The sequence below is a fragment of the Labrys neptuniae genome, assembly GCF_040797145.1.
GTDB lineage: Bacteria > Pseudomonadota > Alphaproteobacteria > Rhizobiales > Labraceae > Labrys > Labrys neptuniae.
In genome coordinates, this window is the sequence record NZ_JBFNQD010000021.1 from 1 (window position 1) to 56351 (window position 56351).

The following is a 56351-nucleotide window of genomic DNA, read 5'->3' on the forward strand; positions in this document are numbered from 1 at the left end:
AAAGTCGATAACTCAAACCTTTGCAGCAGGCACATAAAATAACCCCGCCAAAAATGGCGGGGTTTGTCAGCGGTCTGCGCGGACTTCCTGTCCGCGCTCCAGGCGCTACGCCGTCCAGAAGCGCGCAGCTTCGCCGCGCGAATGTTCCTCCAGCGAGCCCTCCCACATCACCCGCGCCCCCCGCACGATGGTGCCGACCGGCCAGCCGCTGACCTCGATGCCGTCATAGGGCGTCCAGCCGCATTTGGAGGCGATCCACTCGTTGCGGATGGTCTGCCTGCGCTTGAGGTCGACGATGGTGAGGTCTGCGTCATAGCCGACGGCGATGCGCCCCTTGCCGGCCATGCCGAAGATCCGGCAGGGACCATGGCTGGTCAGGTCGACGAAACGCTCCAGCGATAGCCGCCCGCGGTTCACATGGTCGAGCATGACGGGCACCAGCGTCTGCACACCGGTCATGCCGGAGGGCGAATCGGGATAGGGCTTGGCCTTCTCCTCCAGCGTATGGGGCGCGTGGTCCGAACCGAGGACATCGACGATGCCCTGGCGGATGCCCTGCCAGATGCCGTCGCGGTGACCGGCGTCACGCACCGGCGGGTTCATCTGCACCAGCGTGCCCAGCTTCTCATAGGCCTCGGGCCCAGCCAGAGTGAGATGATGCGGCGTCGCTTCGCAGGTCACCAGCCGCTTGTGCGCGCCGAGGAAGGGAATCTCGTCCGCCGTCGAGATATGCAGGACATGGATGGGCGCGCCCGTCTCCTCGGCGATGGCGACGAGCCGCCGCGTGCAGTTGAGCGCGGCCTCGACGTCGCGCCAGACCGGGTGGGAGGAGGCATCTCCCTTGACGCGCAGGTCGCGCCGCTCGCGCAGGCGATATTCGTCCTCCGAATGGAAGGCAGCGCGCCGGCGTGTGCGCTTGAGGATCTCGCGCACGCCCTCATCGTCCTCCACCAGCAGCGAGCCGGTGGAAGAGCCCATGAACACCTTGATGCCGGCCGCGCCCGGCAGACGCTCCAGCTCCGCCACGTCAGCGGCATTCTCGCGGGTGCCGCCGACCCAGAAGGCGAAATCACAATGCATGCGGTGCGTGCCGCGCCTGACCTTGTCGGCCAAAGCCTCCGGCGTCACGGTCAAGGGATCGGTGTTCGGCATTTCGAATACAGCTGTGACGCCGCCCATGACCGCCGCGCGCGAGCCCGATTCAAGATCTTCCTTATGCGTCGGCCCCGGCTCGCGGAAATGGACCTGGCTGTCGATCACGCCGGGCAGGATGGTGAGGCCGGTGCAGTCGATCACCTCGCCGGCACTGGACTGCGACAAATCCCCCAGCGCCGCGATACGCCCGTCCCTGACCCCAACATCGCCATGATGCCGGCCATCCTGGTTGACGATCTCGCCATTGCGGAAGATGCGGTCGAAGGTCTGGGGCATGGCGCTCTCCTCGATGACGAAGCTGAAACCCTGCGCTTTTCCCCCAGGCAGCGCCAGCTTTCAACCGCCAATCCGCCGCCTCTTCACGCCGCGCACAGGGATTGCCATATAGGAGGGGCTGAAACGGGATTGCCTTGCCATGATCCATCTGCTCGACCGCGCCATACTCCGCCTCAGCGGCGAGGATGCGCGATCCTGGTTCGCCAATCTCGTCACCTGCGATATCGCCCATCTCGAGCCCGGCCAGGGACGATGGGGTGCCTTGCTGACGCCGCAGGGCAAGATCCTGTTCGATTTCCTGGCCACGATCGGCGAGGACGGGCTCTACCTCGATGCGGACGCCGCCCTGGCCCCCGATTTCGCCAAGAGGCTCAATTTCTATCGGCTGCGCGCCAAGGTGAAGGTCGAGGCCTTGCCGGCTTGGGGAGTCTACGCTGCCTTGCCCCCCGAAAATGTCGACATCGAGGGTGCTCTGGTCTTCCCGGATCCCAGGCGGCCCGAACTCGGGCTTCGCATTCTCGCACCTGTCGCAGCCACGGCAGACGATGCGACCACGGCCTATCACGACCGCCGCATCGAGTTCGGCATTCCCGAAGGCGGCAAGGATTTTCGCCTCGGCGAGGCCTTCCCGCACGAAGTGCTGATGGACATGCTCGCCGGCGTCGACTTCAAGAAGGGCTGCTTCGTCGGCCAGGAAGTCGTCAGCCGCATGCAGCATCGCGGCACCGCGCGCACCCGCATCGTGCCTGTGACAGCCAGCGCCACCCTGCCTGCCGCCGGCACGGAAATCCGTATCGGCGACCGGCCGGCGGGCACGCTGGGCTCCTCGGTTGGCAAGAGGGGACTGGCCCTGCTCCGGCTCGACAGGGTGGAGGAAGGGCTGGCTGCCGGCGAAAGCCTGGTGACTGAAGGTCTTGGCCTGACGATCGACAAGCCATCCTGGTGGGTCGCATCGAGCAGCGCGCACAAGGCAACGGCCTGACCCTGGCACTCGCCTCAACCGGGATTGCGCCCCCGCACGAATTGCAGGGTCGTCTCGGCAACGCGCCGGCCGAGATATCGGGCTGTGGCGAGATCCGCTTCGGGCGGTGCCACCTCCGGCCCCTCATCGGTGTTGGACTGGGCGGCAGCGCCGAGGAAGAAGCCGAAGCGATTGAGGTCGGTTTCCCTACCCACCGAGGAGCAATTGCCCGGCGGCAGGGCCAGATTGACCCAATGCATGCCGTGCTGGGCGGCAAACAGGGCCATCTGCATCAAGGTTGCGAGCTTGTCGCCCGACCGTGAGCCCGAATTGGTGAAGCCCGCCGCGATCTTGTTCTTCCAGCCGAGGCCTTTCGACATCACCGCATTCGAACTGGCTTCCTGAAAGGCCTTGAACACGGCGGATGGCCCGCCGACATAGGTGGGCGCCCCGAAGATGATCGCCTCGGCCAATGCCAGCCTGTGCCAATGCTCCGGCGCTTCCTGCGCCGTCAGCAGCAGCGTGGCGACGTCGGGCAATTGTGTCGCCCCCTGCTCGACCGCATGTGCCTGCCGGGCGGTATGGCCGTAGCCGCTGTGATAGACGATGGCAATGGTGGCTTTTGTCACTGGCAGGTCCCTTTCGATGCAGGCCGGATCTGGTTCGCGACGGTGCGGTCGATCACGAGGTGGCCGAGTTTTTCCGGATTGCGACAGACATAGATCGCAGCAATCCGATCTCTCCGGACATCCAGTGCCGTGGTCTGGAGCTCGCATCCCCGTTCGATGGTCACGAACCCCGGCAAGCCATTGACGCTGGCATAGCGCAGGAGTTGCGACATCTGGGCGGAGAACAGCCTCGCCAAAGCAGCCATCAGCTTCAATGCGGCATCGATGCCGACGATCGGGCGCGGAGGAGCGGCAACCTTGCCGCCACCATCCGCCTGGACCGTCACATCCCGAGCGAGCAGAGCCCGAAGCCCGTCTATGTCGCCGGTGCGCGAGGCGGTGAAGAAAGCGGCAGCAATTTCCTGCCCTCTTGCCCCCTGCGGAAGAAACCGAGGTCTTTCCGACCGGATGCGAAGGCGGGCCCGCCGCGCCATCTGCCGGCAGGCGGCGGCATCCCGGCCGATCGTCAGCGCAATCTCGTCGAAGGCGACCCCGAAGACGTCATGCAGCAGGAAGGCGGCTCGCTCGCGCGGCGACAAACGTTCCAGCACCAGCAGAAGCGGCAGGGTGATGTCCTCGGAAGGATCCTCCTGCAGCACGGGCTCCGGCAGCCAGGAGCCGACATAGGCCTCCCGCCGCACCCGCGCCGATTTCAGCTCGTCCAGGCACAGGCGGGTCACCACCTGCCTGAGATAGGCTTCAGGCTCCCGTACGAGGCTGCGATCAGCCTGCAGCCAGCGAATGAACGCATCCTGAAGGACATCCTCGGCATCCGCGATCGAGCCGAGCATCTTGTAGGCCAGGCTCTTGAGACGAGGCCGGAATGCGTTGAACAGGGTGGTGTCCTGAATGGGCAGGTCGAGCACGCCGTCCTCTCTCGTTTGATCGTCCTGCCCTCAAGACGAGATGGCGACCCAAGAATGTGACTCCTGCCCAAACTAAATCTCGGCCGGCACCGTATTTACACGTCGCGAGAAGGTCTTCCCCAACGCACTGCCCTGCCCGTCTTGCTCCCGTGGTGATTCCGGGCAATGCTGGGAAAGTAGTTTCATACCCGCCCGAGCGCGGGACTCTTCGTGAGTGTGCCGGGCGTCGTGGTTGCAATGGCATGCTGCCGCCCTCAAGCGCGAGGATGCCTCCGTGAACCAGCCCCACGCCTTCGACCCCACCGTTCTCAGCCATGTCCGCACGGTGATTAGCATCATCGTCGGCCTCAGCATGGGCCGACTGCTCACCGGCCTTGCCCGCTTCGTCCAGCATCCGCGCCAGCACAAGATCTACGGCGTCCATCTGGTATGGACTTTCTTCATGCTGATGCAGATCATCTCGTTCTGGTGGTGGGAATTCCATCTGGTCAACGTGCAGTGGAGCTTCCCGCTCTATGGCTTCGTCGCCTTCTATGCGAGCGTGTTCTTCTTCATGTGCACGATGCTCTTTCCGGACACCATGTATGAGTACAAGGGATTCGAGGACTATTTCATGTCCCGCCGAAAATGGTTTTTCGGCATTCTGATCGGCACCTTCTTCCTCGACATCATCGACACTTTCATCAAGGGGAGAGACTATACTGCGGCCCTCGGCCCCGAATATTGGGTACGTTTCGCCCTGTACATCACCGGCTGCGCCGCCGCGATCTTGATATCCAACCAGCGTTTTCAGCTCGTCTTCGCCATCCTGGCGCTGCTCGGCGAAATCGTCTGGGCGCTCGGCCTCTATGACACGCTCACCTGAGCCGGCGCGGCAATCAGCTCACCGGCGAGGATCTCATAGGAACGCTTGGTCTTCTCATGGTCGAAGATCATGTTGGTGGCAATGATCTCGTCGGCGCCGGTACGCTCGACGAATGCCTCGATACCCGCCTTGACGGTCGCCGCCGAACCCACCACCGAGGCATGGTTCATGTGCTGCAGTGTCGCACGGCCGATAGCATCGAGGGTCTCCTCGTAATTCTCCACCGGCGGCTGGATCAGGCCCGGCCGCCCGGTGCGCAGGCTGACGAAGGCCTGCAGCCGCGAGCTCTGCAGGAAGTGGGCCTCCTCGTCGGTGTCGGCGGCGACCACGTTCATGCCCAGCATGACATGGGGTTTGTCGAGATATTCGGAAGGTTCGAAACGTCCGCGATAGATGGCGATCGCCCCTTCGAGATCGGCCGCCGCGAAGTGCGAGGCGAAGGCGAAAGGCAGGCCGAGCATGGCGGCAAGCTGCGCCCCGAACAGGCTGGAGCCGAGGATCCAGACCGGCACCGCCAACCCCGCGCCTGGAACGGCTTGCACGCGCTGATCCGGGCTCGCCGGCTTGAAATAGTTCATCAGCTCGATGACATCGCGCGGAAAGGCGTCGATCTCGGCGTTGAGATTGCGGCGCAGCGCCTGGGCGGTGATCTGGTCGGTACCGGGAGCCCTGCCCACCCCGAGATCGATACGGCCAGGATGCAGGGCCGCCAGCGTGCCGAAGGCCTCGGCCACCATCAAGGGCGCATGGTTGGGCAGCATGATGCCGCCGGCTCCCAGGCGGATGGTGGAAGTGCCGGAGGCGACATGGGCGAGCGCCACCGCCGTGGCGGCGCTGGCAATGCCCGGCATGTTGTGATGTTCGGCCAGCCACAGCCTGTTATAGCCGAGCCGCTCGACATGGCGGGCAAGGTCCAGCGAATTGTGGAGGGCCTGCCCGGCATTGCTGCCGACGGCGATGGGCGAAAGATCGAGGACTGAAATCGGGATCATGAAAAGGGCACGACAAAATTCGATGGCGATCGAACTAATATAGGTGGCATTGCCGCCCTGGCAAGGAAAGGCTCGGAGGGCCTTCTCCCCTTGCGGGAGAAGGCTTTTCCGGCCCCAACCCGATCACGAAATGTTCTTCCCTCTTCCCGAGTCGGCTTTCGCCATGGCAAGAAGGCGGCATGGAACGCACAGTCATTCTTCATGCGGACGGCAAGCAGCGCTGCCCCTGGCCCGGGCTCGATCCCTTCTATGTCGCCTATCACGACGAGGAATGGGGCGTGCCGGAATATGACGGCCGCGCCCTCTATGAAAAGCTCATCCTTGACGGCTTCCAGGCGGGGCTGTCCTGGATCACCATCCTGCGCAAACGCGAGCGCTTCCGCGAGGTGTTCGACGATTTCGAGCCGGCCAAGATCGCGCTTTACGGGCCGGAAAAGGTCGAAGCCCTGATGGCCGATCCCGGCATCGTGCGCAATCGCGCCAAGGTGGAAGGCACCATCATCGGCGCCCGCCTCTGGCTGGAAATCGAGGAACGCCAGGGCTTCTCGCACTATCTATGGGACTTCCTCGACGGCCGCCCCCTGCAGAACACCCTGCGCACCACGGCCGATGTCCAGGCTGAGACGCCGCTGTCTCAGAAGATCTCCAAGGACCTCAAGGCACGCGGTTTCAAATTCGTCGGCCCCACCATCGTCTATGCCTTTATGCAGGCGGTCGGCATGGTCAACGACCATCTCGTCGACTGCTTCCGCTATGCCGAATGCGCCGAGCTCGGCAAGGCGGGACATCCGGGCTGACCATGGCACGCGTGAAGAAAGCGGCTCCCCATCGGGCCTGGCAACGCATGCTGTCGGGCCGGCGGCTCGATTTGCTCGATCCCTCTCCGCTCGACATCGAGATCGAGGATATCGCCCATGGCCTGGCCCGGGTCGCGCGCTGGAACGGCCAGACCAGCGGCGACGCCATCTTCTCGGTGGCACAGCACAGCGTGCTCGTGCTCGACGTGCTCGATGCGATGGAGCCTGCCCAGTCCGATGCGGTCAGGCTGATGGTGCTGCTGCACGACGCGCCCGAATATGTGATCGGCGACATGATCTCGCCGTTCAAGGCGGTGATCGGCGAGAGCTACAAGAGCGTGGAGGCCCGCCTGCTCGGGGCCATCCATCTGCGCTTCGGCCTGCCGACCGCTCCCCCGCCGGCAATCAAGGCGCTGACCAAGAAGGCCGATACCGTGGCCGCCTTCCTCGAGGCGACCCAGCTTGCCGGCTTCGGCATCGAGGAATCCTGCCGTATCTTCGGCGATCCGCGCCCCCTGCCCCGGCCGATGGACCAGACGCGGCTGGTGCCCCTGCCGGCGGCCGAGGCCCAGCAAGCCTTCCTCGAGCGTTTTGCTCAGATCTTCCGGTGACCGCCATGCAAATCAATGTCTGTTCGCTCTCCCGCCTCGAAGCCACCGTTGCCGCCACGGGCGCCCGCCAGATCCTGACCCTGATCAATGCCGGCACCAAGGTGATCCGCCCCGTCACGATCGAGGAGGACCGCCACCTTTTCCTGAGCATGAACGATATCGTCGAGCTCGCGGAAGAGGGGCAGATCCTGCCTGGCGAGGACCACCTCTCCCAGCTTCTCGCCTTTGCCCGGGCCTGGGACCAGGCGACGCCGCTGGTGGTGCATTGCTATGCCGGGGTCAGTCGTTCGACCGCCGCAGCCTTCACAGTCGCCTGCGCCCTCAACCCGTCACTCGACGAGCATGAGCTGGCGCAGACCATCCGCCGGCTGTCGCCCACCGCCACCCCGAACCGCCGCATCGTGGCGCTGGCGGATATGCGGCTCGGCCGCAATGGCCGCATGCTGGCCGCGATCGACGCTATCGGCCGTGGCGAGGATTGCTTCGAAGGCGTGCCTTTCGCCTTGCAGTTGTAGGGCGTATCGACACGAAAGCGCCGCTCGGCAGCCCACCCAAAAAAGAGGCCCGGCGCGGGGGCCAGGCCAGGGGAAGGTCAAACATCGCATTGCCGTCGAGGAACGGACAGCTCGATGGCCGCGACCATGGCGCAGGCCGATGACGGGCCGATGACACCGAATGCGCGGCCTCCGGGACGGAAGGCCTCTGCTTTCAGGTTTCGCGCGACCAGGTTGCAGGAGCCGCATAGGGCGAGCCACCCACATCGGCATAGAGCTGGCGGTTGCGCCGCCAGTCGGGATGATAGTTGCGCAGCATGAAGATGCGGAAGCGTTCGGCGGCCGAGGCTTTCGCCTCGGGCGTGACGTAGCCGGCATTCTCGGCGGCCAGCGCTTCCAGAGCGCCGAGATCGTCGGCGGCGATGTACAGGCGCAGCAGGGAGAACTCGCCGCTGACATCGCTTTCATGGCTGAACGCCCAGTCCACGCCAACACCCTGCAGCCGCCCGATGGCCGAAAGGAAGGCGGGATCCGCCGTCCAGGCCGCGCGTCTTGCCTCATATGCGGCCTCGAACCGAGCAACCTCCTCGGGTGGCGGATTGCCTTGCGTCCGGTCCAGCCAGATGTCGTCGGCCAGCCTGCCATGGTTTTGGTGCTGTCGGGCGAACTGGCTTGCGGCAAAGTTCAACAAGACGATTCCCGGCTTGAGACGCTGCAAGACATTGTCGGGACATGGTTCGATACCAGCCATCCACTGCTACTGCCGCGGTTCCTGCCCGGATCCGAGTTTGGGTCCGAACAACAGGCGCTGATAGACGAGGCCGATGCCGATCAGGGCGACGCCGAGCCCCATGAAGGACAAGGCACGCCAGATCCCTTCCAGCTCCGACATGTCGAACAGGAAGGCCTTGGCGACCGCGAGCATGATCACGATGGCCGAACCCAGACGGATGGCGCGCGCCTTCGCCCAGATGCCGAGGGCGAGCAGCATCAGGCCGTAGAGCAGCCAGGCGATGGTGTACCCCCAATTCTCGGCCGAAGAGATCGTGTCGAAATCGGGCACGCCATCGGCGAAGATCTTGCGCACCTCGAGCGTGACATAGACAAAGCCCAGTACGAAGGCACAGACCCCGCATAGCAGGGCGAAGGGCGCATTCTCCATGCCCAAATTCTTGTTTTCACCCTGGCCGACGGCGCGGCCATACCAGTGCCAGAACAGCGCCGCCGCTCCCGCCAGCAGCGCCGGCAGGGCATAGCCGGGCAGCAAGGTGTTGAAGAGGACGCCGCCGCCAATCATCTCGCCACTGACGGCAGGATTGGCGGTGATCAATGGCCCCGAGACCGTCAGGCAAAGCGCGATGATGACGCTGATCGGTGCCGCCGCTCGATACACCACGCTGGTGGTCGCCCCGGAGCGATAGACCAGCGCCATCGAAGCGGCAAAGGCGAGCGCCGTGTAGAGCCCGGCCTCGGCGAGGGACATGCCGGGATAGGCGGCTTCCTCGGCGCCGCGCAGGCCGAGGCGGATGGCAAAGACCACCGCCACGCAGGCGAGCAGGATGGCGCCGAGATCGAGGATGGCGGCGGGAATGTCCGCCTTGCGCCGGCGCAGGAGAATGCCGCCATAGTAGAACGCCGCGGCCGGTACGGCATAACGCAGCACGATATCCGGCCAATCCGGGAAGCGTTCGAGGCTGGCACCGGCCAGGGTCCAGGCTCCACCCATGCGCGCCAGCACCAGCAGGACGAATCCGGCCGCGCACCAGCGCAGGGCCGGCAGCGGCCGCAGGGTCGAGACCCAGGCCGCACCGAGCGCCGACAGGCCGAAAGCCAGGGTGAGCGGGGAATCGGTGATCAGGAAGGTGAGCGTCAGCGCCACTGCCGAAGCGCTCGCGACGGCATGGAGGGAGGAACCCGCCCCCGATGCCTCATCCTGCGCCGCCTGCCCCTCGAGCCTCAGGAAACGCTCGGTCGTCGCGGCAAACAGCAGCGCAAGCCCGGCCGCCACGGCCCCGAAGGGCAGGCTGGCACGAAGACTCTCGATGCGCAGATAGGCGATCGCCAGGGCGAAGATCGGGGTTGCCGTCCCCGCCAGTGCCAGCGCCAATGCCGGCCGTTGCGGCCTTGGATGGCGCATCAGGCTGATCGTGGTGGCCAGCAACAGCACGGCAGCCGGAATGATCGCGATCTCAAGATAGGCCTGGAGCGCGTCCGGCATCAGGAAGGGCAGATAGAGGTGGCCTGGCACCACCACCAATGGTTCGGCGGCAATCTGCCCACCGATCGGCCAGATCCACAGGCAGGCAAGCCCTGCCAGGCCTGCGATTACGGCCGCCGGGGCCAGCGCGTCGAAAGCGAGCGCAGCCGCCAGCGCCAGTGCCATCACGATCAGCAAGGTGGCAAGCGAGGCATGCCCGAACACATCCGCGCCGGCAAAGGAGACGGCCAGGACCGCAAGGCCCGCGACCGCGCCGAGGCCGATGGGATCGAAACGCTGATAGGTCTTGCCGTGATGGGGCTCGTAGATCAGCACCGCGCCGACCAAGGCGGACAAAGCGAGGATGTAGAACACCATGGCGCCGGTGTCCTCGCCCATGATGCTTCCCAGGACGAAGCCATAGCAGAAGGCAGCGATACCGGCGGCGATGGCGAGCCAGCGCCAGAGCCGAATACGGGCCAGCATGAAGGCGGCTGCCGTCACCACCACGACATAGAGGGCGAGAGCCCAGGGATTGGGCTGGTTCGAGGACACCAGCAGGGGCGCGCCATAGGCGCCGACAAGGCCGAGGCCGGCGAGCCAGGGACCATGCAGCGCCGCCGCATACATGGTGGCGATGCCGACCAGGCCGAGCAGGACGAAGGCCTGCGCGGGGCTGAGGAAATCATAGAGCGCATAGGCGGCATAGACGGTTGCGAAGAGGGCCACCGTGCCCGCGGCCGTGACCACGCCGGGAATATAGGCCGCCTGCGCCGTCGTCGGCGCCACGGGCCGGCGCCTCAGATATTCGCCGCCGGTGATGAGAGCCAGCGAGAAGACGAGGCCGGCCAGGATGCGCGCGCCAGGACCGAGGAGTTCCTCCTCGATGGCATATCGCACGAGGAAGGCACCGCCGAGTGCCAGCGCCAATCCGCCGACCCAGACGGCCCAGCGCGTTCCGAGCTTCTCCTCCAGGCTGACCTTGGGCTTGTCGGGTACCGGTCGGCGTGTGGCCTGCGCGGAAACTGCCGGCACCGGCTCCGGCCTGGCTGGCGCCGGCTCGACGGCCGGCGACTTCTCGACAGGCACGGCAGCGGGAACCGGTGCAGCCGCTTCCCGCACGGGTTCCGCGGCCTTTTTCCCTTCCGCTACCGCCGACGTAACCGGCCTGGCGGCGTCAACCGGCACCGGGCGCTGGCCCGGCAGCTGGCGAACCCTTTCCTCCAGCTCCTGCACCCTGCGCCTGAGGCCAAGCGTCATCACAAAGGCAACGATCGCCAGCACCGGAAAGGCGAGCACCAGGAGGCCGATGAGGAGGAAGGCACTTTCTTCGGACATGCTCACCCGTGGCAGGTCATTACAGCGCGGGCTCCGCGCGGAGTCAGGATGTGATCGCCGACGATCGGCCCGGCAATCGAGGTTGCTTGATCACGGACAAGGTCTTTGCCGTCACTGCAAGCGTAGCGCGCCAACGCAGCAGCAACAATTGCCGCATCGATGATCTTGGGTTTGCTTCACGACGCTCGCATCGACGATGCGATAAACATGCCATCCACAAACGCAACTTCGATGCCAGCCATACGCGAGAATTCGGCTCCCGGGTATCCCGCCGGATACAGGACCTGTGGACGTCCTCTCCAGGAGACTTGCCGGTCACGCCCACCATTTGACGCGATAGAAGATATGCTTGCCGATCTTGTCCTTCTCGCGCATGTCGCGCACCCAGCGCGGACGGACATAGTTGGCGTGATAATGCGTGGCGTTGCCGACTTCGGGGATCCAGTCCTTGGCGTTCATCACCCGCTCGGCAAGGACCAGAGCCTGTTCCCAGGGCTCCTTCTCGGTCACCTTGTCGGCGACGAGATCGCAGGCGAAGGAGAACTGGCAGCCGCCATAGCGCTTGTTGCTGGCGCCCTGATAGACCACGTCGCAGACATTCTTGGGATAGAAGGGTGAGCGCAGGCGGTTGATGATGACCTGGGCCACGGCCACCTGCCCCTCGCGGCTCTCGCCGCGTGCCTCGAAATAGATCGCCGTCGCCAGACACATCTGTGCCTTGGTGAACGCGGCCGGCGGCAGGTCGAGCGGGCGGGCCTTGCCGTCGTCCAGCCCGGGCAGGCCGGCGATGCGCGATTTCTTCTGCGCATCGGTCAAGCCTTCGTCGCTGCCGATCTCGGGCAGGGTCTGGGCATCGTCGGGCGTCATCACCGGCTGTACGTTCGCCAAGGTCATGGAAGATTGGGCCACCACCGGCTGGAGGGCACCCGGCTCGGCCATGGCGAGCTCGACAGGCAGCGCTTCGTCGGCACGGGTGGTGCTGCTGGTCAAACTGGCAAGATCGGGACGGCTCGCCGCCGGCGACATGCCGCCGGCCGGCGCCAGCGAATGATCGAGAGGGACGGCGCCGTCGTGCCCGCCGAGCTCGGCGTCGGCGATCGAGAGCCGTTCGGCAAGCTTGGTGACCACGATGGCGCTGAGCCGGGACGGCTGGAATTGCTGCAGGCCCTCGGCGGTCTCGGGCGGCTGGAGCTTGCGCGACAGACGCCCCATCGGCCTTGCACCTGTCTTGGGCATCAGCACATGCGGATCGCCCGATACCATATAGGCGACGTTCTCTCCGGCACCCCGGTCCGGCCGGCGGTCGCCCTTGGCGGTCCGGATCACCTCGGGCCAGATCGTCATGCCCTTCTTGGTGGCGTCACGGATCGGCGCGCTGGGCGGACCGACATCGTCGGGAAGCGGCATGAAATCGCTTCGGCTCGGCGTCAGTGTCAGGCTGGCCGGCATGGCGCGCAGCGTGAAGCCGTCTCCGAAGGCCGCCTGCTGCGCGGAGCCGATATCGGCAAGGCTGAGCTGCGGCATCGCGAACAGGCCGGCTCGCATCACCGAGGCACGCCGAGCGCCGAGCACACCCACGCCGCCCTGCAAGGCGCCATGCATGCTGGCGGCGACGGCCGGGCTCGCCTGCACGGCTGTCGAACGGCGATACATCATCGTGCTGGTGGCTCCGGCGCAGAGCAGAAGGGCGATGATGACGGGCCGGCGCAGCAGCATGGACGAGACTCACAGGTTCAACCAACACGGCGTCGCCGATGAGCCCATTGATGATGCATTAACCTTGATGGGGAGTTAACAGAGGCTGCCAGCCTGTTCCAACTCTGGAAGCTTTGCTCTATCCTTTCGCCATGATGTCCGCGTCCATGCCTCCCGAACAGATCGTCGCGCTGCTGCAATGGTATGCCGATATGGGCGTGGACGTGGCGATCGGGGACGAGCCGCTCGATCGCTTTGCCGAGAGCGCCCAGGCTACCCCCGCCTCCTCCCCCATGCGTTCCGCGCCCAATCCCGATCCGGCGCGCAGGCCTCCTGCTGCCACGGCGCAGCCCCGCATGGCCTCCCCGGCACCGACCCTGCTCACCACCTCTCCGGACGCGGTGGAACTGGCGGCCCGCGAACAGGCGCGCAGTGCCCGCACGCTGGACGAATTGCGGGACCTGCTCGAGCGCTTCGACGGCTGCGCCCTCAAGGCCACGGCCAACCGTCTCGTCTTTGCCGACGGTGCTCCCGACGCCGAGGTGATGTTCGTGGGCGAAGCACCCGGACGAGACGAGGACATCCAAGGCAAGCCCTTCGTCGGCCGCTCCGGCCAGTTGCTCGACCGCATGCTGACTGCCATAGGGCTCGACCGCACCAAGGCCTATATCGCCAATGTCGTGCCCTGGCGTCCGCCCGGCAATCGCGATCCCACCCCGCAGGAAACCACGATCTGCCGTCCCTTCATCGAAAGGCAGATCGAGCTGGTCGCCCCCAAGGTCCTGGTCTGCCTCGGCGCCCGCAGCGCCCAGGCGTTGCTCGGCGTCACCGACGGTATCCTGAAACTGCGCGGGCGCTGGCTCGACTATGATCTCGGCGGCCAGCGCATCCGGGCGATCGCCACGCTGCATCCGGCCTATCTGCTGCGCCAGCCGGTGCAGAAGCGCCTGGCCTGGCGCGACTTCCGCGCCATCCGCACGGCCCTGGAGCAGGATGCGCCCTGAGGCAAACGCCCCTTTGCCTCCTTTTTTCGCCGGGAGAGTCCCGTCGTTTACCGCTGCTTGTACCAAACAAGAGGGCACATTTTGGGAAAACTATATTTCCTTACGTAAGCACCACCTAGAACCCCTGTAACAGGCTTTGCGAAGACATATTTATTGGGTATGGCTTGCACAGCACAAATCACCGTGCCGGCCCGACATCGGTGAAAGGCCGGCATCCGGGGAGCAGGAGACAGGGCGATGAAACTCGACGATATGCGCGCATCCGACAATGTCGACGATCGTCGCGGCGAAGGCGGTGGTTTCGGCGGCGGTGGCGGCGGCGGAGGCTTCCCGGGTGGACGGGGCGGCATCGGCCTGGGCGGCCTGGTGATCGTGGCCGCGCTCTATTTCCTCGTCGGCCCCGAAGCGGCCTTCAATGCCCTGCAGGGCCTCAGCGGCGGAGGCGAGCCGCAGGTCCAGGAACAGCAGCAGCCACGCCCCTCCAGCCAGGCAGGCGGCGCCAACGACGCTTCGGGAACCTTCGTGCGCAAGATTCTGGGCTCGACCGAAGATACCTGGACCAAGCTGTTCCAGGAACAGGTCCGGGGCAAGAGCTACCAGCCGACCCAGCTGGTGTTGTTCAGCGGCGTAACGCGTTCGGCCTGCGGCACGGCGCAATCGGCCATGGGCCCGTTCTATTGCCCGAATGACAAGAAGGTCTATCTCGACACGGAATTCTTCGACGAGATGCGCAACCGCTTCAACGCCTGCCCGGCCGGCCAGGGCGCCTGCGCCTTCGCGCAGGCCTATGTGATCGCGCATGAAGTCGGCCACCACGTGCAGGACGAACTCGGCCTCCTGCGCGAAGGCGGGGCCGGGGCCGGCGGCGCTTCGGTGCGCCAGGAACTGCAGGCCGATTGCCTGGCCGGCGTCTGGGCCAACCGTACCCAGCAGGATTTCAAGTTCATCGAACAGGGCGACATCGAAGGCGCGCTGCAGACGGCCCAGGCCATCGGCGACGACATGCTGCAGAAGAAGATGCAGGGCTATGTCGTGCCCGACAGCTTCACCCATGGCACGGCTGCCCAGCGCCAGCGCTGGTTCGTTACCGGCCTGAAGAGCGGCCAGATCCGCTCCTGCGACACCTCCGGCGCCATCTGAGGGGAATACTTTACTCCCTTGTCATTGAGGTCGCGCAGCCCCTCACCGTACCTCTCCCCGTAAGAACGGGGCGAGGGGACTTTGACGTCGAGTTTATGCCGAAAACCTCTCATCTCGCCCAACGGTGGGGCGAGATGAGAGCTCCGAAGATCAATCGCAACACTTGCGCCTCCTCGCCCCGTTCTTACGGGGAGAGGTACGGTGAGGGGCAGCACCGCCCACGTAAACTCATTCGATTTCAGGCGGCATGCAAAGATTCAGGTCAGAAAACGAGGACCCATCCTCCCGTTCAGGCCGGCAGGCCTCCGAGTTCGGAAAGCCTGACAGGACGCCCCGATTTCATGCTGGCAACAGCCGCTGCCCCGCACAGCATCGACATCGCGCCGGCCAGTGCACCGGCGCGCTGGCCGAGCGGATCGGTCATGCCGGGGCGTAGCAGCATGTCGCGCAGGCGGTCATCGCCGCCGAAATGCCCGCCGCCGGCATGTGGCACGCTGATCCGCTCGACGTCGCCGAAATTGCGCATCAGCAGGATCTCGTCATGGTCGGGCGTCTCGAAGGCCTGGCGCTCATATTGGCGGACCTCGATGCGCCCCTTGGTACCGTTGAAGGCCAGATGATAGCCCTCGATCGGCATGAAGGTGTTGAGGGAATAGGACACGATCACCTCGTTCTCGAAGCGCAGCATCGCCGTCATGGTATCGGCGATGTCGATGTCCTCGCGATAGACGCAGCCATCGCGCACATAGCCGTCCTCGGCTGACGGGTCCTCGTAGAGCATGGTCAGCCAGGGATCCTTGCTCATGTCGAAATAGAAATCGCAATCCTGGGCATGGACGCAAGTCTGGCAACGCTCGCCGCGGAACGGCCCGTTGCGGCCGTAATTGCGCTGGGTACCGTAGGCTGAGACCTCGCGTGGCACCGAGTCCAGATACCAGTTGAGCAGATCGAAATGATGGGTGGCCTTGTGCACGAACAGGCTGCCCGAATGGGCTTCCTTGGCGTGCCAGCGCCGGAAATAGTCGGCACCATGCTGGGTGTCGAGATACCAATGGAAATCGACCGAGGTCACGGTGCCCACCGCCTCCTCGCGCAGCAATTGCTTGATGCGGGCGGCCGTGGGCGCGAAGCGATAGTTGAAGGTCACGTCGACAGGCCGGCCGGTGCGTGCCTCGGCTTCGAGGATGCGCCGGCACTTTTCCGGCGTGGTGGTCATCGGCTTTTCGGTGATTACCCGGCAGCCCGCCTCGAGCGCCTTGACGATGATCTCGTCATGGGTGTCGTCACGGCTGCAGACGATGACGATCTCCGGCTTCACGCTCGCCAGCATCAGGTCGACATCGGTGTAGACGGGCGCGTTGGTGCCGATCGCGGTGCGCGCGGCCGTGGCCCGCATCTCGTTGACGTCGCAGATCGCCACGAACTCGGCCCGGTCGCGCCAGCCTTGCAGCAATTCCTTGCCCCACATGCCCGCGCCGCGATGACCGGTGCCGACCAGCGCCACCCGATGCCGCTCGGGGCTCTCCTCATGTCTCGTCGCTTGCATCGTCATAGCGTTTCCTCATGCGGTTCTGGCTGTTGACGGCGCCCGGGAACGAGATCCTTCTCCGGAGCGCTCAGACGAAATAGTCGGGATATTGCACCCTCAACCGGTCGATGTCGGGAACCACGGCGCTCAGATGCGCCTTCATGGCCTTGCTGGCCACCTCGACGTCGCGACGGGCGATGGCATCGCGGATGAAGCTGTGCTCGGCGATGACCTGATGCATCCGGCCCGCCACCGGCAGGGTCAACCGCCGAGCCCGGTCCATCTGGACCTTGATCTGGCGCAGCAGGCGCGGAATGCTGGGATAGCCGGCGATCTGGGCAATGGCCTGATGAAAGGCTTCGTCCGCCTCGTGAAAGGCATCCTTGTCGCCGAGATCGGCCAGCAGGCGCTGGCGCGCCAGGATGGCGTCGATCGTGGCGATATCGGCTTGCGTGGCGATCTCGATGAGGCGCCGCACCGCCGTGTCCTCCAGGGACTGGCGGATCACCACCGCCTCCGGAATAGCGGCCACCGGCACCCGCGAGACGAAGGTTCCCGATTGCGGGAAGATATCGACCAGGCCGTCCTCTGCCAGGCGGATCAGGGCCTCGCGCACCGGCGTCTTGCTCACGCCGAAACGCTGGGTCAGCGCCTTCTCCTGCAAAGGCGTGCCGGGCACCAGGCGCATGCCGAGGATTGCCTCGCGCAGATCGTCATAGATCAGGGTCGCCGTGGTGACGCGCGGCCGCCTCGGACGAACGCCGGACTGCGCCGCCTTGCCTCGCGCCGTCAGGATTTCCAGCGAATGGCTCGTGTCCTGGCTCTCCATGGCCCCGGCCTGATGCGACCTCTCGCGGCATCGCGATGATCAGATTTTGACACACTAGTATCTTAGTGTTAAAGCCAACGTCAAGAGGAGACGCCAACCAGAACAGGGCCGAGCCCCGCATGGCACTTCATCCAGACAGGCTTTTGCCGATCGAACCGGACGCCAGGGCCATTGCGCGCCGCCTCTATGGGCAGGTGGCAGGCCTGCCGATCCTCTCCCCGCATGGTCATACCGACCCCAATTGGTATGCCGAGGATGCGGCCTTCCCCGACCCTGCCACTTTGTTCGTCAAGCCGGACCACTACATCACCCGCATGCTCTATTCGCAGGGCGTGCGGCTGGAAGCTCTCGGCATTGCCAGTCGCGACGGGACTGATGTCGAAGCCGATGGCCGCAAGATCTGGCGGCTGTTCGCCGACCATTGGTACCTGTTCCGGGGCACGCCGAGCCGCTTGTGGTTCGAGCATTCGCTGGAGAGCGGCTTCGGTATCACCGAGCGCCTGGCACCCGGCAATGCCGACCGCCTTTACGATGAGATCGCGACCGCGCTGCAACGGCCGGAATTCCGCCCGCGCGCGCTCTATGACCGCTTCAATATCGAGGCGATCTCCACCACGGACAGCGCCACCGACGCCTTGAAGGCCCATCAGGCCATTCGTGCCTCCGGCTGGAAGGGACGTGTCCTGCCGGCCTATCGCCCCGATGCCGTCGTCGATGCCGACCGCGCCGATTTCCGCAGCCAGGTTCGCCATCTCCTCGATCTCACCGGACAGCCAGCCACATGGGACGGTTATCTGGCGGCCCATCGCGAGCGCCGCGCTTTCTTCAAGTCGCTGGGGGCAACCTCGACCGATCACGGTCACCCCAGCGCTCGCACGGCCGATCTCGACAGGGCCGATGCTATGGCACTGTTCGCTCGTCTGCTTGCCGGCCCAGCCTCGGCCGCCGATGCCGAGTTGTTCCGGGCGCAGATGCTCACCGAAATGGCGCGGATGAGCCTCACGGACGGGCTCACCATGCAGATCCACCCGGGCTCCCACCGCAACCACAATCCGGCGCTGTTCACCCGTTTCGGTCCCGATGTCGGTGCCGATATTCCGAGGCAAACCAGCTATGTCGAGGCGCTGAAGCCTCTCCTGGACGCCGTCGGCAACGAGCCCGGTCTCACCATCGTGCTCTTCACCCTGGACGAAACGGCCTTCAGTCGGGAACTCGCGCCCCTTGCCGGCCATTATCCGGTGCTTCGGCTCGGGCCGCCCTGGTGGTTCCTCGACAGCCCGGAAGGCATGCGTCGGTTCCGAGAACTCGCGACCGAGACGGCAGGCTTCTACAACACGGTCGGCTTCAACGACGATACCAGGGCCTATCTGTCGATCCCGGCTCGCCACGACATGGCTCGCCGCGTCGACTGTGCCTTCCTCGCCCGGCTGGTCGCCGATCATCGCCTGGAGGAGGACGAGGCCGCCGAGATCGCCGTGGACCTTGCCTATAACCTCGCCAAGCGCGCCTACAAACTCTGACATTGCATGCCGTGGCGGCGCGTAATGTCACGTAACGTCATATCGATATCGAAACGCACGAGTACAAAGACAGGAACGCAGAAAAACCGGCCTTCGAGCAACCAAACGGACCGGAAAAGGGGGGAAGCCATGAGTGCCCATCTCGTCAGTCGTCGTGCCATGTTGGGAGCCGGATGCGGATTTGCCGCCTCCATCACGCTGGGCAGCCCGGTCCTGGCCCAGGACAAGCAACTGAGGGTATTCTGGTGGGGCTCGCAGGAGCGGGCCGACCGCACCAACAAGGCAGTGGATGCCTTCCGGGCGGCCAACGCCGGCATCGACACCAAGACCGAATTCACCGGATGGAGCGACTACTGGCCCCGTCTCGCCACGCGCGTCGCCGGGCGCAATGCACCGGACCTGGTGCAGATGGACTACCGCTACATGTTCGAATATGCCCGCCGCGGCGCCATCGTGCCGCTCGACCAGTATCTGGGCAACCTTCTCGACATCGCCGATTTCGGAAAGACCAATCTGGGGTCCTGCAGCGTCGACGGCAAGCTCTACGGCATCAATCTGGGGGTCAATTCCTCCGCCATGGCCTATGACGCGGCGGCCTGGCAGGAAACAGGCGTCGAGCCGCCGAAATTCGGCACGAGCTGGGAGGAATTCGCCAGCAAATGCGAAGCTTTCGGCAAGGCCAACAAACGCAAGAAATTCTACGCTTCCGTCGACGCCAGCGGCCTCGAACCGGCTTTTGAGCTCTGGCTGCGTCAGCGCGGCAAGGCGCTTTATGACGACAAGGGCTCGGTCGCCTTCGACGCCAAGGACGCGGCCGACTGGTTCAAGCTGTGGGGAGCCCTGCGCGATTCCGGCGGCTGCGTCACCGCCGACATCCAGGCCCTCGACAAGCTCACGCTGGAGACCTCGCCGCTAGCTCTCGGCTATGCTGCTGCCAGCTTCCTGCATTCCAACCAGTTCATCGGCGCCCAGCAGCTCAGCAAGGCCAAACTGTCGATCACGGCCTATCCCGTGATGACCGACGGCAAGCCCGGCCACTATCTCAAGCCCTCGCAGATGTGGTCGATCTCCTCGGACGCCAAGGCACCGGAGCTTGCCGTCAAGCTGGCCAATTTCACTGTGCATGATCCCGCCGGCGTCAAGATCCTCGGCGTGGAACGAGGGGTGCCCGCCTCCCCCGCCATGCGCGACCTTGCGGCCGCCTCGCTCGACGATGTCAGCAGGCAGATGGTCGATTATGTCGGCAAGCTCGATCCCTATGTCGGGCCCCTGCCGCCCTCCCCGCCCAAGGGAGCCGGCGAGATCTCCTTCGTGCTGCAGCGCATCAGCCAGGAAGTCGCTTTCGGGTCGACGCCGGAACAAGGGGGCGAGCAGTTCGTCACGGAAGCCGAGTCGATCCTCAAACGGGGTTGAGTGCCATGCCCCCGACCACTCTGGCCTCGACGACACTGGCCCACCCCAGCGAGATCTCCGAAAGCTGGCTGCGGCAGGCCCTGCGCCGCAATAGTGCCGGCTATCTGTTCCTGGCTCCCTGGCTGATCGGCTTTCTCGGCCTCACCCTGGGGCCGGCTCTGGCTTCGCTCTATCTGTCCTTCACCGATTACGACCTGCTGCAGAGCCCGCAATTCGTCGGCACCGCCAACTATGTGCGCATCGCCACCGCCGATCCGAAATTCGCGGCGGCGATGAAGGTGACCTTCACCTATGTGATCCTGTCGGTGCCGCTCAAGCTGATCTTCGCCCTCGCTTTGGCCATGGCCTTCAATCGCGGCATCAGGGGGCTTCCGCTCTATCGCGCCATTTTCTACCTGCCCTCGCTGCTCGGCGCTTCCGTTGCGATCGCGGTGCTGTGGCGCCAGCTCTTTGCCGCCGACGGCCTCGTCAATTCCCTCCTTGCCCTCGCCGGCATCGACGGGCCGAGTTGGATCTCCAATCCGCGCTATTCGCTCTATACACTGGTAGCGCTCTCGGTCTGGCAGTTCGGCTCGCCGATGATCATCTTCCTGGCGGGCCTGCGCCAGATTCCGCAGGACATGTACGAGGCAGCCAGCCTGGACGGCGCCTCCAAGGCCCGGCAATTCTTCAAGATCACGCTGCCGCTGCTCACCCCGGTGGTGTTCTTCAACTTCGTCATCCAGACCATCGAGGCCTTCAAGGCCTTCACGCCCGCCTTCATCATCTCCGAGGGCAATGGCGGCCCGATCAACTCGACCCTGTTCTACACGCTCTATCTCTACCAGGAAGCCTTCGGTTTCTTCCGCATGGGCTATGCCTCGGCACTGGCCTGGATCCTGGTGCTGATCATCGCCTTCTTCACCGCCTTCTCCTTCCTGACCGCGCGCTATTGGGTGCATTACGATGACTGATGCCGCCGCCATGCACGCGCCGGAACGATCAGTCCTGCGCTCCGCCCTGATCCACGCCGCCCTGATCGCCGCCTCCTTCGTGATGCTCTACCCCCTGCTCTGGATGCTGGCGGGCTCGGTGCGGCCGGCCGACGACATCTTCGGCGGCCAGACCTCGCTGATCCCCTCCCAGGTCTCGATCCGGGCCTATGAAACCGGCTGGTTCGGCCTGCAGGTCAGCTTCGGCACCTTCTTCCTCAACTCGCTGGCCATTTCCGTGCTGGCGACCATCGGCAATGTCATGGCCGCCTCGCTGACGGCCTATGCCTTCGCGCGGCTCCAGTTCTTCGGCAGGAATTTCTGGTTCGCCCTGATGCTGGGCACACTGATGCTGCCCTATCACGTCACCCTCATTCCCCAATATGTGCTGTTCCTCAACATCGGCTGGGTCAACACCTGGCTGCCGCTGGTGGTGCCCAAATTCCTCGCCGTCGATGCGTTCTTCATCTTCCTGATGGTGCAGTTCTTCCGCGGCCTGCCGCGCGAACTCGACGAGGCCGCGATGATGGATGGCTGCAGCGCCTGGCGCATCTATTGGAAGATCGTGCTGCCGCTTTCCGTTCCCGTGCTCGCCACCGCCGCGATCTTCTCCTTCATCTGGACCTGGGAGGACTTCTTCGGGCCGCTGATCTATCTGGGCGACATCCACACCTATACCGTGCAGCTCGGCCTGCGCTCGCTGGTCGATGCCAGCGGCACCTCCGATTGGGGCGCGCTCTTCGCCATGTCGGTGCTCTCCCTGATCCCGATCTTCCTGGTCTTCCTGTTCTTCCAGCGCCTTCTGATCGAAGGCATCGCCACCACCGGCATGAAACGCTGACGACACACTTTTGCGGAAAATTGATATGAGACCTTTGAAATTCGCCGTCATCGGCATCAATCACGACCATATCCACGGCCAGATCGGGGCACTCAGGCAGGCAGGTGCCGTCTGCACCGGCTTTCATGCCGCCGAGGACGATCTCGCCACCGCCTTTGCCGCGGCCTATCCTGATATCCCGTGCGTCGCCGAAGCGGACAGGCTCTATGAGGATCCCGCCATCGACGTCATCGTCAGCGCCGCCATTCCGGGTGACCGGGCCGACATCGCCATCACGGCCATGCGTCACGGCAAGGACGTGCTCCTGGACAAGCCGGGCATGACCAGCCTCGACCAGCTCGAAAGCGTGCGCCTGGTTCAGGCCGAAACCGGGCGCATCCTCTCCATCCTCTATTCGGAGCATTTCGAGGTGCCCGCCACCGTCAAGGCCGGCGAACTGGTGGCAGCCGGCGCCATCGGCGAGGTCGTGACCATGACCGGTCTCGGCCCGCATCGCCTGCGCAAGCCCCAGCGGCCGGGCTGGTTCTTCGAGCGCGAGCGCTATGGCGGTATCCTCGTCGATATCGGCGCCCACCAGTTCGAGCAGTTCCTGTTCTTCACCGATGCCGAGGATGCCGACATCCTGTCGGCCGCCGTCGGCAATCGTGCCAATGCCGACAGACCGGGCCTGCAGGATGTCGGCGATGTCCATCTGCGCACGCCCGGGGGCGTCACCGGCTATATCCGCGTCGACTGGTTCACGCCGGACGGCCTGCCGGTGTGGGGCGACGGGCGGCTCTTCATCACCGGCACGCACGGCACCATCGAGCTGCGCAAATATGTCGATGTCGCCGGCCGCGACGGCGGAGACCATCTCTTCCTGACCGACCGCAAGGGCATGCAGCATATCGATTGCTCGGCGGTCGAGCTCCCCTTCGGGCGGCAGTTCATCGCCGATGTCTTCGAGCGCACCGAGACGGCCATGCCGCAGGCCCGTTGCTTCAAGGCGATGGAACTCGCCCTCAGGGCCCAGCAGCACGCCGAGGAGGCCGCGTGATGGGCGAGATCAAATCCGTCGCCGTCGTTGGGCTGAACATCGGCCGCTCCCACATCGCCGAAGCCTATGCGTTGCGCCCCGAGCGCTGGCGGCTCGCCGCCGTCTGCGACCGCAACCAGGAGCGCCTCGATGCGGTGGCCGACGAATTCTCGGCCGAGAGTCGCACGCTGCATTTCGACGAACTTCTCAAGCGCGACGATATCGACGTGATCGACATCGCCACGCCGCCCGCCACCCATTTCGAGCTGGTCAGCCGTGCCCTGGCGGCCGGCAAGCATGTCGTCTGCGAGAAACCGCTGGTGGGCTCGCTGCACGAGGCCGACCTTCTCGCCAATGCCCAGGCCCAGAGCGGCCAGATCCTGATGCCGATCTTCCAGTACCGTTTCGGCGAGGGCGTGCAGAAGGCCAGGCGCATCATCGAGGCGGGGCTGGCGGGCAAGCCCTATCTCGGCACGGTCGAAACCCATTGGAAGCGCACGCCCGACTACTATGCCGTCTATTGGCGCGGCAAGTGGGACACCGAACTCGGCGGCGTGCTGATGACCCATGCCATCCACCAGCACGACATGATGACCTACCTGATGGGCCCGGTACGGCGGCTGTTCGCGCGGGCGGCGACGCGGGTCAACGCCATCGAGGTGGAGGACTGCGTCTCCTCCTCCTGGGAAATGGCCAATGGCGCGCTGGTGGCCGCCAGCGCCACTCTGGGCTCGCAGAACGAGATTTCGCGACTGCGCCTTTGCTTCGAAAACGTCACCTTCGAGAGCGGCGGCGAGGCCTATTCGCCGGGCGACGAACCCTGGACCATCCTGCCGGCGAACGAGGCCGTAGCCGCCGATATCAAGGATCTCGTCGCCGACCTGCCCCCGGTCGGCCGCCGCTTCCTCGGGCAGATGGACGCTTTCCATGAGGCGCTGCATAGCCGCGGACCGGTGCCGGTCACGGTCGATGATGCGCGCCGGGCGCTGGAACTGGCGACTGCCTTCTATCACTCGGCCCAGACCGGCAGCGACGTCAAGCTGCCGATCGGGCCGGATCACCCCAAATATCGCGGTTGGCGGCCTTAGAGAACCGCCCGCAAATGAGGACGTGTCATCCCCGGCACGGCCAACGGCCGTGGGAAGGGGATCCAGGGGCCGTTGGACACACCTAATAGTCCCTGGATCCCCTTCCCGGGGTCTACGACCCCGCCGGGGATGACAGTCCCTTGGGTTCAATCAAGTGCGAATGGCTTGTAGGGAGGACGGCATGGCGACCAGCATCAGGCTCGACAAGGTGGTGAAGCGCTATGGTTCGCTGGACGTGATTCATGGCGTCGACCTCGTCATCGAACCGGGCGAGTTCACGGTGTTCGTCGGCCCGTCCGGCTGCGGCAAGTCCACTCTCCTGCGCATGATCGCCGGGCTCGAGCCGATCTCGGGCGGCGACCTCCTCATCGACGGCGAGCGCATGAACAATGTGCCGGCCTCGCGCCGGGGCATCGCCATGGTGTTCCAGTCCTATGCCCTCTACCCCCACATGACGGTGTACAAGAACCTCGCCTTCGGCCTGGAAACCGCCGGCTACAAGCGGGCCGAGATCGAGACGCGGGTGCACCATGCCGCCCGGATCCTCAAGATCGAGAATTATCTGCAGCGTCGCCCCAAGGCCCTGTCCGGCGGGCAGCGCCAGCGCGTCGCCATCGGGCGGGCCATCGTGCGCGAACCGCGCATCTTCCTGTTCGACGAGCCGCTCTCCAATCTCGACGCGGAACTGCGCGTGCAGATGCGGGTCGAGATCGCCAAGCTGCACCAGGACCTCGGCAACACTATGATCTATGTCACCCACGACCAGGTCGAGGCGATGACCATGGCCGACAAGATCGTCGTGCTGCGCGACGGCGTGGTGATGCAGGTCGGCGCACCGCTCGACCTCTACAACGCACCGGCCAACCAGTTCGTGGCCGGCTTCATCGGCTCGCCCAAGATGAACTTCCTGGCCGGCCGCCTGACCGGGACCGGCGATGCGATCGAAGTCGCCGGGCAATCGGTTCGCCTCGGCGCGCCACTGCCAGGCGCGACGGCAACGGCGCCCATCACTTTCGGCGTTCGCCCCGAGCACATCCTCGTCGGTAGCGAGGCCGGCGAGCCGCTCGGCGAGGTCAAGGTCCATCTGGTCGAGCATCTCGGTGGCGAGACGGTGCTCTATGCGACCACCACGGGCGGCGAGAACCTGACCATTTCGGCCCCCGGCCAGTTGCGGGTCCGCCATGGCGAAACCGTGCCGCTACGCGCCGACCCCGCCCTCTGCCATGTCTTCGACAGCGGGGGAGCTTCGCTGCGGCGATAGGTTCCCTGGGACCGCCGGCTTCCGGCCGGCTCTTCCTTTCCGCACGTGCGACGGTTCCAAGAGCCGGCTGGAAGCCGGCGGTCCCAGGAGCGCCTGCCTCACCGCACCGTCCCCACTCCACCCGTAAAAGCACGCGCGCGCAAGGCATGAGTCCCCAAGCGCCCGCCCGCCAGCAGCGCCTTGCGCGGCGCCAGCATGGCCTGCTTCCGTCTGCGGCTACGCGACAGCTTGAGCACGATTTCGCTGAGCCTTGCGCGCCAGCCATAATCGTCGACAGCGCCACGAAACAGCATCGCAACCGGCAGGTCGTTTGCTCTTTGCAATCGCTGCATCATCACGCCGGCTTCGCGGAACCAATCGCTTTCCAGCCGGACGCCCGGCGCCATCACCAGCACCCAGTCGCTGCGGGCAGCCTCCAGCCCGGCCCTGGCATCGCCCTCGACGATGACACAACCGACCGCGTCGGCGACCAGCCGCGTGCCCTGCGACGGCCCGGATTCCGCTACCACCACCACCTCGCGCACAAAGCCATCCGCCGCCGCCGGGACAAGGGCAGCCAGCGTTTCCGCCAGCGCGACTTCCTGGCCGTTTGCGGCGATAACGACACTGATCATGGCAAGTCTGGTCCGACTGGAACGGTCACTTTTTTCAAAGGTCCGCATATCATGCACCACCGCCCGACGTGAGGGGCGCGAAGGCGCGATCCTGCTCAAATGATTGGCATTTTGGTTTCGCTTGCCCGAATGTTCTCTTTTTGTTCTAATGGGAACAGAGAAATTTGATTCGCGGAGGCGGCCATGGGCGTGCCGATAAGCAAGGTCTCTCTCACCGATGCGGTGCCGGTGGGCACGACCGTTGTCGACATCGAGCGGCGGCGGGGACGCGGCGCCGGCTCCAATGCCAGTGGGCGCTTCGAGGGGCTGTCGCGCTTCATCGAGGATGACGGCTGGAACTCGATCGAGGAATTGCCGACCCTGCGCACCGAAATCCAGGAGGAGCAGGCCCGCAAGATCATCACCTTCAACGACTCGCCGGACATTTCCTTCGACCGTTCGATCAACCCCTATCGCGGTTGCGAACATGGTTGCGTCTATTGCTTCGCCCGGCCGACGCACGCGCATATGGGCCTCTCGCCGGGGCTCGACTTCGAGACCAAACTGTTCGCCAAGCCGAATGCCGCGTCCCTCTTGGAAAAGGAGTTGTCGGCGAAGAACTACCAGCCGCGCACCATCGCGATGGGCACCAATACCGATCCCTATCAGCCGATCGAGCGCCAGCGCTGCATTACTCGTTCCATCCTGGAGGTTCTCGATAGAGCCAGCCATCCGGTCGGCATCGTCACCAAATCGGGCCTGATCACGCGCGACATCGACATTCTCGCGCGTCTTGCCCGGCGTGGCCTCGTCAAGGTCGCTTTGTCGGTAACCACCCTCGACGCCAAGCTGTCCCGCTCGCTCGAACCGCGCGCGGCCACGCCGTCCCTGCGGCTGAAGGCCATGCGCCAATTGGCCGATGCCGGCATTCCCGTGACGGTGATGGTGGCGCCGATCATCCCCAAGATCAACGATGCCGAGATCGAGCGCATCCTCGAGGCGGCCCGTGCGGCTGGTGCCCGCGAGGCGGGTTACGTCATGCTGCGCCTGCCGCTGGAAATTTCGGGCCTGATGCGCGATTGGCTCAACGAGCATCGCCCCGATGCCATGAACCATGTCTTCTCGCTGATGCGCTCGAGCCGGGACGGCAAGGACTATGATTCACGCTGGGGCCTGCGCATGTCCGGCACCGGGCCCTATGCCTGGATGATCGGCCGGCGCTTCGAACTGGCAGCCGCGCGGCTCGGCATCAACGCCAGGCGGCTGAAACTGCGCACCGACCTGTTCACCCGCCCGGTGCGGATGGGCGAACAATTGGCATTGTTCTGATCAAGCCACTCTTTCGTCCATCGGTCGCGTTGCCCCGCCATCTGGCCAGCGGGTGGCAGTCATCCCTTGCTGTTGCCGAACCAGGACGAGCGCTGTGGCTTGGCCGGGGCAGAAGAAGGCTCGCTCACGGTGGGGCCGGGCAATTCGCTCACTGGTGTCAGGGTGGCCGAGGCCCAGAAGGAATTGCCGGCCAAGGCGTGCTCGGCGAGCTTGCGATAGGTCGCCAGGCGACGATCGATCCGCTCGCCGATGTCATAGGCGGCGAGTTCCTGGGGTGTCGGGTCACGACCGACTTCCTTCTTGAACGCCACCAGCCAGTCACGCTTGTTCTGCATGGAAAGGGAGAACGCGAGGAGGCCGACGACATCCTCTTCGTCATGCACCAGACGATCGAAAACATTGTCGGAGGCCAGGCCGGCCTTGGCCGGAGCCGGAGTTGATGCCACTTCGCTCTTGGGTTGATGGTCCTGAGAAGGCGCAACTGCCTCGATATCGGTCACGTTCTTTTGCATTCCACCTCGCCCTGCAACAAACGCTATCTGCCCAGACGCCAGCTACCGTCGTCGGCAACATGCCGTGAAATATTGCGGCTCAACTTGACACGGCAGAGATACAAAGCAAGTCACGATTTGTATCGGTACAGCTTCGACCCATCCTCCGCGCTGGACCTGTCGGCAGGAATCTTCTAACGCCAGTTCATGACAAAACTTCTTCTCGCTGGCGTCGACGAGGCTGGCCGGGGACCGCTGGCCGGCCCGGTTTCGGCAGCCGCCGTCATCCTTGATCCTGACAGAGTGCCCGTCGGCCTGGCCGATTCCAAGGTCATCACGGCGGCACGACGCGAGGAGCTCTATCAGGAGATCATGGCGTCGGCGCTTTCGGTGTCGGTTGCCTTTTCGAGCCCGGCTTTGATCGACCGGCTCAACATCCGCGGCGCCACGCTCGACGCCATGCGGCGAGCCGTCAGGGGCCTGTCCCTGCGCCCTTCGTCGGTGGAGATCGACGGCAAGGACGTGCCGCACGGCCTGCAGCTTCCGGCCCGCGCCATCATCGACGGCGATGCCCTGGTGCCGGCTATTTCCGCTGCCTCGATCATCGCCAAGGTCACCCGCGACCGCCTGATGATCAAGCTGGCGGTCACCTATCCGCTCTATGGCTTCGAGCGCCATATGGGCTACGGCACAGCCGAACATACCGCCGCCATCGACACGCATGGCCCCTGCCCGCACCACCGCCTGACATTCGGCAGGCTCAAGGCTTATCGGGTTTGAAGAGGAGGGACAGCGCGTCCCCCTCATCCGGCTGCCGCCACCTTCTCCCGCAAGGGGAGAAGGGATTTCATCGGGCTCGCTTTTGCCACATCCGGCCGCTTCAACATCGCGCGGCCTGTCCCACAAAGGCTCCTTCTTCCCTTGCGGGTGCCGTCAACTCCCTTGAGTTGACTAGAGGTCCCGGCAGGGGGATGAGGGGTGCAACACCTCCTACGGTGCGATCACGCCCTTGCGGAAGATGAAGCAGCCATAGAAGCGGCGCTCGCCGGTGGCGATGACGCAATAGGCTTTCTTGGCGTGTTCGTAGAATTCCATGCGCTCGATCGAGGTCATCGGCCAGGACTTGCCTTCCGCCTTGTCGATGGCCGCCTGCACCTCCTGCTGGACCGCCGGGATTTCGTCAGGCGAGCCGACGATCTCCATGCGGCGGGCCGAGTCGTCGACGAAGGTGTCGAGCGGCACGACCGAAAGCACGGCCTCGACCGCCCGCGCCGCCGTTACGCCGTCGATACGCAGGAGATCGCCCAGCACCGTTTCGCGGGCAACCGAGTCGGCCGGGAAATTGGTGTCGCAGATCACCAGCGTATCGCCATGGCCCATGGCCCGGAGGGCATAGAGCACATCGGCATTCAGCAACGGATCGATGTTCTTGAGCATGATACTTTCCTATTTTGCGATCTGCGCAGGCTTGGTCTGCATGAGTTTGGCCTGCAGGATGACGACGACCAGCAGGAAGGCGCCGCGCACCACCGACTGCCAATAGGCCGAGAGCGAGATCCAGCCCATGCCGTTCTCGAAATTGAGGATGGTGTAGATCAGGCCGAGCAGCAAGGCGCCGGCCAGTGTGCCGCCAATGGAGCCCTTGCCGCCCGTCAGCAGCGTGCCGCCCACCACCACCGAGGCGATGGCGATCAGCTCCCAGCCAATGCCTTCGATCGGCTGCCCCGCCCCGAATTGCGAGGCCAGGATCACGCCCGCCATGCCGGCCGTCACGCCGGAGATCACATAAACAGCGAAGATGGTACGATTGACCGGCAAACCCATCAGGCGGGAGGCTTCCGTGCCGCCACCGACCGCCAGCACGTGCCGGCCGAAGGAGGTGGAGTTGAGGGTCACCGCACCCACGATATAGGCCGCCAAGGCGATCCAGGCCGGCGTCGGGAAACTGAGGACGAAGCCGAGAATATTCGCAGCGATGCCGGCATTTTCGGCGTCCACCCATTCGGGCCTGATGAAGCTGAGCAGATCGCCCTGTCCGAGCACGGTGAAGGCGGTATCGTAGGAAGCCGAAACTGACTGGTTGTTGGCCAGCAGCAAGGCCGTACCCTGTGCCGCCAGCATGGTGGCCAGCGTCGCGATGAAAGGCAGGATCTTCAGGCGGGTGATGATCAGCGCATTGATGAGGCCGACAATCGCCCCCGCCGCAAGCCCGCCAGCCACACCGGCAAGCAAGCCATAGGAGCTGAGATAGGCGGACACGACGCTCGCCAGCGCGGCGGTGGTGCCGACCGACAAATCGATGCCGCCGGTCATGATCACGAAACACATGCCGAGGGCCACCAGCATGAACATCGAGTTGTAACGCAGCACGGTCTGGATGTTGTAGGTGCCGAGGAAACCGTCATAGCGCCAGGCACCGAAGGCCGCGAGCAGCACGAGGGCGAGCAGGACGCCGATCACCGGCGTGAACTGGAATTTCTTCATCACGCCGTTCCCTGCCGCTGGAGCCAGACGGCGAGCACGATCAGCACCGCCTTGGCAATGAGGGCCGCCGCATCCGGCACGCCGTTGGCAAGCAAGGTATAGCGCACCAGCTGGATGATCAGGGCTCCGAACAGGGTGCCGACGATGGTGGCCCTGCCGCCCGAAAGCAGCGTGCCACCCACGGCCACCGCAGCGATGGCATCGAGTTCCTTGCCCATGCCGATCAGATTGGCATCGGCCGCCGAGTTCATGGCGATCTCGATGAGACCCGCAATGCCGGCGCACAGCCCGCAGATGAAATAGACCAGCACCTTGACCCGGGCGGCCGGCACGCCGGCGAGCCGGGCCGCCGATTCATTGCCGCCGACCGCCAGGACCTGGCGGCCGAAGACGGTGCCCTTGAGCACATAGGCGGCCGCGATCACCAGAACAGCCATGATCCAGACCTGGAACGGCAATCCCAGGACCTTGCCGAGCGCGATCGCCTGGAATTCAGGGACCTTGAAGACCTGCAGGTCGCCATTGGTGGAGACCTGGGCAAGCCCCCTGCCCGCGATGAACAGGATCAGCGTCGCGATGATCGGCTGGATGTTGTAGCGCGTGATCAGCCAGCCATTGAACAGGCCGAACAGGCCGGCCACCAGCACCGGAATGACGATACCGAAGGCGATCGCGACATAGAGGCTGGGAAAATCCACGAGCTTGCCGGTGAAGATCATCGGCGACAGCGCACCGGCGATCGCCATCAGCGAGCCGACCGACAGGTCGATGCCGCCGGTCGCGATCACCAGCGTCATGCCGATGCCGACGATCACGATGGTGCAGACCTGGGTGAGGTTGAGCAGCAAGGTCTGGGTGGTAGCAAAATTGGGGGTGACGGCGAAATTGAAGCCGATCAGAAGCAGCAGCGCGATGAAGACACCGTAGCGCTGCAGGAACGCAGGAACGTCACGCATGGCCGGGTTTTCCGTGGGCTGGCGTTCCAGTCTCTTCGGCGACAGGGCTGGCGCCGTGGGCCATGGCGGCCATGATGCTGTCCTCGCTGATATCGGGCGGACGCAGTTCCGCCACGCTCAAGCCGTCGCGTAGCACGAAGACGCGGGTCGCTGCCTCGATGATTTCCTCAAGTTCGGACGAAATCACCAGCACGCCGAGGCCCTCGGCGGAAAAGCGCCGGATCAGGTTGAGAATTTCCGCCTTGGCACCGACATCGATGCCGCGGGTGGGTTCATCCAGAATGAGAAGTTTGGGATTCATGCACAGCCAGCGAGCGAGCAGGACCTTTTGCTGGTTGCCGCCGGACAATTCGCGGATCTTCTGATCCGGGCTCGAGCATTTGATGCCGATTTCCTTGATGAAGCGCTCGACGATCCGCCTCTGCTCGGCCATGTCGAAGCGGCCGGAGCGAGAGAGGGCAGGCATCAGTGCAAGAGTGAGATTGTCGGCAACCGACATGTCGGGAATGATGCCCTCGACCTTGCGATCCTCCGAGCAGAAACCCATGCCGGCCTTGATGGCCTCGGCGGGCGAACGGAAATCCGTCCTGGCGCCGCCGAAGGCGATCTCTCCCTTGGCCCGGCGATCGGCGGCAAAGATGGCGCGAGCGGTCTCGGTCCGCCCCGAACCGAGCAGGCCGGCCAGTCCGACAATCTCGCCCTTGTCGATCGAAAGCGTGGCGTCGCTCACCCGCCGACCGACCGCAAGCGAACGCACGCCGAGCAATTCCTCCCGGCGTGACGGCGCTTCGTCGCGCTCAGCGGCGGTGGGGCCGGCCATTACCTCGGCCAGGGCTCTGCCAAGCATGGTGGTGACCAGAGTGAGCTTGGGCATCTCCTGCATGGCCGAAACGGCGACCGTGCGCCCATCCCGCATGATGGTCACCCGGTCGCAGACCGCATAGAGCTCGTCGAGCTTGTGCGTGACGAACAGCACCGAGACCCCATCGCTCTTCAATTGCCGGATGGTGCGCAGCAGCACCGCCACTTCGGCCTCGTCGAGGGAGGAGGTCGGCTCGTCCATGATCACCAGGCGGGCCTTGAAGGATACCGCGCGAGCGATCGCCACCATCTGCTGGATGGCGGTGGGGAATCCCCCCAAGGGTTGGGTAACGTCGATATTGACGTCAAAACGGGCCAGCAGTTCCCGCGCGCCGGCATTCATCGCCTTCCAGTCGATAAACAGGCCCGCACGCTTGGGCTCGCGACCGAGATAGATGTTCTCGGCAACCGAGCGATAGCCGATCAGGTTGAGTTCCTGGAAGATGGTGCTCACCCCCAGGCGCTGGGCCTGCTGCGGAGAGCTCGCCTGCCAGGGCGCCCCTCCAAAGGTGATCGTGCCGCCATCATGCGAATGAGCACCGTTGAGGATCTTGATCATGGTCGACTTGCCGGCCCCGTTCTGGCCGACCAAGGCCATGACCTCGGCAGGAGCAATCTCGAGGGTCGCGCCATGCAGGACTTTGACACCGCCAAAGCTCTTGGTGATGGCTTCCATGGAAAGAAGCGCAGACGATGCTGCCATTCGGTCTCCGGCTCATAATGGCGGCAAAACCCGCCTCTATCATTGTAAACAATCGAGCATAGGCTCAATCTTTGTCATGTCCGGGCTCGATCCGGACATCCAGGCTCTCCATCGTAAAAGAAGAGCTGGATTGCCGATCGAGACCCAATGCGGCCCACTCAAGGAGGAAACGCTCCCTTTTGTCATAGCCGGGCTTGACCCGGCTATCCAGAAGCCACGCAGCCGATCGGGCAACAGGGACTGGATTGCCGGGTCAGGCCCGGCAATGACAAAGGTCGCGCCAACTCCAAGTGGACGAGCCGCAAGGAGCCAAGCCCGGCAGCGACAGGGGTCAGTGCCTTACAACAGCCGGATCAATAGGATTCCGGCAGATAAGCAGCGATGTTGTCCTTGTTGAACAGCCGGTCGGTATTGACGAGACGCGGCGCTACGGCTTCGCCGGCGGCATATTTGACGATGGCATCGAAGGCGGCCGGACCGAATTTCGGATTGCATTCGATCAGGACGAGGATCTTGCCATCCGAAACGGCCTGGGCCGCATCGCGTGTACCGTCGATCGAGGCGAGGATCAGGTCCTTGCCCGGCACCTTGCCGGCAGCCTCCATGGCGGCGATGGCGCCCATGGTCATCTCGTCATTATGCGAATAGAGGGCGGTGGCGTCGGGATGGGCCTGGTAGAGCGTCTCGAAGACCTGGCGCCCCTTGTCGCGAGCGAAGTCACCCGACTGGGAGGCGATGATCTTTATGTCGGGATAGGCCTTGATCGCCTTCTCGAAGCCCGTCTTGCGGTCATTGGCCGGAGAAGAGCCGACCGTGCCCTGCAATTCGATGATCTTGGCCTTGCCATTGACGGCCTTGGCCAGATATTCGCCAGCCATCTCGCCTTCCTTGATGAAGTCCGAGCCGATGAAGGCGACATAATCCTTGCCGCCCTTGGCGAGATTCACATCGACGCCGCGATCGATGAGGAAGAGCGGGATGCCCGCCTTCTTGGCTTCCATCACCGCCGGCACCAGCGGCTTTTCCTCGCGCGGCGACAGCAGGATGACGTCGACCTTCTGGGCGATCATCGAGCGTACGTCGGCAACCTGCTTGGCGGCCGAGCCGGCGGCATCGGTGTAGACGAGCTGCCAGCCCCGCTTCTGGGCCTCGTCCTTCATGCTGGCGGTCTGGGCAAGGCGCCAGGGATTGTTGCTCTCCGTCTGCGCAAAGCCGACTTTGTAAGTATCCTTCTTCTTCAGCTTGGGCAGGTCGGCATAGGCCGGCACCAGCCCGAGGCCGGTGAACGCAGCACTGCCGGCCGCGATCTGCAGCAAGGAACGACGCGTGATCATTTTTCTCTCCCGTTTGGGCCCTTGTTCCGACGGGCCCGGACCGATGGCAGCGCAGTTTCCGTGCCAGGGTCGGCGGCTAGAATGGTCGGACAATTTGAACCGCGTCAAGTCATCAATTTGAGCAGAACCCGGACAATCACAAGCAAGCTCGGCCACGACACAAGCGTCCCGTTCCGGCACGAAATTTTTATCGCGGCGGCAACGCGGAATTTACCAAACCAGCCCAGGATCCAACGTGTTGTCAGTAAGCGTTGCGTATGAGTACCCCATGAGTATCTCGCGTACCGGAGCCGCCCAAGCGCTTCGGATGAGCCCTGGGTTGAAGCGTGTAGAATCGCGTTCGTCGCTTGTGGCGGGCGCGGTTCTACCGCTCGATACCATCATCGAAGGCGATTGTATTGCCGCGTTGCAGCGCCTGCCAGCCGCAAGCGTGGATCTCGTCTTTGCCGATCCGCCCTATAACCTTCAGTTGGGCGGCGATCTTCAGCGGCCCGACAATTCCATGGTCGATGCCGTCGATGACGACTGGGACAAGTTCGCCTCCCTGCGCGAGTATGACGACTTCACCAGGGCCTGGCTCGCCGCCGTCAAGCGCGTGATGAAGCCGGATGCCACGCTGTGGGTGATCGGCTCCTACCACAACATCTTCCGGGTCGGCGCCAGCCTGCAGGATCTCGATTTCTGGATCCTCAACGACATCGTCTGGCGCAAATCCAACCCGATGCCGAATTTCCGCGGCAAGCGCTTCACCAATGCGCATGAGACCCTGATCTGGGCCTCGCGCGACCAGCGCTCACGCTACACCTTCAATTACGAGGCGCTGAAGGCCGGCAACGAGGATGTGCAGATGCGCTCCGACTGGCTGATTCCGCTGTGCACCGGCTCCGAACGGCTCAAGGACGACGAGGGGCGCAAGGCCCATCCGACCCAGAAGCCGGAGGCGTTGCTGGGGCGCATCCTGCTCGCCGCCTCCAAGCCGGGCGACGTCGTGCTCGACCCCTTCTTCGGCTCGGGCACCACCGGCGCCGTCGCCAAGAAGCTCGGCCGCCACTTCGTCGGCATCGAACGCGACCAGGCCTATATCGCCCATGCCCGCGAACGCATCGCCCTCGCCGCGCCTGTCGACGATGCCGCCATGCTGGCACCGGCCGAGAAACGCTCCGAACCGCGCATTCCCTTCGCCAACGTGATCGAACGCCAGCTCCTGCAGCCCGGCGCCATCCTGACCGATGCCAATGGCCGCCATCAGGCTCGCGTGCGGGTCGACGGCTCGATCATGCTCGGCGACATCGTCGGATCGATCCACAAGATCGGCGCCCTCGCCCAGGGCCTGCCCGCCTGCAATGGCTGGACCTATTGGCATTATGACGACGGCGGCAAGCCGGTGCTGATCGACGAGCTGCGCGCCATTCTGCGCAAGGAACTAGCGGCAGCCGGGTGAGCTTCCTTCTCCCCTTGCGGGAGAAGGTGGCATTACGAATGCAATGACGGATGAGGGGAGCAACTCTGCCTCACCGACCTATGCGCCAACACCCCTCATCCCCCTGCCGGGACCTTCTCCCACAAGGGGAGAAGGCATCTATCACCTCACGCACTGATAGCCGGGCGCCTGTCTTTCCAGGGCATGGCCTGCTCCAGCTGCGTCGACACCGCCAGCACGCTCGCTTCGTCGCCATAACGCCCGACCAGCTGCACACCGATCGGAATGCTGTCCGGCGTCGAGCCCAGCGGCAGCGAGATCGCGGGCAGGCCGGAAAGATTGAACGGGAAGGCGAAGACCGCATCCGTCCATCTGGCATTGTACTGGTCGAGATCGGTCATCGACATGTCGTAATAACCCATCGGACGCGGCAATTGCGTCAGGGTCGGCGTGATGAAGATGTCGTAGGGCGCAAGGTCCTCGGCGATGGCGCGGCTGAGTTCGCGCAGCTTCCAGACATCGCGGGCATGTTCCACGCCGCTGATCGACCGGCCGCGCTCGATCACCGCCCAGGTCACCGGCTCGACATCGTCCCGGGTGACGGGACGCCCGATCACGCCGGCCAGTCCGTCGAACATCGCGGCCGTCTCGACCGGAGACATATGGGTATAGGTCTTCCAGGCGTCATTGCCGTCCAAGGCCATGTCGTGTTCCTCGACGACATGGCCGAGACCTTCCAGCACCTTCGCCGTCGCCAGCACCGCCGCCTTCACCTGGGGATCGATCGGCGTGCCATTGGCCGGCGTGACGGTGTAGCCGATGCGCAACCGCGCAGGCGCGCGCTTCGACAGTTCCAGCCAGCTCTGCGCCGGCCTCGGCGGCGTATAGGGATCGCCCGGCAGGGCGCCGGCAACGGCATCGAGATAGGCGGCCGTATCGCGCACGCTGCGCGAATGGCAGAGGAAATAGGCGCCGCCGTACCAGAAGTCTCCCGCCGGAGCGAGGGTTACCCGGCCGCGCGAGGGCTTCAGGCCGACGATACCGCAGCAGGAGGCGGGAACGCGGATGGAGCCGGCGCCATCGCTCGCCTCGCCGATCGGCACCATGCGCGAGGCCACGGCCGCCGCCGTACCGCCGCTCGACCCGCCGGCGGTGATGCCTTCCTTCCAGGGATTGATGGTGGCGCCGTAGAGCTTGGGCTCGGTCGAGATCGACCAGCCATTCTCGGGCGCATTCGACTTGCCGAGCAGCACCAGGCCGGCCGCCTTGATGCGCTGCACCGATACCGAATCGCTCTCGGCCACCAGATCCTTCAGGTAGCGCGACGAATTGGTGAGCGGTGCGCCCTCCCAGGAACTGGCGAGTTCCTTGGCGAGGAAGGGAACGCCGGCAAAAGCCGCCTTGCGGTCGACCTTGGCGGCCATTGCCCGTCCGATGTCGTAGAGCCGGTGGATGACGGCGTTGAGCTTCGGATTGACCTGCTCGATCACGGTGATGGCGGTTTCCGCCACTTCGACAGGCGACACCTCGCCTCTGTGCACGAGCGCGGCCAGGCCGAGCGCATCGGATTCGACATAGGTCTCCAGCAATGACGTCATGACAATCAATCCTTGGTGATGAAAATCGAAGGGACGGCGCGCACTAATCGCGCGCGCCGGGCCGGTCAGCTCAGCTCGATCGCCCGCTTTTCCCGGATGCTCTGCTCGGCAGCCAGCACGATGCGCAGGCTGTTCACCGCCGCCGCCATGGATTCGGTGAGATCGAGATCCTCGCGGATGGCCTTGAGGAAATAAGCTTGCTCGCGGTCGCACAATTCCTGGTGACCCGGCTCGTCCTCCATGCTGAAGATCTCGTCCGGCTTGGCGAAGTTCTTGTCGGCGTCGACCTTGGCGTAGTGGATCTTGATGGCATCGGTCTTGGTGTGGCGATCGATGTCGGCGGAATCGGAAAGTTCCTCACCCTGCTTGGCGCTCTCGGTCTGCCCGGCGACGATGGAGACCGCCCCTTCCGGCCCGATCACATCCTTCACGAAATAGGCGATCTCGCTCATCATCGGGCCCCAGCCGGCCTCATACCAGCCGACCGAGCCATCATCGAAGGTGACGTGCAGGTGGCCGTAATTCTGCTGGGCCGCCTCCTGCCAGAGCTTGGCACCGATGCCGTGCACGCGCAGCGGCCTGGCGCCGGTGAGCTGGCACATCACATCGACATAATGCACGCCGCAATCGACGATCGGGATCAGGGAATCGATCAGGTTCTTGTGCCAGTGCCAGGCCGGACCGCTGCTCTGCTGGTTGAGATTGAGGCGCATCACCAAGGGCTTGCCCAAGGTCCGGCCCATTTCGATGAACTTCACCCAGGACGGATGCACGCGCAGGATATAGCCGAGCACCAGCTTGCGGTTCTTGGCGCGGGCGGCGGCGACCACCTTCTCCGCATCCTCGATCGTCGTGGCGATCGGCTTTTCCATGAAGACATGGCAGCCGGCCTCGATCGCCTTCAGCGCGTAGTCGGCATGGGTGTTCGGCCACGAATTGATGGAGACCGCATCGGGCCGGGTCTCCCTCAGCGCGGTCTCGTAATCCTCGAACAGCGGATAGTCTTCGAGTTCGGCCGGCACGGGCTTCGACTTGATCGAACGGCTCATGATGCCGACGATCTCGAAGCCATCATTGCGATGATAGGCGCTGGCATGGGAGGCCCCCATATTGCCGAGCCCCACCACGAGAATCCTGACCTTGTCGGACATGCGCCCTCCCCCAATGCCAATCACATGGTCCGACGCAGACCGGGATCCGCGCCGGATTTCAAAGCTTTGCAAAGCGACCCCTAAAGGACCGATGCAGTTCACTTGAGCGTCCTGGAGCTTGCGCCACCTTTGTCATTGCCGGGCTTGACCCGGCAATCCAGCCCCTTCGCGGGATCCTGGATAGCCGGGTCAAGCCCGGCTATGACAAATCGCAGCGTTACCTCCCTATGTGAACCACATTCCCCCTACAGCGCCCCGTTGAACAGGTTCGCCTTGATCTTCTCGACGTCGACCTTGGCAAAGCCGTCCGAAAGCTTGGCGCCATCGGCGTCGGCCTTGACCTTGGCCTTGTCGAAATCATTGGCCGGCTTGATCAGGTCGTTGGTGAGCACATCCTCCGCCTTCACCGGCGAGGTGATCTGGCCGATCTTGTGGATCTGGTCGAAGAAACCCTGCCAGCTCGCCATGTCGTGCCAGCCCCAGCCGCCGCGCTTGTCCATGTCGCCGCGGAAGACGTTGACCTGCTGCAGGATCGAGGTGGTGCCGAGTTCCGGGCCGAGATTGCTGGCGAGCGTCGGGAACTGCTCGAACACCGCCTCCACCGCCGCCCGCGGGTTCTGGTAGCCGAATTCCAGGCCCATGGCCCAGCCGCGCAGATATTTCTCCAGGAAGGCCTTGCGATCGGGATCCTCGAGATCGGCGCTGCGCACCACGAAGGTATTGGCCGGGAATTTCGAATGCTGGACGCCGAGCCAGTAGTCGAAGCTGAGCCCCTTGGCGATCCATTCCGCCCTGAGCCCTTCCCAGGACAGGGCCGCATCGCCCTGGCCGCCGGCCAGCGCCGTGCCCCAGGTCGGCCAGCCGGCTTCGACATATTTCACCTTCTTGACATCGACGCCCTGCGCGGCCAGCAGCGGATCGGTGATCGCCTGCCAGGCAGCCGAACCGAGCAGGATGGTCTTGCCCTCCAGCGTCTTGAGATCCTTGGTGCCCTCGCCCTTGCGGAAGGCGAAGCTGAAGGTGTCGCGGGCACCCATATGGAACACGGATTTCAGCTTCATGCCGTTCTGGATGGCGAAGGAGAACACGCCCGGGGACGGGAAACCCATGTCGGCCTGGCCGACATCGACGAATTTCACCGTCGCCGTACCGTCGGAGGGGCCAGGCTGCATGTCGGTGGCAAGATCGCCGAAATAACCGGCCTTCTTCGCCGCCCAATAGGGATAGTCGTCGAGCACTTCCAGCGTGCCGCGCGGCGAGATCCAGGTGAACTTCTCATAGGCTGCGGCACGGGCCGGCGTCAGCAGGCCGGAGGCGCCGAGGGCCGTCGCCGTCACCAGGCCGCCGGCACCCACCTGCAGGAAATAGCGCCGGCTCATCCCCGGCTCGATCGATACGGTCTCGTTCTTCGTCACGGCTTTCCTCCGGTTGGGCCCTGCCTGTTTCCGGCAGTTCGAATGGTGTGTGGTCTTTTCGCTCTAACGCCGTGCTATCATTGGCTTTCCTACTCAGGCTTCCCAGCTTGCCCATTTCTTGCCGATCAGGAAGAACAGCACGTAGATCAGGATGCCGAGGATGGAGAGCACCAGCACCACCGCGAAGAATTGCGGCATCTGGATCATGGAGGAATAGGTGGTCAGACGGTTGCCGAGCCCGAAGCCGCCGCCGACCATTTCCGCGCCGACAGCCGTCAGCAGACCGAAAATGGCGCCGATCATCAGGCCGACCAGGATCATCGGCAGGGCCATCGGTGCGCGGATCTTCCAGAAGATCTGCAGCGTCGAGGCGCCATAGGAACGGGCAAGCGCGATCTTGGCATTGTCGACCCGCCGGAAGCCGGTCGCCGCGTTGATCATCACCATCGGGCCGGCGGCAAGCGCCACCGCGATGATCCTCGGCGTATAGCCGAAGCCGAAGCGCAGAATGAGCAGCGGCACCAAGGCCAGCATCGGCGTGGTGACCAGCAGCAGGATATAGGGCGCGATGATCTTCTCGGCGAAAGGAAACTGGGTGATCAAGGCGGCAAGGATCAGGCCGATGCAGGCACCGATTGCAAAGCCGCCACCCAGTTCCACCAGCGTGTAGCCGAGATGCGGCAGGATCAGCGGAAACTCGGTAAACAGCGCCGTGGCGATCGCGCTCGGCGGCGGCATGATATAGAGCGGCACCTTGAACAGCCGGAGCGCCACCTCCGCGCCGCCGATCAGGATCACCGCGACCGCGATGATCGCGGCAATCTCGAAGCCGGACTTGATGCCGGGGCCGGAGGAAAAGGCCGACAGATTGGTGAGGCTGACATCCCGGCCATCGCCGGACTTCGCCTTGGAAAATTGGGGAACGGCGTCACTCACGGCGATATCCTCAGCTTGCGGCCACGGCGCTGCGCAGCAGCGCCTGCGTCTGGCTGGCGCGGCCGCCGACGATGTCCAGCTTGATGGCGTTCTGCAGGTCGAAGACCTCCTTGGTGGCCATGATCTCCAGGGAGCGCGGGCGCGCGAAGGGCACCTGATATTCCCTTGCCACCCGCCCGGGCCTGGCGCTCATCACGATCACCCGGTCCGAGAGGAAGATGGCCTCCTCGATGCTGTGGGTGATGAAGACGATGGTGGTCGGCCGATCGAGCCAGATCTCTTCCACCAGCCTGTTCATCTCCTCCCGCGTGAAGCTGTCGAGGGCACCGAAGGGCTCGTCCATCAGCAAGACCGAAGGCTTGAGCGCTAGAGCACGCACGATGGACGCCCGTTGCTGCATGCCGCCGGAAAGCTCGCGCGGGAACTTGCCGCCGAAGCCGGCAAGGCCGACGCGCTGCAGGAGATGGTCGATCCAGGCCCGGTCGGGACGGGTGCCCTTGATCTCGAAGGGAAAGGCGATGTTGGCGTCGAGGTTGCGCCAGGGCAGCAGGTTGGCTTCCTGGAAGACGAGGCCGATATCGGGATGCGGGCCGGTGATGGCCTTGCCGTCCAGCCTGATTTCGCCGCTGGAGAGGCGGTGAAGGCCGGACATCGACCACAGCAAAGTGGTCTTGCCGCACCCCGAGGGCCCGACGATGGAGATGATCTGGTTGGCCTGGATATCGATGCTGCAGCGGTCCAGCGCAACGAGATTGCCCGAAGCGGTGTGATAGACCTTGCTCGCCTCCCGCACGGCAAGCTTCGGGTGTGATGCCAGCCCCGTTTTCATTCCATCCCTCGGAGAATGCGCCGTGGCCCTCAAGGGCCATCTCATCGCAGTCAGCACTGTGTAACTATCCTACTTTAGTGTCAAGCATATGGTAGGACCATTGCAGGACCAGCGCACCGAAATACCTTCTATCTATCGGAATTATCTTGTGTTATTGCAACATGAAGGTTGTGTTACTTTCCTACATGGATCACGCTGTCCCGCGACGGTGCACACTTTAATCCCAGGGAGAAACGCCTGATGAGCCAGGACAGGAAGCGAGCGTCCCGGCACGGCAAGGCGAGTGAGCCGGGCAGCGCCGCTTCCGAGCGCATGACCCATATCCCGGACATCATTTCCCTGGTGAAGGACGGTTATCGCGAACTCCGCCCGGCCGAGCGGCGCGTCGCAGATGTGGTGCTCGAAGATGTCGAGGCCGCCGTCGCCGCCTCCAATGGCGAGCTTGCCAGGCGAGCCGGAGTGAGCGAACCCACCGTCACTCGCTTCTGCCGCGCCATCGGCTGCGAGGGCGTCAGGGACTTCAAGCTGCGCCTGGCCCAGAGCCTGGTGGTTGGCGGGCTCTATCTCGGCAAGCCGGGCACCAATGCCGGCTACCAGGCCCCGGAACTGCCGTACTGGAATGCCGTATTCGGTGAGGCCCATCGTGCCATCCAGGAAACCGAGCGCCAGCTCGATCCCGCTGAACTGCAGAAGGCGGCCGACCTGATCGCCGGTGCCCGCCAGATCGCCGTCTTCGGCCTGGGCGGCAGCGCCTCCGCCTTGGCGCAGGAAACCCAATATCGCCTGTTTCGCTATGGCGTCGCGGTATCGGCCCATTGCGACCCCTATGTCATGCGCATGACGGCCTCGACCCTGAAGCCGAGGGACGTGGTGATCGCGATCTCGGCAACCGGGCGCACGCGCGAAGTCGTCGAGGCGGTGGAGATCGCCCGCCAGTACCGGGCCACCGCCATCTGTGTCACCGCGCCCGACACCGATCTCGCCCGCGCCTGCGACGTGAGGCTGACCGTGGCCGTGCCCGAATTCCCCGACACGCTCAAGCCCACGGCCCTGCGCTTTGCCTTCCTGACCCTGATCGACCTGATGGCGACGGCCACCGGCTACAAGCTCGGCGGCTCGGCCCGCGAGACGCTGCGCCGTATCAAATATAATGTGCAGATCCGCCGTGCCGGCAAGGAGATGGAACCTCTGGGGGATTGAGAGGCTGTCTGCGGAGAGATGCTCTAGCATCTACTTCCCTCGCCGCAGAGTGGCTCAATGGGGACAACGCCGGCCCGTTTGTGGGAGAGGGCAGAATCCTAAGCTAAATGGGTTGCAAAACTCAGGCATAGAAGTGCAGCTTTAATCGGAGATTTTGCGGCGACAAAGGTCTCGGATTGAAGGAAGGTAGTTATTCGTCAGAGATCGGGAAACCATTCATCGATCGCCGCCTGGTTCACGCCGCAAGAGCCATTCCACCACTGGACCGGATAAGGCCAGTCATCCTTATGCCAAGGGGTCCGTTCGCGTTCTGCACTCGATACGAATTGTCGCCGAAAGTCCGGTCGACTGGGATCTACCAGAATGCCTGCGTATCCAAGGATGCCGATCAGAATACGCCGCTCCGCATTGTTGGAAGGCAACAGCTTGGACAGCGCCCGTTCCAAATCACCCAGCCGCGCTGTCGGGGGCATGGATTTCGCCACATTGAGAACGGATCGGAGAATCAAATAATCGGCCTCTTTCGGAGCGACACTCTCGCTCGCAGCAAACGCCTCAAGATCGAATGCTATGTAGCGGGGATTGTCGTGACGAACCCCACCCCATTTAATTCGCTCGAAGCTCAAGACATTGAGATCTGCATTCGCTTTGTCGTACGCACCACAATAAGCGCAACTTTGGTTTCCGCAGCAGACGGCCTTCGAATGTGTTTTCATATGTAGGCCAACTGCGTAGCTTCCCATCGCCGAGCGAAGATCAAGTCGTCTCGATCCAAGACTCGATATAAAAGCGTGAGCAATTGCTTTACGGCTAGTTCCGGCCACGGCGTTTACCACCGCGTCTACTACCTCGTCATGCGAAAATTCGACCGGATCGAACATCAATCCTTGCGCCTTGGCATAGGCGAAGTCCTCGGGAGACACCGAGGGGGCGCGCTTCCAGCCTGAAGAAGACCAGAACATGCTGGTCAAGATTTCGAGAGCGCGTTTATCGGGAGCCATGACAGATTGTTATGTACTTCACGTTGCGATTCAATGTCTGTTACAGGGACCATTTTTATCATCCCCCTTCCGTTAAATTACTGATTTCCGAAGCGTTTACATCAAATGCTGGCGGTGCTGGCGTTGTGGAGATCGGCTGCAAAAGCCTGTTTCCGCGAACCAGTTTTGCAACCGGCCTAGCGCATGCGTCCACCCTCTCCACAATCGATTCCCAATACTTCCGTTTCCATCATTCATGAAATGCGCCGCTACACCAGCGGCTGCATCTCGCCGATCATGGTCGGCACCAGCTCCGAAACGGTCGGATGGATATGCACGGCGCGCTGGATGGTGGTGTAGAGCGCCTTGGCATACATGCCGTCGAGCAGGCCGTGGACGACCTCGTCGCCGCCGACACCGAGGATGGCCGCTCCGAGAATGGCATGGCTGTCGGCATCGACGATCACCTTCATGAAGCCCTGCGTCTCGCCCTTCTCGACCGCCCGGCCGACCCGCGTCATCGGCCGCTTGCCGATCAGGGCCTTCCGTCCGGACCGGCGCACCTCCTCCTCGGTCTGCCCGATGCGTCCGAGCGGCGGATCGATATAGAGGGCATAGGCGGTGATGCGGTCGCTGACCCGGCGCGGATCGGCATCGAACAGATTGGCGGCGACGATCTCGTAGTCATTGTAGGAGGTATGGGTGAAGGCGCCCTTGCCGTTGCAATCGCCGAGCGCCCAGATGCCCTCGACGTTGCTGCGCAGCTCATCATCGACGATGACATAGCCGCGCTCATCGGTGTGCACGCCGGCCTTGTCCAGGCCGAGATCGTCGGTATTGGGAACCCGGCCGACGGCGACAAGCACATGCGAGCCCGATATCCGCATGGGACTTTGCCCCTCCCCCGCCACGGTGACGGCAACCCCGCCGCCATCGCAAGCAAAGGCGAGTTGCGTCGCCCCGAGGCGGATATCGATGCCTTCCTTGGCCAGGATGTCGCGGATGGCATCGGAAATATCGGGGTCCTCCCGCGAAGTCAGGCGTGGTCCTCGCTCGATCACCGTGACCTCAGAGCCGAAGCGGCGATACATCTGCGCGAATTCGAGCGCGATATAGCTCCCGCCGATCACGATGAGATGGTCGGGCAGCGTATCGAGCTCCACGATCGAGGTGTTGGTGAGATAATCGATGCCATCGAGCCCCGGCATGTCGGGCACCAGAGCCCGCCCGCCGACATTAAGGAAGATTTTCGGCGCGTTCAGCCGCTCGCCATCGACCTCGATCTCATGAGGGCCGGTGAAGCGGGCATGGCCCCGGATCAGCCTGCAGCCCGGCATGCCGCCGAGCCAGTCCTCCAGCCCGGTGCGCGCGTTCATGGTCACCGCCTGCTTGCGGGCCCAGACCTTCTTCATGTCGATGCCGACGCCGCCGCCCAGCACCACGCCATAATCGTCGGCGCGGCGCGCGAGATGGGCGGCATAGGCGCTGGCCACCAGGGTCTTCGTCGGCATGCAGCCGGTATTGACGCAGGTTCCACCGACATGCTTGCGCTCGACCACGGCGACACGCTGCCCCGCCGAACTGAAGCGGCCAGCCAGGGACGGTCCGGCCTGGCCGGCCCCGATGATGATGGCGTCGAACGCGGTGCTCATACCAGCGCCCTGACGATCAGAAGCGCCCCGAGGACCGCCACGGCGTCCTCGACAAGGGCGGCCGGCAGGTCGCGCCCAAAGGCAAGTGCTAGGCGCCGGCGGAACTCATGGCCGCCCAGCGTGCCGACGATGGCACCGACCACGCCGGCGACGAGCCCGACCAGCCAGGAACCGCCGGCCAATCCGATCGCAGCCCCGCTGAAGGCACCGCTGACGAGGCGGGCGCCGAACTGCATCGGCACCGTGCGGCTGGGCGTCGAGGGCAATTGGTCGCCGACGAACTCCAGCAGGGCCAACGCCGTGAAGACATAGGCTGTGACGGGATGGCCGAGGAAGGCCAGCGGCGTGCCGTCCAGCGGCAGCCAGCCCAGATAGGCCGCCCAGCTCACGGCGGCAGGAGCGGTGAAGGTGCGCAGCCCCGCGACCACGCCGATCAGAAACGCGCCGAGCAACGACATGCAGCCCCCCTGTGCCGATGAGCCCTCATGCTGGAGGTAGGATGGTATAAACGCAATAGCCATTCGCGGGAGAGGAGACCTTCTCGGCAACAGGTTCCAATATCGCCCCTAGAACCCCTGCAATTGACCTACGGATCTTTGAGTTGGCGCGAGCTTTGTCATTGCCGGGCTTGACCCGGTAATCCGGCGTCTTGGCCGCTTGCGCACATGGCTTCCGGATAGCCGGGTCAAGCCCGGCTGTGACAAATCGGAGCGTCTTTCCCAAGGCAACTGCACTGCTCTGGGCACCGGTCCTCCTGACACAGCTAGAGTTCCTCGAGCGCATCCCCGAAGGTTTCGATGTCGCGCAGGCGCCTGCGCCCGGCGGCACCGGCTTTCTCGATGGCGCGGGTGGTGATGAGATGGCACAGCGCCATCACCGACGTGTGGTTGAACAAGGGGCCGGGCGCCAGGGTCTGGCAATGAAAATGCCATTGTGCCGAGGAGCGCAGAGGCGCGCCCTCATCGGTGATGTAGAGCAGTTTGGCGCCCCTCCTCTCGATGGCGGCCAGGATATCGTCCAGCTTGGCAATGCGGCGGCGCAAGGCGAAAACCACCACCACGTCGTCCGCTGCAATGCTCGCCAGATATTCGCCGAGTGTATGGCCCGGGCCGGGGATGGCGACGATATTGTCGATGACCTGCAGCATCTGCCATTGCAGATAGGCGGCAAAGGGCTGGCTGGAGCGAAAACCCACGACCCAGGTCCTGCGCGCGCCGAGCATGGCATCCACCACCGCATCGATCTGGGCTTCGCGGATCGACAGAAAGGTCTGCTCCAGATTGGCGATGGCCTGGCCGACATGGCTGGAAAGCGACTGGCCGGCAACAGCATCAGCCGCACTGGAAAGAAACAGCCGCGATCCGGTCTGCCTCTCCTGGCGGACGTGGCGACGCGATTCCTCGTAGGTCTCATAGCCCAGGCGGCGCACGAACCGCGTCACGGTGGCATTGGAGACATGGGCCAAGGTCGCCAGTTCCGATGCCGAGTAGCTCGCCAGTTCACCGGGAAAATCACATACGAATTCCCCAAGCCGCCGTTCGGCCGGCGGAAGCTCGTCGAGGACGTCCCGCACGCGGGTCAGGAATGATCTCTCGGTAGACTGCATGGCCAAGACAGCTGAAATCTCATTTTCAGGGCGCTCTGAGCAGTAAGAGATTTTGACCGCTTGTACAATCACATCGCCCAAAATCCTTACAAATCGGCGCCCTGAACAAGAAACAAAAATACCAATTGCAAAAATATTTTCTTTGAGTTTAAATATGAAAAAATAATTTCAAAACGTCATCCAGAGGATTAAATCGCCATGGCAGGGGAACAGATGATCCCATCCGGCGCATCGTCGCCGGTACAAAAGCAGATGGAACAGGCGTTGGGGACGATCGGCGTCACCACGGCCCACAAGCAGATTCTCGCACTCATCCTGATCGGATGTCTGTTCGACGCCTTCGAGCAGAACACCATCGGGCTGATCGCGCCGATGCTGAAGGCGCAATGGGGCCTCACCGGCGCCGACATCGGTTTCCTGAACACCATCACCTTCGCGAGTGCGGCTGCGGGTCGCCTCCTCTCCGGCATCCTCGGCGATCGCTACGGCCGCCGCGTCATGCTGACCATCAATCTGCTGTTGTTCACGCTCGGGTCTGCGCTTTGCGCGCTTGCACCGAGCTTCGGCGTGCTCTGCATCGCGCGCGCCATCGTCGGTTTCGGAGTCGGCGGCGAGATCTCCACGGCCGTCACCATGCTTGCCGAGTTCTGCTCGCCGAAATTCCGCGGCACCGCGGCAGGCCTGGTCAATGTCGGCGCCGGCGGCTTCGGGAACTTCCTCGCCCCCGCCTTCGGGCTCGTGGTCTTCACCCTGTTCGCGGGGGACGACGCCTGGCGCTGGCTTTTCGGTGTGCTGGCGATCCCGGCCTTCCTCGTCGTGTTCTTCCGCCGCTACGTGCCGGAAACACCGCGTTTCCTGGCCTCGCAGGGCAAGATCGACGAAGCCAACAAGGTGCTCTCCATCCTGGCCTCAGGCTCGCTGCGCCCGAAGGAATTGCGGATCAAGGCCTATCTGTCGAAACCCGAAGACGGCAGCGACCAGCCTGCGAAAAGCAGCTGGCGGGAGCTGTTCCAGGCACCCTATCTCGGACGCACCATTCCCGTGGCGATCGCGATCCTGATGAGCTACGGGGCACAGCTTTCCGTGCTCACCCTCATGCCGATGATCTTCATGTCGATGGGCCACACGCTCTCCGGCAGCCTGCTCTTCAGCATGATCATCCAGAGCGGCAGCGTGCTGGGGGCGATCACCGCTTCGATGTTCGGTTATTACTTCCCGCGTAAGAGGGTCTTGAGCATCGGCTCCGTCTGTGCCTGCGCGGCAGCCCTGGCCATCGTCTGTCTGGGGAACAGTCTCTATCTGGTGCTGTTCTTCGGCGCGCTCTTCCAGTTCTTCGTGCTGCTGCTCAACACCTCGATCTGGATCTATGCGCCCGAACTCTATCCAACCCGCATTCGCGGCTTCGGCGTGGCGCTGATCCTGGCGAGCGGCTCGGCCGCGGGCTCGGTCGTGCCGACCCTGGCGGGCTTCCTCTTCGACAATCTCGGCATGCTCGGGGTCTTCGGCCTCGCTGCCTCGATGTATGCGGTCTTCGCCTTCTGCATTCAGCTCGGGCCCGAGACCTATGGCCGTTCCATGGAAGACCTGACCCAACCGGCCGAATCCGAAACCCCGACCGTCGATTTTACCAAAATCGCCAGAGAACAGGCCTGACAATGCAAGCATCGTCCCCTCATGTCCTATTGATCAATCCCAACAGCTCGGAAGCGACCACGGGGATGATGCTGGCCATTGCCCGCCGCAAAGCGGATGGGCGGCTTCGGCTGGAAGCCGCCACGGCAACCCGCAGCCCCTCGATGATCGTCAACGAAACCCAGCTTACCGCCTCGGCAAGCCAGGTCATCGAGATCGGCCGGGCGCAGGATGCGGGCTGCATCGGCATCATCGTCAGTGCCTATGGCGACCCCGGCGTCGTCCACCTCAAGGAAAACCTGCAGGTGCCGGTCATGGGCATCTGCGAGGCATCCATGATCGACGCCTCGCAGGGCGGACGCAAATTCGGCGTCGCCACCGTCACACCGGATCTGGCCGAAGCCATAGCGGCGCGTGCCGCAAGCCTGGGGCTTCAACACCTCTATACGGGCATACGCTGCACGCCGGGCGATCCGGTCAAGCTTGCCGATGATGCGGAACGCCTGCGCTGCGAGCTGGCAGCCGCGGTGAGGCAGTGCATCGAGGACGGCGCGGAAGCTGTGATCATCGGCGGCGGGCCGCTGGGCGAGGCAGCAGAATATCTGCGCACGCAATTCGACATCCCCATCATCGCGCCCATCGGCTCGGCGGTGGATCTGATGATCGCCGCGATCGAGAACGGTAACGGGCACCGGAATTGACCAACGCCCGTGGCAAGGAAGACGCGCGAACGGTATCCCGCTCGCGCGTATTTAACTCCCCCGCGCCAGTGCCACGATCTTGCGCATCACGGTGGGCAGGGCTTCGCCGTCGAGCTCATCGAGGCGAACCCAGCGGCAATCGGCGGGCGCCTTGGTGCTCAGCAGGGCATCGGCGGCATAGACGCTGACGGCGAGCTCGAAATGAGTGAAGCCATGGCTCACCTCGCCCGGGAGCTTGCGCCATTTCGCCTTCAGCGGCGCGTAGTTGACGGCAGTGCCTGAATCGAAGTCTTCGCTCCACACGCTGGAGGGAATCTCCGTCATGCCGCCGAGCAGACCCTTGTCGGGGCGCTTGCGCACCAACACCCAGCCGTCCGGCCTGACGATCCAGAACGCCGCGCCCCTGCGCAACGGACGCCTGGCCTTGGGGGCCTTGCGCGGAAATGTCTCCTGCGTGCCTTCCCGGCGTGCCCGGCAGAAGGGCAGATAGGGGCACAGGCCGCAAGCCGGGCGTTTCGGGGTGCAGATCGTCGCCCCGAGATCCATCATGCCTTGCGCGAAATCGCCGGGCCTGTCGGCCGGCGTCATGCCGTCGACGATTTCGGCGATCCGAGGCTTGGCCTGCGGCAGGGGCGTCTCCAGCGCTTCGAGCCGGGTCACCACCCGCTCGACATTGCCGTCGACCACGGCCGCGCGCCGGTCGAAGGCGATCGCGGCCACGGCCGCCGCCGTATAGGCCCCGATCCCCGGCAGCTGCCTCAGGCCCTCGACCGTGTCGGGAAAACGACCGTCCAGCCTCGCACTGACGAAACGGGCGCAGGCATGCAGGTTGCGGGCTCGCGAATAATAGCCGAGCCCGGCCCAGGCCTTGAGGATATCCTCCTCATCGCTCTCGGCCATGGCGTCGACCGTGGGCCAGCGTGTCAGAAAAGCCTGGAAATAGGGGCCGACGGTCTTCACCGTGGTCTGCTGCAGCATAATCTCGGAGAGCCAGACGCGGTAGGGATCCGGCTTCTCGCCGGGCAGCGCCCGCCAGGGCAGCCTCCTGCGATGCCTGTCATACCAGGCGAGCAGGGCATCTGCGTGCAGGCCTTCTGGGGACTTGACCTCGGGAGCGACACTATTAAGCATGGCCCCTCATTCCACAGATCGGCCATGATCAACAAGCCCAACTCTTCACAACAGGCATCTCAACAGCGGGTGTCCATCAAGCGAAGGTCGGCTCGCCCCTTCGCCGATCTCGTCGGCCCGGCCCTGGCCGACGCCCTCAAGGCACGCGGCTTCGCCACGGCCGATATCATCGGGCACTGGCCGGATATTGTCGGCGCCCGCCTTTCGGCCCATTCCTTGCCTGTGAAGATGCAGTGGCCGCCTCGCCCCAAGGGTGAAGCCTCCGATGCGGCGCCTGCTGCCGCGACCCTGATCCTGCGGGTCGAGAGCGCCTTCGCGCTGGAGGTCGAGATGTCGGCCGGCCAGATCATCGAGCGCATCAATGCCGTCTTCGGCTGGCGCTGCGTCGGCAAGCTGCGCCTCAAGCAGGGGCCGGTGGACCATCCGGCACCGAGGCAGAGGCCCGGGATTCCCGACCTGCCCCCCGAGGCCTCGCGCCAATTGGCCGACGATCTCAGCGGCATCGAGAACCCTGGCCTGCGCGAGGCGCTGGAACGGCTGGGGCGGCAGGTTCGCGGTTCGCCCCGCCGCACCAAGCCGGCTACAGTCAAGCCGGTCACACCTACGTGAAGGTGGTCGGTCTGCCTGTTGCCATAATTGCAAGGCTCAAGTACCGCACACATAGAGTGCGCCGACGCGCGCAATGACAAAGGACATGAGTCGCCGATGAGCCCGATGCTTTCCCGCCGTACCCTGATCGCAGCCCTTGCGGCGAGTCCGGCGCTTGCGGCCCTGCCCGCCCTTGCGGCCGACGACAAGGTCAGCCTGCTCGAACTGGCCGTGCCCGGCCCCATCCCCGATATCGCGCTCGGCAAGCCGGATGCGCCGGTCAAGGTCTATGAATATGCCTCGATGACCTGCCCCCATTGCGCGCGCTTTGCCAAGGACGTGTTCCCGGCCATCAAGCAAAAATACATCGATACCGGCAAGGTGCTGTGGACGATGCGCGAATTCCCGCTCGATCCGCGTGCCACGGCCGCCTTCATGCTGGCACGCTGCATTGCCAAGGACGCACCGCCTGAGAAATATTACACCATGCTCGACGTGCTGTTCTCGCAGCAGGAGAGCTGGGCGTTCGTCAACGACGCCAAGCAGGTGCTTCCGGCCCTGTTCGGCATCGCCAAGCAGTCCGGTTTTACACAGGAACAGTTCCAGGCCTGCTTGAAAGACCAGACGCTCTATGCTGGCGTAAATGCCGTGAAGGAGCGTGGTTCTTCGGCTTTCGGTATCGATGGCACGCCGACCTTCTTCATCAACGGTATCAGGAAGGGCGGCGAGATCACGATCGACGAGTTCTCCCAGGTCGTCGATCCGTTCCTCAAATCCTGAAAGCAGTCCCGGCCCCGCCGGACTGCGGGGTGATGGATGAAACTAACCAAGCTCAGGCTTCTCGGCTTCAAGTCCTTCGTCGAACCGACGGATTTCCTGATCGAACCCGGTTTGACCGGCGTGGTCGGGCCGAACGGCTGCGGCAAGTCGAACCTGGTCGAAGCCCTGCGCTGGGTGATGGGCGAGAGCAGCCACAAGAACCTGCGCGCCGCCGAGATGGACGATGTCATCTTCGGCGGCTCGGGGAACCGACCGCCCCGCAACATGGCCGAGGTGATGCTGACGGTCGAGAACAAGGACCGTACCGCCCCGGCTGCCTTCAACGACGCCGACATTCTGGAAATCTCCCGCCGCATCGAGCGTGATCGCGGCTCCAATTACCGCATCAACGGCCGCGAAGTACGCGCCCGAGACGTGCAGCTCATCTTCGCCGACGCCTCCACCGGCGCGCGCTCGCCCGCCATGGTGCGCCAGGGACAGATTGCCGAACTCATCGCCGCCAAGCCGCAATCGCGCCGCCGCATTCTCGAGGAGGCGGCCGGCATCTCCGGCCTGCATACGCGCCGCCATGAAGCGGAATTGCGGCTGAAGGCGGCCGAAAGCAATCTGGAACGGCTCGAGGACGTGCTGACCCAGATCGAAACCCAGCTCGACAGCCTCAAGCGCCAGTCCCGCCAGGCTTTTCGCTATCGCGGCCTCTCCAACGAGATCCGGCAGGCCGAAGCCCTCATCTTCCACATCGCCTTCGAGGAAGCGGGGCGGCTGGTGATCGAGGCTGAGAAACGCCTCGACCTCGATACCCGCACCGTGGCCGAGCGCACGCGCGCACAGGCCGAGACCGCGCGCCTGGCCGCCATCGCCGCCCATGAGATGCCGCCTTTGCGTGAGGCCGAACATGCTGCCGGCACCGCCCTGCATCGCCTGGTGCTGGCGCGCGAGCAGTTGGACCAGGAGGAGCGGCGGGCCGGCGAGCGGCGCATCGAGCTCGACCACCGTATCCGCCAGGCCGGCGCCGACATCACGCGCGAGAAGTCGATGATATCGGATGCCGGCACCATGCTGCAGCGTCTGACGGCCGAGGAGTCCGCCCTGAGGGCCGAGCAGGACGGCAGCAAGGAACGGGCCTCCGAGGCCGCCGGCCTGTTGCGGGACGCCGAAGCCGCCTTGGCCGGCGAGGAAAGGGCGATGGGCGAGGCCCAGAGCGCCCTGGCCGAACTCCAGGCCTCGCGCGTCCAGGCCGAACGCAGCGAGCGCGAGGCCGGGGAGCGTGTGGTCCGTCTGGAACGCCAGCTCGCCGAGATCCAGCGTGAGGGCGAAGCCCTTCGCACCGGCTCCAATGCCGCCGCCATCGCCGAGCAGCTCCAGCAACAGCTGGCCGAGCTGCAGGAGCGGCGCAGCCAGGCCGAGCAGGCCGCCATGGAAGCCGAGGCTGCCCATGCCGAGGCGCGCGAGGCCGAAGCCGCCACGCGAAGCCCCCTTCAGGAGGCCGAGCGCACGGCCAATCGCCTGGAAACCGAGGCGCGTACCCTCGCCAAGCTGGTATTGACGCCGGCCGGCGCCAAATACCCCCCGATCGCCGACGCCCTTCAGGTCGCCAAGGGCCATGAGGTCGCGCTCGGCGCCGCACTTGGCGAGGACATCGACGCCCCCACCGACCGCGATGCGCCGGCCCATTGGTCGGGCGCCACCGTCGCAGACGGCGACCCGCCTTTGCCCGCAGGCGTGGAGGCCCTGGCGAATTTCGTTCGGGCTCCTGAAGGCCTGGCGCGTCGACTGGCCCAGATCGGCATCGTGGACAGAGCCGATGGTCCCCGCCTCAAGGCCCTGCTCGCCCCAGGGCAGAGGCTGGTGAGCCGCGAGGGCGATCTATGGCGCTGGGATGGCTTCGTGGCCGCGGCGGAAGCCCCCTCTCCCGCCGCCCGACGCCTGGCCGAGCGCAACCGTCTGGCCGAACTGGAAGAGCAGGCCCTGGAGGCCCGGGATGCCGTCACGCCCCGCCGCCGCGAAGCCGAGATGGCGCAGGCCGCCTCGCGGCAGGCCGCCGAGCGCGAGCGCACCACGCGCGACGCCTGGCGCAATCTCAGCCGCGAAGCCGACCAGCTGCGTGAGCGCGCCGTCGCGGCCGAGCGTCAGGCTGCTCAACTCGCCAGCCGACTCTCGGCTCTGGACGAGGCCGGCAGCCGCCTCGGCAGCGACCTTGCCGAAGCGCACGAGGCCTGCGAGCAGACAAGACGGACTTTGTCGGCGCTGCCCGACGGCAGCGCCCTCAATGCCCGCTTGCAGGAATTGCGCCAGGCCGTGGCGGAAGGCCGTGCCGAGGTCGCCGAGACACGCGCCCAGGCCCAGACGCTGGCGCGCGAGGACGAATTGCGCGCAAGGCGCCTTGCCGCCATCGGCCAGGAAAGCCAGTCTTGGAAAGACCGCCAGGAGAATGGCGCGGCCCAGATCGAGACGCTGACCAGCCGCCTGACGGAGCTGGAAATCGAACGGGCGGAGTTTGACGACGCACCGGTCGTCTTCGCGGCACGGCGGCGGGGCCTGATCGCGGAGACCGAAGCCGCGGAAGAGGCACGCAAGATTGCCGCCGATCGCCTGGCCGAGGCCGAGACCCGCCTGGCCCAGGCCGATCGCCAGGGCCGCGAAGCGCTGGTTGCCTTGAGCCAGGCCCGCGAGGAGCAGGTGCGCTCGGAGGAGAAGCTGGACGCCCTGCGCGCGCGCCGGTCCCAGATCGTAGCCGAGATCGAGGAAGCGCTGAACGTTGCCCCGACGGGCCTCCTGAAGCTCGCCAATCTCGCAGCCGACGCACCCATTCCCGACCGGCGTGCGGTCGAGCGCACTTTGGAGGATGCCAAGCGCGAGCGTGAGCGCCTCGGCGCGGTCAATCTCAGGGCCGAGGACGAGCAGAAGGACGTGCAGACCCAGCTCGACGGCCTCGTCAGCGAGCGGGACGATCTGGTCGAGGCGATCAAGCGCCTGCGCCAGGCGATCGCCGGCCTCAACCGCGAAGGGCGCGAGAGGCTGCTCGCCGCCTTCGACGTGGTCAACGGTCACTTCCAGCGCCTGTTCCAGACCCTGTTCGGCGGAGGCACGGCGGAACTGCAGCTCACCGAGTCGGACGATCCGCTGGAAGCGGGCCTGGAAATGCTGGCCCGCCCGCCGGGCAAGAAGCCGCAGACCCTGTCCCTGCTCTCGGGTGGCGAGCAGGCCCTCACGGCGATGGCGCTGATCTTTGCGGTGTTCCTCACCAATCCGGCGCCGATCTGCGTGCTCGACGAAGTCGATGCGCCGCTCGATGACGCCAATGTGGAGCGCTTCTGCGATCTCCTCGATGCGATGATTCGCGAGACCGAGACGCGTTTCGTCACCATCACTCACAACCCGATCACCATGTCGCGCCAGAATCGCCTGTTCGGCGTCACCATGGCCGAACGCGGCGTCAGCCAGCTGGTCTCGGTCAATCTGAGCGAAGCCGAGAAGTTTTTGGAAGCAGTATAATCCCTGGGATTGCAGGCATCCCTGCCTGCTTCTCGGCCCACGGCATCGCGTTTCCAAGAGCAGGCAATTCCAGAAAATAACATGATGATCCGGCGTCTGGTGATCTGCACCACGATCTTCCCTTGCCGAATCCATAAGTAAATGCTTATGTGTTTTGCATGATGCAGACGAACCTCTTCCGCGCCCTCGCCGATCCCACCCGCCGTGCCGTGTTCGAGCGGCTCGCCGACGGCGAGATGAGTGTTTCACAGATCAAGGCCGGCTTCGATATTTCCCAGCCGGCAATCTCGCAGCACCTGGCCGTGCTGCGCGAGGCTGGCCTGGTGGCCGAGCGGCGCGAGGGGCGCATGGTGCATTACCGTGCTGCCCCCCAGGCCCTCGCCCCTCTGGCCGAATGGGTCGACCGCTATGCCAGCTTCTGGCCCGGGCGCATCGACAGACTCAAGGCCGTGCTGAAGGAGATGGACCAATGACGATCCTGCGCAACGCGACGACCAAGAGTATGGAAGACAAGGCGGCGCCGGACGACCTCCACTTCGAGAGCGTGCTGGAAGCCCCGCCTGCCAAGGTCTGGCGTGCTCTCACCATTCCCGACTATGTCGCCGCCTGGCTGAGGCCGGCCGAGAACGGCATCGATGCCGCCCATTCGCCACGGCGGGATTCCAGCGAGCCGGAACTGGTCGATTGCCGTCTGCTCGCCGCCGAGGCCCAGCAAATGCTGCGCTATGCCTGGAGCGAAAAGATGCAGGAGCGCATCCTCGACAGCGTCGTCACCTTCGAGCTCGCGCCGCATGGTGAGGGTTCCACGCTGCTGCGCATTACCCAGGGCAGCTTCGTCCTGCGGCCCGTCGCCGCCAATCTCAACCAGCCGACCATGCTGTTAAAGGCGGCTTGAGGAACCCGTGATGAATTCTCTCGTCCCCATGGTGGTGGAGCAGTCCACCCGCGGCGAACGCGCCTT

The 56351-nt window shown here is 64.4% G+C and carries 51 protein-coding genes and 1 pseudogene (1 of these 52 running past the window's edge); 26 read left to right on the forward strand and 26 right to left on the reverse strand.

The window, feature by feature from the left end:
- Positions 1 to 105: 105 nt before the first annotated feature.
- A complete protein-coding gene (locus ABXS05_RS31050) occupies positions 106 to 1431 on the reverse strand; it encodes a dihydroorotase (RefSeq protein WP_367626591.1) in 1326 nt (441 codons plus the stop codon).
- 139 nt (positions 1432 to 1570) lie between these two features.
- On the opposite strand from ABXS05_RS31050, the gene ygfZ reads away from it, so the two are divergent.
- Complete coding sequence (gene ygfZ / locus ABXS05_RS31055) at positions 1571 to 2413, forward strand: CAF17-like 4Fe-4S cluster assembly/insertion protein YgfZ (protein WP_367626592.1); 843 nt, start codon at positions 1571 to 1573, stop codon at positions 2411 to 2413.
- Between the two features lie 14 nt (positions 2414 to 2427).
- On the opposite strand, the gene ABXS05_RS31060 is transcribed toward ygfZ, so the two are convergent.
- On the reverse strand, positions 2428 to 3021 hold the full coding sequence (locus ABXS05_RS31060; protein ID WP_367626593.1) for a flavodoxin family protein: 594 nt from the start codon (positions 3019 to 3021) through the stop codon (positions 2428 to 2430).
- Positions 3018 to 3926 carry an RNA polymerase sigma factor SigJ gene (gene sigJ / locus ABXS05_RS31065; protein WP_367626594.1) on the reverse strand — a complete coding sequence of 303 codons (909 nt, stop codon included), beginning with the start codon at positions 3924 to 3926 and terminating at the stop codon, positions 3018 to 3020. The genes ABXS05_RS31060 and sigJ overlap by 4 nt, the downstream gene beginning before the upstream one ends.
- Positions 3927 to 4200: 274 nt before the next feature.
- Between sigJ and ABXS05_RS31070 the strand changes: the two genes are divergently transcribed.
- The gene (locus tag ABXS05_RS31070) at positions 4201 to 4791 is read left to right on the forward strand and encodes a hypothetical protein (RefSeq protein WP_367626595.1); all 591 of its coding nucleotides are present in this window, start codon (positions 4201 to 4203) and stop codon (positions 4789 to 4791) included.
- Here ABXS05_RS31070 and ABXS05_RS31075 read toward each other — a convergent pair.
- Complete coding sequence (locus ABXS05_RS31075; protein WP_311942223.1) at positions 4773 to 5783, reverse strand: LLM class flavin-dependent oxidoreductase; 1011 nt, start codon at positions 5781 to 5783, stop codon at positions 4773 to 4775. The two genes, ABXS05_RS31070 and ABXS05_RS31075, sit on opposite strands and share 19 nt — an antisense overlap.
- A gap of 179 nt (positions 5784 to 5962) precedes the next feature.
- Between ABXS05_RS31075 and ABXS05_RS31080 the strand changes: the two genes are divergently transcribed.
- The 3 genes from ABXS05_RS31080 to ABXS05_RS31090 are packed head-to-tail and all read left to right on the forward strand — an operon-like array spanning position 5963 to position 7706.
- Complete coding sequence (locus tag ABXS05_RS31080) at positions 5963 to 6580, forward strand: DNA-3-methyladenine glycosylase I (protein WP_311942221.1); 618 nt, start codon at positions 5963 to 5965, stop codon at positions 6578 to 6580.
- Positions 6581 to 6582: 2 nt separating this feature from the next.
- Positions 6583 to 7191, forward strand: a complete 609-nt coding sequence (locus ABXS05_RS31085; protein ID WP_311942218.1) for an HD domain-containing protein — start codon at positions 6583 to 6585, stop codon at positions 7189 to 7191.
- A gap of 5 nt (positions 7192 to 7196) precedes the next feature.
- The gene (locus ABXS05_RS31090; RefSeq protein WP_311942438.1) at positions 7197 to 7706 is read left to right on the forward strand and encodes a tyrosine phosphatase family protein; all 510 of its coding nucleotides are present in this window, start codon (positions 7197 to 7199) and stop codon (positions 7704 to 7706) included.
- A gap of 193 nt (positions 7707 to 7899) precedes the next feature.
- Here the strand turns inward: ABXS05_RS31090 and ABXS05_RS31095 are convergent, their stop codons facing one another.
- From ABXS05_RS31095 to ABXS05_RS31105, 3 genes are all read right to left on the reverse strand, one after another.
- The gene (locus tag ABXS05_RS31095) at positions 7900 to 8373 is read right to left on the reverse strand and encodes a hypothetical protein (protein WP_311942216.1); all 474 of its coding nucleotides are present in this window, start codon (positions 8371 to 8373) and stop codon (positions 7900 to 7902) included.
- Between the two features lie 69 nt (positions 8374 to 8442).
- Positions 8443 to 11220 carry a DUF2339 domain-containing protein gene (locus ABXS05_RS31100; RefSeq protein WP_367626596.1) on the reverse strand — a complete coding sequence of 926 codons (2778 nt, stop codon included), beginning with the start codon at positions 11218 to 11220 and terminating at the stop codon, positions 8443 to 8445.
- Between the two features lie 315 nt (positions 11221 to 11535).
- The gene (locus tag ABXS05_RS31105; protein WP_367626597.1) at positions 11536 to 12936 is read right to left on the reverse strand and encodes a cell wall hydrolase; all 1401 of its coding nucleotides are present in this window, start codon (positions 12934 to 12936) and stop codon (positions 11536 to 11538) included.
- A gap of 146 nt (positions 12937 to 13082) precedes the next feature.
- Between ABXS05_RS31105 and ABXS05_RS31110 the strand changes: the two genes are divergently transcribed.
- The gene (locus tag ABXS05_RS31110; RefSeq protein WP_367626598.1) at positions 13083 to 13919 is read left to right on the forward strand and encodes a uracil-DNA glycosylase; all 837 of its coding nucleotides are present in this window, start codon (positions 13083 to 13085) and stop codon (positions 13917 to 13919) included.
- Between the two features lie 237 nt (positions 13920 to 14156).
- Positions 14157 to 15059, forward strand: a complete 903-nt coding sequence (gene ypfJ / locus ABXS05_RS31115; protein ID WP_367626599.1) for a KPN_02809 family neutral zinc metallopeptidase — start codon at positions 14157 to 14159, stop codon at positions 15057 to 15059.
- A 289-nt stretch (positions 15060 to 15348) separates the two neighbouring features.
- Here ypfJ and ABXS05_RS31120 read toward each other — a convergent pair whose 3' ends face one another.
- Together ABXS05_RS31120 and ABXS05_RS31125 are read right to left on the reverse strand one after the other, a co-directional pair.
- Positions 15349 to 16611 (reverse strand): Gfo/Idh/MocA family protein, encoded by a 1263-nt coding sequence (locus tag ABXS05_RS31120; protein WP_367626600.1) that lies wholly within the window; start codon positions 16609 to 16611, stop codon positions 15349 to 15351.
- Positions 16612 to 16675: 64 nt separating this feature from the next.
- The gene (locus ABXS05_RS31125; RefSeq protein WP_367626601.1) at positions 16676 to 17416 is read right to left on the reverse strand and encodes a GntR family transcriptional regulator; all 741 of its coding nucleotides are present in this window, start codon (positions 17414 to 17416) and stop codon (positions 16676 to 16678) included.
- 119 nt (positions 17417 to 17535) lie between these two features.
- Here ABXS05_RS31125 and uxaC point away from each other — a divergent pair, with 119 nt between their 5' ends.
- From uxaC to ABXS05_RS31160, 7 genes and pseudogenes are all read left to right on the forward strand, one after another.
- On the forward strand, positions 17536 to 18936 hold the full coding sequence (uxaC, locus tag ABXS05_RS31130; RefSeq protein WP_367626602.1) for a glucuronate isomerase: 1401 nt from the start codon (positions 17536 to 17538) through the stop codon (positions 18934 to 18936).
- Positions 18937 to 19065: 129 nt separating this feature from the next.
- Positions 19066 to 20349 carry an ABC transporter substrate-binding protein gene (locus ABXS05_RS31135; protein ID WP_367626603.1) on the forward strand — a complete coding sequence of 428 codons (1284 nt, stop codon included), beginning with the start codon at positions 19066 to 19068 and terminating at the stop codon, positions 20347 to 20349.
- Between the two features lie 89 nt (positions 20350 to 20438).
- A pseudogene (locus tag ABXS05_RS31140) lies at positions 20439 to 21302 on the forward strand (carbohydrate ABC transporter permease); the annotation flags it as partial.
- Positions 21295 to 22161, forward strand: coding sequence for a carbohydrate ABC transporter permease (locus tag ABXS05_RS31145; protein WP_367626605.1), 867 nt, complete (start codon positions 21295 to 21297; stop codon positions 22159 to 22161). The pseudogene ABXS05_RS31140 and the gene ABXS05_RS31145, both read left to right, overlap by 8 nt.
- Before the next feature lie 25 nt (positions 22162 to 22186).
- Positions 22187 to 23197, forward strand: coding sequence for a Gfo/Idh/MocA family protein (locus tag ABXS05_RS31150; RefSeq protein ID WP_367626606.1), 1011 nt, complete (start codon positions 22187 to 22189; stop codon positions 23195 to 23197).
- Positions 23197 to 24264: a Gfo/Idh/MocA family protein gene (locus ABXS05_RS31155; protein WP_367626607.1), complete on the forward strand. Its 1068-nt coding sequence runs from the start codon at positions 23197 to 23199 to the stop codon at positions 24262 to 24264. Before ABXS05_RS31150 ends, ABXS05_RS31155 begins: the two co-directional genes overlap by 1 nt.
- Positions 24265 to 24445: 181 nt before the next feature.
- On the forward strand, positions 24446 to 25525 hold the full coding sequence (locus ABXS05_RS31160; RefSeq protein WP_367626608.1) for an ABC transporter ATP-binding protein: 1080 nt from the start codon (positions 24446 to 24448) through the stop codon (positions 25523 to 25525).
- Between the two features lie 98 nt (positions 25526 to 25623).
- On the opposite strand, the gene ABXS05_RS31165 is transcribed toward ABXS05_RS31160, so the two are convergent.
- Positions 25624 to 26139 carry a glycosyltransferase family protein gene (locus tag ABXS05_RS31165; protein ID WP_367626609.1) on the reverse strand — a complete coding sequence of 172 codons (516 nt, stop codon included), beginning with the start codon at positions 26137 to 26139 and terminating at the stop codon, positions 25624 to 25626.
- A 183-nt stretch (positions 26140 to 26322) separates the two neighbouring features.
- Here ABXS05_RS31165 and ABXS05_RS31170 point away from each other — a divergent pair, with 183 nt between their 5' ends.
- On the forward strand, positions 26323 to 27447 hold the full coding sequence (locus ABXS05_RS31170) for a PA0069 family radical SAM protein (RefSeq protein ID WP_311942173.1): 1125 nt from the start codon (positions 26323 to 26325) through the stop codon (positions 27445 to 27447).
- A 59-nt stretch (positions 27448 to 27506) separates the two neighbouring features.
- On the opposite strand, the gene ABXS05_RS31175 is transcribed toward ABXS05_RS31170, so the two are convergent.
- Positions 27507 to 27959 (reverse strand): hypothetical protein, encoded by a 453-nt coding sequence (locus ABXS05_RS31175; protein WP_311942170.1) that lies wholly within the window; start codon positions 27957 to 27959, stop codon positions 27507 to 27509.
- Between the two features lie 186 nt (positions 27960 to 28145).
- On the opposite strand from ABXS05_RS31175, the gene rnhB reads away from it, so the two are divergent.
- Positions 28146 to 28718 carry a ribonuclease HII gene (gene rnhB / locus ABXS05_RS31180; RefSeq protein ID WP_068284723.1) on the forward strand — a complete coding sequence of 191 codons (573 nt, stop codon included), beginning with the start codon at positions 28146 to 28148 and terminating at the stop codon, positions 28716 to 28718.
- 210 nt (positions 28719 to 28928) lie between these two features.
- Here the strand turns inward: rnhB and ABXS05_RS31185 are convergent, their stop codons facing one another.
- The 5 genes from ABXS05_RS31185 to ABXS05_RS31205 all read right to left on the reverse strand — a co-directional run bounded on the left by ABXS05_RS31185 (position 28929) and on the right by ABXS05_RS31205 (position 34276).
- A complete protein-coding gene (locus ABXS05_RS31185; RefSeq protein WP_105862358.1) occupies positions 28929 to 29375 on the reverse strand; it encodes an RbsD/FucU family protein in 447 nt (148 codons plus the stop codon).
- A 9-nt stretch (positions 29376 to 29384) separates the two neighbouring features.
- Positions 29385 to 30422, reverse strand: coding sequence for an ABC transporter permease (locus ABXS05_RS31190; RefSeq protein WP_367626610.1), 1038 nt, complete (start codon positions 30420 to 30422; stop codon positions 29385 to 29387).
- Positions 30422 to 31378 (reverse strand): ABC transporter permease, encoded by a 957-nt coding sequence (locus ABXS05_RS31195; RefSeq protein WP_311942157.1) that lies wholly within the window; start codon positions 31376 to 31378, stop codon positions 30422 to 30424. The genes ABXS05_RS31190 and ABXS05_RS31195 overlap by 1 nt, the downstream gene beginning before the upstream one ends.
- Entirely contained in the window at positions 31371 to 32942 is a 1572-nt protein-coding gene (locus ABXS05_RS31200; protein ID WP_367626611.1) for a sugar ABC transporter ATP-binding protein, read from the reverse strand. Before ABXS05_RS31200 ends, ABXS05_RS31195 begins: the two co-directional genes overlap by 8 nt.
- 353 nt (positions 32943 to 33295) lie before the next feature.
- A complete protein-coding gene (locus tag ABXS05_RS31205) occupies positions 33296 to 34276 on the reverse strand; it encodes an ABC transporter substrate-binding protein (protein ID WP_367626612.1) in 981 nt (326 codons plus the stop codon).
- A 307-nt stretch (positions 34277 to 34583) separates the two neighbouring features.
- On the opposite strand from ABXS05_RS31205, the gene ABXS05_RS31210 reads away from it, so the two are divergent.
- Entirely contained in the window at positions 34584 to 35717 is a 1134-nt protein-coding gene (locus tag ABXS05_RS31210) for a site-specific DNA-methyltransferase (RefSeq protein WP_311942435.1), read from the forward strand.
- Positions 35718 to 35863: 146 nt separating this feature from the next.
- Here the strand turns inward: ABXS05_RS31210 and ABXS05_RS31215 are convergent, their stop codons facing one another.
- From ABXS05_RS31215 to ABXS05_RS31235, 5 genes are all read right to left on the reverse strand, one after another.
- On the reverse strand, positions 35864 to 37294 hold the full coding sequence (locus ABXS05_RS31215; protein ID WP_367626613.1) for an amidase: 1431 nt from the start codon (positions 37292 to 37294) through the stop codon (positions 35864 to 35866).
- Between the two features lie 65 nt (positions 37295 to 37359).
- Positions 37360 to 38445, reverse strand: coding sequence for a Gfo/Idh/MocA family protein (locus tag ABXS05_RS31220; protein WP_367626614.1), 1086 nt, complete (start codon positions 38443 to 38445; stop codon positions 37360 to 37362).
- 245 nt (positions 38446 to 38690) lie between these two features.
- On the reverse strand, positions 38691 to 39824 hold the full coding sequence (locus ABXS05_RS31225; protein WP_437178715.1) for an ABC transporter substrate-binding protein: 1134 nt from the start codon (positions 39822 to 39824) through the stop codon (positions 38691 to 38693).
- Between the two features lie 129 nt (positions 39825 to 39953).
- A complete protein-coding gene (locus tag ABXS05_RS31230; protein WP_246683813.1) occupies positions 39954 to 40796 on the reverse strand; it encodes an ABC transporter permease in 843 nt (280 codons plus the stop codon).
- Positions 40797 to 40806: 10 nt separating this feature from the next.
- Positions 40807 to 41625, reverse strand: a complete 819-nt coding sequence (locus ABXS05_RS31235; protein ID WP_367626616.1) for an ABC transporter ATP-binding protein — start codon at positions 41623 to 41625, stop codon at positions 40807 to 40809.
- A 312-nt stretch (positions 41626 to 41937) separates the two neighbouring features.
- Here ABXS05_RS31235 and ABXS05_RS31240 point away from each other — a divergent pair, with 312 nt between their 5' ends.
- A complete protein-coding gene (locus ABXS05_RS31240) occupies positions 41938 to 42825 on the forward strand; it encodes a MurR/RpiR family transcriptional regulator (RefSeq protein WP_311942427.1) in 888 nt (295 codons plus the stop codon).
- A gap of 197 nt (positions 42826 to 43022) precedes the next feature.
- Here ABXS05_RS31240 and ABXS05_RS31245 read toward each other — a convergent pair whose 3' ends face one another.
- The 4 genes from ABXS05_RS31245 to ABXS05_RS31260 all read right to left on the reverse strand — a co-directional run bounded on the left by ABXS05_RS31245 (position 43023) and on the right by ABXS05_RS31260 (position 47063).
- A complete protein-coding gene (locus ABXS05_RS31245; protein ID WP_367626617.1) occupies positions 43023 to 43826 on the reverse strand; it encodes a hypothetical protein in 804 nt (267 codons plus the stop codon).
- A gap of 248 nt (positions 43827 to 44074) precedes the next feature.
- Positions 44075 to 45457, reverse strand: a complete 1383-nt coding sequence (locus tag ABXS05_RS31250) for an FAD-containing oxidoreductase (protein WP_367626618.1) — start codon at positions 45455 to 45457, stop codon at positions 44075 to 44077.
- The gene (locus ABXS05_RS31255) at positions 45454 to 45915 is read right to left on the reverse strand and encodes a DUF4126 family protein (RefSeq protein WP_149251715.1); all 462 of its coding nucleotides are present in this window, start codon (positions 45913 to 45915) and stop codon (positions 45454 to 45456) included. The genes ABXS05_RS31250 and ABXS05_RS31255 overlap by 4 nt, the downstream gene beginning before the upstream one ends.
- A 305-nt stretch (positions 45916 to 46220) precedes the next feature.
- Entirely contained in the window at positions 46221 to 47063 is an 843-nt protein-coding gene (locus ABXS05_RS31260; RefSeq protein WP_367626636.1) for a MurR/RpiR family transcriptional regulator, read from the reverse strand.
- Positions 47064 to 47261: 198 nt separating this feature from the next.
- Here ABXS05_RS31260 and ABXS05_RS31265 point away from each other — a divergent pair, with 198 nt between their 5' ends.
- Complete coding sequence (locus tag ABXS05_RS31265; protein ID WP_367626619.1) at positions 47262 to 48716, forward strand: MFS transporter; 1455 nt, start codon at positions 47262 to 47264, stop codon at positions 48714 to 48716.
- 2 nt (positions 48717 to 48718) lie between these two features.
- Positions 48719 to 49396 (forward strand): aspartate/glutamate racemase family protein, encoded by a 678-nt coding sequence (locus tag ABXS05_RS31270; RefSeq protein ID WP_367626620.1) that lies wholly within the window; start codon positions 48719 to 48721, stop codon positions 49394 to 49396.
- A 51-nt stretch (positions 49397 to 49447) separates the two neighbouring features.
- Here the strand turns inward: ABXS05_RS31270 and mutY are convergent, their stop codons facing one another.
- On the reverse strand, positions 49448 to 50527 hold the full coding sequence (mutY, locus tag ABXS05_RS31275) for an A/G-specific adenine glycosylase (protein ID WP_367626621.1): 1080 nt from the start codon (positions 50525 to 50527) through the stop codon (positions 49448 to 49450).
- Positions 50528 to 50596: 69 nt separating this feature from the next.
- Here mutY and ABXS05_RS31280 point away from each other — a divergent pair, with 69 nt between their 5' ends.
- The 6 genes from ABXS05_RS31280 to ABXS05_RS31305 all read left to right on the forward strand — a co-directional run.
- A complete protein-coding gene (locus tag ABXS05_RS31280; RefSeq protein WP_367626622.1) occupies positions 50597 to 51136 on the forward strand; it encodes a DUF721 domain-containing protein in 540 nt (179 codons plus the stop codon).
- 96 nt (positions 51137 to 51232) lie between these two features.
- Complete coding sequence (locus ABXS05_RS31285; protein WP_311942118.1) at positions 51233 to 51895, forward strand: DsbA family protein; 663 nt, start codon at positions 51233 to 51235, stop codon at positions 51893 to 51895.
- Between the two features lie 36 nt (positions 51896 to 51931).
- On the forward strand, positions 51932 to 55390 hold the full coding sequence (gene smc / locus ABXS05_RS31290) for a chromosome segregation protein SMC (RefSeq protein ID WP_367626623.1): 3459 nt from the start codon (positions 51932 to 51934) through the stop codon (positions 55388 to 55390).
- A gap of 158 nt (positions 55391 to 55548) precedes the next feature.
- Positions 55549 to 55863, forward strand: a complete 315-nt coding sequence (locus ABXS05_RS31295; protein WP_311942113.1) for an ArsR/SmtB family transcription factor — start codon at positions 55549 to 55551, stop codon at positions 55861 to 55863.
- Positions 55860 to 56285 (forward strand): SRPBCC family protein, encoded by a 426-nt coding sequence (locus tag ABXS05_RS31300; protein WP_367626624.1) that lies wholly within the window; start codon positions 55860 to 55862, stop codon positions 56283 to 56285. The genes ABXS05_RS31295 and ABXS05_RS31300 overlap by 4 nt, the downstream gene beginning before the upstream one ends.
- Before the next feature lie 10 nt (positions 56286 to 56295).
- Positions 56296 to 56351: the 5' end (the start) of an ATP-dependent Clp protease proteolytic subunit gene (locus ABXS05_RS31305; RefSeq protein WP_311942106.1), read on the forward strand. The gene runs 541 nt beyond the window's last position; 56 of the gene's 597 nt are visible here — the first part of the coding sequence; its start codon is at positions 56296 to 56298; its stop codon lies beyond the right edge, outside the window.

What these genes read in the sequence shown, in the direction of transcription:
- ABXS05_RS31050 (WP_367626591.1), bottom strand. Translation starts at nt 1,431, where the DNA reads ATGCCCCAGACCTTCGACCGCATCTTCCGCAATGGCGAGATCGTCAAC.
- ygfZ (WP_367626592.1), top strand. Translation starts at nt 1,571, where the DNA reads ATGATCCATCTGCTCGACCGCGCCATACTCCGCCTCAGCGGCGAGGAT.
- ABXS05_RS31075 (WP_311942223.1), bottom strand. Translation starts at nt 5,783, where the DNA reads ATGATCCCGATTTCAGTCCTCGATCTTTCGCCCATCGCCGTCGGCAGC.
- ABXS05_RS31080 (WP_311942221.1), top strand. Translation starts at nt 5,963, where the DNA reads ATGGAACGCACAGTCATTCTTCATGCGGACGGCAAGCAGCGCTGCCCC.
- ABXS05_RS31085 (WP_311942218.1), top strand. Translation starts at nt 6,583, where the DNA reads ATGGCACGCGTGAAGAAAGCGGCTCCCCATCGGGCCTGGCAACGCATG.
- ABXS05_RS31090 (WP_311942438.1), top strand. Translation starts at nt 7,197, where the DNA reads ATGCAAATCAATGTCTGTTCGCTCTCCCGCCTCGAAGCCACCGTTGCC.
- ABXS05_RS31100 (WP_367626596.1), bottom strand. Translation starts at nt 11,220, where the DNA reads ATGTCCGAAGAAAGTGCCTTCCTCCTCATCGGCCTCCTGGTGCTCGCC.
- ABXS05_RS31105 (WP_367626597.1), bottom strand. Translation starts at nt 12,936, where the DNA reads ATGCTGCTGCGCCGGCCCGTCATCATCGCCCTTCTGCTCTGCGCCGGA.
- ABXS05_RS31110 (WP_367626598.1), top strand. Translation starts at nt 13,083, where the DNA reads ATGCCTCCCGAACAGATCGTCGCGCTGCTGCAATGGTATGCCGATATG.
- ypfJ (WP_367626599.1), top strand. Translation starts at nt 14,157, where the DNA reads ATGAAACTCGACGATATGCGCGCATCCGACAATGTCGACGATCGTCGC.
- ABXS05_RS31120 (WP_367626600.1), bottom strand. Translation starts at nt 16,611, where the DNA reads ATGACGATGCAAGCGACGAGACATGAGGAGAGCCCCGAGCGGCATCGG.
- ABXS05_RS31125 (WP_367626601.1), bottom strand. Translation starts at nt 17,416, where the DNA reads ATGGAGAGCCAGGACACGAGCCATTCGCTGGAAATCCTGACGGCGCGA.
- uxaC (WP_367626602.1), top strand. Translation starts at nt 17,536, where the DNA reads ATGGCACTTCATCCAGACAGGCTTTTGCCGATCGAACCGGACGCCAGG.
- ABXS05_RS31135 (WP_367626603.1), top strand. Translation starts at nt 19,066, where the DNA reads ATGAGTGCCCATCTCGTCAGTCGTCGTGCCATGTTGGGAGCCGGATGC.
- ABXS05_RS31145 (WP_367626605.1), top strand. Translation starts at nt 21,295, where the DNA reads ATGACTGATGCCGCCGCCATGCACGCGCCGGAACGATCAGTCCTGCGC.
- ABXS05_RS31150 (WP_367626606.1), top strand. Translation starts at nt 22,187, where the DNA reads ATGAGACCTTTGAAATTCGCCGTCATCGGCATCAATCACGACCATATC.
- ABXS05_RS31155 (WP_367626607.1), top strand. Translation starts at nt 23,197, where the DNA reads ATGGGCGAGATCAAATCCGTCGCCGTCGTTGGGCTGAACATCGGCCGC.
- ABXS05_RS31160 (WP_367626608.1), top strand. Translation starts at nt 24,446, where the DNA reads ATGGCGACCAGCATCAGGCTCGACAAGGTGGTGAAGCGCTATGGTTCG.
- ABXS05_RS31165 (WP_367626609.1), bottom strand. Translation starts at nt 26,139, where the DNA reads ATGATCAGTGTCGTTATCGCCGCAAACGGCCAGGAAGTCGCGCTGGCG.
- ABXS05_RS31170 (WP_311942173.1), top strand. Translation starts at nt 26,323, where the DNA reads ATGGGCGTGCCGATAAGCAAGGTCTCTCTCACCGATGCGGTGCCGGTG.
- ABXS05_RS31175 (WP_311942170.1), bottom strand. Translation starts at nt 27,959, where the DNA reads ATGCAAAAGAACGTGACCGATATCGAGGCAGTTGCGCCTTCTCAGGAC.
- rnhB (WP_068284723.1), top strand. Translation starts at nt 28,146, where the DNA reads ATGACAAAACTTCTTCTCGCTGGCGTCGACGAGGCTGGCCGGGGACCG.
- ABXS05_RS31185 (WP_105862358.1), bottom strand. Translation starts at nt 29,375, where the DNA reads ATGCTCAAGAACATCGATCCGTTGCTGAATGCCGATGTGCTCTATGCC.
- ABXS05_RS31190 (WP_367626610.1), bottom strand. Translation starts at nt 30,422, where the DNA reads ATGAAGAAATTCCAGTTCACGCCGGTGATCGGCGTCCTGCTCGCCCTC.
- ABXS05_RS31195 (WP_311942157.1), bottom strand. Translation starts at nt 31,378, where the DNA reads ATGCGTGACGTTCCTGCGTTCCTGCAGCGCTACGGTGTCTTCATCGCG.
- ABXS05_RS31200 (WP_367626611.1), bottom strand. Translation starts at nt 32,942, where the DNA reads ATGGCAGCATCGTCTGCGCTTCTTTCCATGGAAGCCATCACCAAGAGC.
- ABXS05_RS31205 (WP_367626612.1), bottom strand. Translation starts at nt 34,276, where the DNA reads ATGATCACGCGTCGTTCCTTGCTGCAGATCGCGGCCGGCAGTGCTGCG.
- ABXS05_RS31210 (WP_311942435.1), top strand. Translation starts at nt 34,584, where the DNA reads ATGAGCCCTGGGTTGAAGCGTGTAGAATCGCGTTCGTCGCTTGTGGCG.
- ABXS05_RS31215 (WP_367626613.1), bottom strand. Translation starts at nt 37,294, where the DNA reads ATGACGTCATTGCTGGAGACCTATGTCGAATCCGATGCGCTCGGCCTG.
- ABXS05_RS31220 (WP_367626614.1), bottom strand. Translation starts at nt 38,445, where the DNA reads ATGTCCGACAAGGTCAGGATTCTCGTGGTGGGGCTCGGCAATATGGGG.
- ABXS05_RS31225 (WP_437178715.1), bottom strand. Translation starts at nt 39,824, where the DNA reads ATGAGCCGGCGCTATTTCCTGCAGGTGGGTGCCGGCGGCCTGGTGACG.
- ABXS05_RS31235 (WP_367626616.1), bottom strand. Translation starts at nt 41,625, where the DNA reads ATGAAAACGGGGCTGGCATCACACCCGAAGCTTGCCGTGCGGGAGGCG.
- ABXS05_RS31240 (WP_311942427.1), top strand. Translation starts at nt 41,938, where the DNA reads ATGACCCATATCCCGGACATCATTTCCCTGGTGAAGGACGGTTATCGC.
- ABXS05_RS31245 (WP_367626617.1), bottom strand. Translation starts at nt 43,826, where the DNA reads ATGGCTCCCGATAAACGCGCTCTCGAAATCTTGACCAGCATGTTCTGG.
- ABXS05_RS31250 (WP_367626618.1), bottom strand. Translation starts at nt 45,457, where the DNA reads ATGAGCACCGCGTTCGACGCCATCATCATCGGGGCCGGCCAGGCCGGA.
- ABXS05_RS31255 (WP_149251715.1), bottom strand. Translation starts at nt 45,915, where the DNA reads ATGTCGTTGCTCGGCGCGTTTCTGATCGGCGTGGTCGCGGGGCTGCGC.
- ABXS05_RS31260 (WP_367626636.1), bottom strand. Translation starts at nt 47,063, where the DNA reads ATGCAGTCTACCGAGAGATCATTCCTGACCCGCGTGCGGGACGTCCTC.
- ABXS05_RS31265 (WP_367626619.1), top strand. Translation starts at nt 47,262, where the DNA reads ATGGCAGGGGAACAGATGATCCCATCCGGCGCATCGTCGCCGGTACAA.
- ABXS05_RS31270 (WP_367626620.1), top strand. Translation starts at nt 48,719, where the DNA reads ATGCAAGCATCGTCCCCTCATGTCCTATTGATCAATCCCAACAGCTCG.
- mutY (WP_367626621.1), bottom strand. Translation starts at nt 50,527, where the DNA reads ATGCTTAATAGTGTCGCTCCCGAGGTCAAGTCCCCAGAAGGCCTGCAC.
- ABXS05_RS31285 (WP_311942118.1), top strand. Translation starts at nt 51,233, where the DNA reads ATGAGCCCGATGCTTTCCCGCCGTACCCTGATCGCAGCCCTTGCGGCG.
- smc (WP_367626623.1), top strand. Translation starts at nt 51,932, where the DNA reads ATGAAACTAACCAAGCTCAGGCTTCTCGGCTTCAAGTCCTTCGTCGAA.
- ABXS05_RS31295 (WP_311942113.1), top strand. Translation starts at nt 55,549, where the DNA reads ATGATGCAGACGAACCTCTTCCGCGCCCTCGCCGATCCCACCCGCCGT.
- ABXS05_RS31300 (WP_367626624.1), top strand. Translation starts at nt 55,860, where the DNA reads ATGACGATCCTGCGCAACGCGACGACCAAGAGTATGGAAGACAAGGCG.